Raw genomic sequence first — 57671 nt, forward strand, 5'->3', positions numbered from 1 at the left:
TGCCTTAAAATAAACCCAGTTTGTTCATCTATCTTTTCAATCTCTTTTTCTAAAAGAATTCTGTTTTGATTTAACTCATTTGTACTTTTTTTAAAATCAGAATTTTTATATATAATAAATAAATTAAACATATTCAATAAAATAACAACTGAAAATATAAAAACCAACCACACTTTAGTAAACATACTAAAAAAATGTTTTTTTCGAGGAGTTATGAAACTATATCTCATCTAAACACCTCTTTTATAGCCATGTCACATACAATTTCAGGAATATTGATTTTATGTAGTTCTACATCCATCAAAAGTTCATTTTCTATCATATCAAGTAGTTCTGAACTAACCTCATATCCATCATATATAACAAATGTATCTATAAATGAGCTATCATAAATCGGGTTTTTATAATACTCTTTTAGTGAGTTTAAAATATATTTATATACATTAAGATCTCTTCCAAAAAGCTCTAACTCACTTCCATCAACCTCTTCTAATTCAAAATGACCTAAATCTTTTTTCTCTTCTTCAACATCTTCAAAATCAACTTTATCTTCATCAAGACCACCTAGTTCATCTAATTCACTTAAATCATCTAACTCTTCAATGCCACCTATGTCATCATCTCCAAGGCTATCTAACTCAACTAAATTTTCAACACCTTCAACCTCTTTTTCTTCTTCCCAGTTTTCTTCTTCGTCACTTTCTAAAGAATCTTCCGTAGAAGTTTTAAAAAATGCTCCAAAATCAAGACATTTTCCATTGAAAACTGCAACACTTATGCAATCTTCATGATTTAATATATACATCGTTGGTTTATCTTTTGCTTTTTCCAATTCAATCAATCTATATATAATCATAAAAGGAGAATATATAAAATCAAGCCCAATATCACTAAAAAGTTTTTTAGACCAATTTATATCTATGAAAGATGCATATACCGACCAGGTATTTTCTATGGCAAAGTGCGTTACATTTTTTATATCAACACTATTTTTTTGAAAATCTTCAGCACTTACACCTTTTATAGCTCCTTGTCCTAAAGAGTTTAAAAACAGTGCAATATAAGAAAAGTTATATTCAAGCTCCAAGTTTTCCAAGTATTCTTGCATTTTCACAGGGATTTGTTCAGAATTTGTTGATTCAAAAGTTTTTTCTATTTTCTCTTTGATAGTGCCATTTTTTATCAGTTTTGAATAAACAGTCCAGTTCGAATTAGTCTGAACAACTGATATAAATATATTTGGAAGATACTTTTGAGCAGCTTTAAGTAACGACATAAATCCCCAGTTTTATATTTTATTGATACTATTATACCAAAAATAAAGCAAAAGAAGTTCCTAAAATAGCTCATTATAGAGTTGTTGAAACTTTTCTTGCATTTTTTTAGCGTTTTTTACTAATATTTTATCCGTTAGTACAGATGATTTTAAATTGTTATAATCATCTATCATAACTTCACAAATCATTTTGATTCTAGTTTTATCAGCTTGAGTTAATTCCTGCTTTGTACTGATTTTATTTATTTTTTCTAGATATTCATTGCCGGTTTTAATATACTTTTCATAACCTAGAGCAATTTTACTTTGGGTTAAAACAGTATTTGCCATTTTGTTATATTTGTCTTTATCATATGCTTTTTTGGCCAAATCATATGCTGCTTGGTAATTTCCTAGGAAATAGTAAATTCTTGCTTCAAAAGATTCTTGATATGAAGAGTTAGAGTTAAAGTACAAAAAGCTTCCAGCTAAAAGTAAAATTGCAAAAAGGATTAGTTTTATTTTAGAAAGCATGTTTCATTAACTCCTTTTTTATCTTTTCTTTTGCTTCTTCTAAGCTTAAATCATTTATATAAAATGGATCACCATAATAATAATCTAAAGTACAAAAAGGCTTTGGTATCATAAATCTATCCCAGCTATTAGCTCTCCAGGCTCTGCTTGCATTTACATTCATAGCAACTATTGGCACTTTCATCTTTTGAGCTATCAACACGGCACCATCAGCAACACTATGTCTTGGACCCTTTGGACCATCTGGAGTAATACCTACATCTCTTCCTTTTTTTATAGATTTAAAAGCTTCAACTAATGCTTTTAAACCACCTCTAGTTGAGCTACCCCTAATCGTTCCTCCACCAAATAAAGTCAAAAGTCTAGTTGCAATTTCTCCGTCGTGATGGGCACTAACGATCGTATCAATATTTTTTGATTTTCTATAATCAATATAACCTTGAACTAACATCATCAACTCCCCATGCCAAAAAACAAAAACACAAGGAGAATCAACAACTTTACTTTTATCAAAATGATATCTTTTTTTACATGTAAAGTATAAAAGATTTAAAAGTATATATAAAATCGGAGGTAAAATCTTTACCTCCAATGCTCTTCTTTTTGTCTTACTTAACAATTTGCCCATAAAGTGCCAAACGCCTAGGGTTTGTAATCTTTACTTTCAGTGTTTTTCCAAGCAATTCTTCACTGCCTTCAACTTGAACTAAAGCGTTATTATCAGCTCTTCCAGCTACCATACCATTGTTTCTTAACTCTTCAAAATAAACATCATAAATCTTGTCTTGTCTACTTTGTGCAATTTCATCAAGGATTTCATCTTGTCTATCTTGCAACATTTTTAATCTTCTTGAGCCAACCTCACTATCGATTTGATTGTCATATTCACTAGCTGGGGTTAAAGGTCTTTTTGAGTATTTAAAAGCAAAAATTTGCTCAAATCTAGCTTTTTCCATCACATCCATAGTATCTGCAAAATCTTCTTCACTCTCGCCAGGGAAAGCCACAATGATATCAGTACTAATAGATACATCAGGAACTAATTCTCTTAGTTTTAAAGCTCTATTTAAAAACCACTCTTTTGTATATCCTCTTTTCATAGCTTCTAGGATTTTACTAGAGCCACTTTGTAAAGGCATATGCATTGATTTACAAATCTTAGGATTATTTGCAAAAGTTTCTAAAAATTTATCATCCATATGAAGAGGATGAGGAGATGTAAATCTAATCCTTTCAACGCCATCAACTTCACTTACTAAATTCAATAAATCACTAAAATCAATCTTTGAATCTCTTTTGGTTGAAAATCTTCTTCCATAATTATTTACATTTTGTCCAAGCAAAAAGATTTCTTTAGCTCCACTATTTGCTGCCTTTTGAACCTCTTTTATAATCAACTCAGGAGGGATTGAAATCTCTTCTCCTCTAGTGTGAGGAACGATACAATAAGTACATTTTTTATCACATCCAATTGATATGTTTATATATGCCTTATAGATTGAGTTTCTATAATCTCCAAATACATATGTACTCTCATCATAATTGATATCAACATCTACAAATTTTTCAGTATTTACTGCTTTTACAACTTTTGAGACATTTCTAGCACCAAGAACAAAGCTAACACTTGGTGCTTTTTTGATGATTTCATTGCCTAAATGGCTTGCAGTACAACCACAAACTCCAATTTTTGCACCATCTTTTTTTATCTTATTAAAAACTCCAATCTCAGAAAAAAGTTTATTAACCGGCTTTTCTCTAACACTACAAGTGTTTATCATGATTAAATCAGCTTGTTTTGGATCACTACAAACTTCATAATCCTCTTTAGAACTTAGCTCAGCTATGATGTGCTCTGTATCTCTTGTATTCATAGCACACCCAAGGGTTTCAATATAAAGTTGTTTTTTACTCAATATTTAGCCCTTTATAAGATATGGATTTCATACATGTAGTCATCTTCACCTAAGCCATACTTAACTTCTCTTAAGTACACACTAAAGTCTTTTTCTTCAAAATGTTCAACTAAAGATACTAAATCTTTATGAGAGTTTTCTTTATCAAAATAAAATATTTTGTGTCCCTCTTTTGCAATAGTCTCTTCAACTTTTTCTAATGTTATGTTTTTTGGTTTTGAGTTTAATTCTGTTCTTGCTAATTTTAATTCCATACAATATTCCTCTTTTGTTATTTGGGTTTAACTAGATAGTATAACAATTTTTCCATAAATTGTGTATTAAACTAACTAAAAGCAAATTTAAGATATAATTCAAATTCTTCCCCGCAATCCCTAAAAATCACACATACAATTTTATATTGCGATAATCAAAAGGCTTTAATTATGCCTAAAAAAAGAGGATATTATGGAAAAAATTATAGATATTATTGAATCTATTGCTCATGAAAAAGATTTAGATATTGAAGATGTAAAAAACACAGTATGCATAGCTCTTAATAGAACTGCTAAGAAAATTTATGGTGAAGATTATGATTATGAAACTGAGATAGACACAACTACAAAAACTTTAAAACTATATCAAAAAATCTTAGTTGTAACTGATGATGATGAAAGATTAGAAGATGAAAAAGACAAATACATCGGCATAAGTGAAGCAAAAGAAGAGCACCCAAAAGTTGAAATAGGAGATGAACTTACTTATGAACTGCCACTTGACAATCTAGGAAGAACTGCAGCTGCAACACTTCAAAGAGAGTTAGAATTTCATATCCAAAGGCTATTGGAAAACCAAATTTTTGAAAAATATAAAAATATGGTAGGCAAAAGCGTATTTGGTACAGTAACAAGAGTTGATAGTGAAGAAACAACTTATATAGAATTTGATGAAATTAGAGCTGTAATGCCTAGAAAAAATAGAATAAAAGGTGAAAAATTTAAGGTTGGTGATGTTGTAAAAGCTGTCATTAGAAAAGTCTTTATAGATAAAGCTCAAGGCATATATGTAGAACTATCTCGTACAAGTCCTAAGTTTTTAGAGGCTCTTTTAGAGATGGAGGTTCCTGAGATAAAAGATGGTATGATTACTATCAATTCAAGCGCTAGAATTCCAGGAGAAAGAGCAAAAGTAGCACTTACTTCACTTCATCCAAACATAGATGCAGTTGGAGCAACTGTTGGAACAAAAGGGATGAGGATAAATGCAGTTAGCAAAGAATTAAACGGAGAAAATATAGACTGTATTGAATACTCTAGTGTTCCTGAGATTTTTATTTCACGCGCACTTAGCCCAGCAATTATCTCAAATGTCAAAATAGAAAACAACAAAGCCATAGTTACTCTTCCTAGTGATCAAAAATCAAAAGCTATTGGGAAAAGTGGCATAAACATAAGGCTAACATCAATGCTTGTTGGCATGGATATAGAGCTTGTTGAGCTAGAGGGAAAATCATCTACAACATCAAGTGAAAAACAATACGATCCAAATGCTCTTTCAAATCTTTTTGGTGGAGAATAAATAAGCCTTACATGTAGAGAAAAATCTCTACATGTAAAATACTAACTTATCAGCTTTTTTTGAAGCTTTTAAATTTTTCTTTTAAATCTTCAAACAGCTTTTCAGCTTTATTTTTCCCTTTTATCTCTTTTTCTGTATCTTCTATTTTGTCATTCAGTATTTTGTAAGTCACATCACTATCACTTAAATAACCAAGTGCTTCAGCAACTTCTAATTCTTTTTTTGCAGCTTCTAAATGTTTTAAAGCTTGATTTTTATCTTTTTTTGAAATTTTACTTGCAGCATCTATTAGGGACTCTGCTTTCAGAAGAGGAAGAGGAAGTACAATAACGTCTTGAACCATTGTATTTAGTGCTGTATAAAGTACATTTTTAGCACCTTTTACATTGTCATCATGCAAATACTTAGCTGCAAGTTTCAAAGCATCTGGATATGAACCAAGTGGTAAGTTTATACTGATAACATCAATTTCACTTTGTAGTGAATCTAGAATTTTTCTTGCTTCTTGAACCTTTCCATCACTAAGTAAATCTTTAACTATATCAACACTTTGTTCTATACTTTTTTTATCTCCAACATACTCAAAAGCATTTACACTAGCATCAATTGGCAAAAATTTTGGAGAATCTTTTTTTGCTAAAATAACTTCTAGCTTTCCAATAGCACTTTCTAAGTCTTTAATAGCCTCTTTCTTTTTACCATGTTCAAGATCAACTAAAACTTTTTTTGTTAATTTAACTGAATTTAGTGCTTCTTTAACAATCTTTACATTTGCATCTTTAGCCTCAGCTTTTGCAATTTTTACAGCATTATTTTCAACTTCATTTGAAGTTTGAGCCATAATCGAAGTTCCACAAAGTAATGTTGCAGTAACTAGTGATATAACTAATTTCTTCATTTTCCATCCTTTCTTTTTTTGATGGAATTTTAGTCTATTTTACTCAACTTTTCTGCTACTAAAGTAGCATTATTTTTGTGAACGCTTAAAGTGTGGATTTAGTTTTAAAAGAATCAAATCAGCTATGATATTTCCAAGTAGAGTTAAAAATGCAGAGATTATAAGTATACCCATGATAACTGGATAATCTCTACTTAACGCACTTTGATAAAACAGTAAGCCCATACCATTGATAGCAAAAATCGACTCAAGTATAACGCTTCCTCCTATCAATCCTGGAAGTGAAAGGCCAAGTATTGTAATGATTGGTGGTGAGATATTTGGCAATATAAAGTACCTAAAAAGCTTTCTTCCTTCAATCCCTCTTGAAATTGCAAAAGTGATATAATCACTCTTTAAAACTCCCAAAGTCAAACTTCTTATATACATACTTAAACTTCCAATACCACCAAATACCATAACAAAAATAGGCAAAACCAAGTGCCATACAAAATCAAGATAGTATTCAAAAGTGCCTTTTTTTACATCAACAGAGTGAAGCCCTGAGATAGGAAACCAATTAAACTCTACACTAAAGATTATGACAAGTAAAAGTGCAAGATAAAAAGAAGGCATAGCATAAGAGATTAAAGAAAATTGCTTCGTAAATTTATCAAACTTCTTTCCTTGATTAAAAGCAGATTTAACACCAAGATACATAGAAATCGAAAAAACAAATACCAAAGATATTATATTTAAAAGAAGCGTTATAGGAAGGCGCGATAAAATCTCATCTTTTACACTAAGACCACTTGCGAAAGAGATTCCAAAATCAAGATGAACAACAGCCTTTAGCCAAGATATAAACTGCTCAAGTAGTGATTTGTCAAGTCCATAAACTTTTTTTAACTGTTCGATTGATTCAGGAGTTATATTGGGATTCAATTCACCACTTGCAAAAAAAGAATTTGGAGCAAGATGAATTGCTCCAAATGAAATCACACATATTATAAAAAGCATAAGCACTACATATGCGATTTTTTGTAGCGCTATGTTTAGCATTATTTTTTCTTTAAATCCCAAGCTAATGCGGTTTTGCCATCTTCATCTTCGATAGCCAAACCCATTCCCATGATATTATATCCACTATCTACATAATGAATTTCACCAGTAACTGCGCTTGATAGGTCGCTTAATAGATACATTCCAGAGTTTCCTACTTCATCAGTCGTAACATTTCTACCAAGTGGTGAGTTTATCTCATTCCAATTTAAAATCATTCTAAAATCACCTATCCCACTAGCTGCCAAAGTTTTAATAGGTCCTGCACTTATAGCATTTACTCTTATGCCTCTTTTACCACAATCAACTGCTAAGTATCTAACACTAGCTTCAAGTGCAGCTTTTGCTACACCCATGACATTATAATGCGGTATATACTTAGGACCTCCAAGATATGTTAAAGTAAGGATTGAGCCACCATCATTCATAACAGGCATTATGGCTCTACTAAGTGAAACCAAAGAGTAAACAGAAGTTCCCATAGCAACATCGAAAGCCTCTTTAGAAGTATCTATAAAATCACCATCTAAAGCTTCTCTAGGTGCAAAAGCAACGGAGTGAACAAGAAAATCAATCTTTCCAAAATCTTTCTCTATTGACTTTGTCAACTCACTTAAATGTTCAGGCTTGTTTACATCTAGTTCATAAACAGCTTCACTTCCAAATTCTTGTGCAATTGGTCTTACTCTTTTTTCTAATTGTTCATTTAGGTATGTAAATGCAAGTTCAGCACCTTGAGCTTTACACGCTTTTGCGATTCCATAAGCTATTGATTTATTATTTGCAATCCCAACTATTAAACCTTTTTTACCTTTCATTATCATTTTAATTTACTCCTACTTTGCAGCTTCTATCATCTTGCAAAATGATTCAACTTTCCAGCTAGCAGTTCCTACTAAGACTCCATCACAATTTTCTATACTTAGTATATCTGCAACATTTTCAACTTTTACACTTCCTCCATAAAGAAGTGGTTTTTTAATCTTTTTTCTAAGAGAAGTTAAAGTCTCATCAATGTCATTGATACTAGCACTTAACCCAGTTCCTATCGCCCAAACTGGCTCATAAGCCACAACTAGATTTTCATAATCCAAATCAATTCCATCACACTGCTTCCAAAGATAATCCATAACAGCACTCAAACCAGCTTCTCTAACTTCTTTTGGTTCACCTATACAAAATACAATCTCTAAATTTTTCTTTTTTGCTTCATCAAACTTATTTTTTATAAATTCGTTTGACTCGTTTAGGATATGTCGTCTTTCAGAGTGACCTATAAGAACTGTTTCAATCTCAAACTCTTCAAGTTGCTCAAAGCCAATTTCGCCTGTATATGAGCCATTTTGAACTGGATAAAAATTTTGAGTACCTACTTTTATGTTTTTACTTACATCAAAACAATCAAGGGCGCTAAAAGGTGGATAAATCCTAACTTCTACATTAGTATCTTTTGCAAAGTCATTTACCCTTTTTACAAACTCTTTTGTACTCTTTCTTGTATGGTTTGTTTTAAAATTTGAAGCAATTATCATTCTTCTTCCTTGTTATAAAGAGGCTTAACACCAGGAAGATCTTTTCCTTCTATAAGCTCTAAACTAGCTCCTCCACCAGTAGAGATAAAGGTCATCTCATCAGCATCACCAGCTCTTGCTACAACATCAGCTGTATCACCACCTCCTACAACAGTTGTGGCGTGAGCTTCTGCAATAGTATGAGACATTTTGATACTACCTTTTGAAAACTTCTCAAGTTCAAAAACACCCATAGGACCATTCCAAAGTATAGTTTGAGCATCATTAAGTGCTTCTCTAAAAAGTCTAACTGAAGCTGGTCCTATATCTAATCCCATCCATCCTTTTGGTATCTCTTGAGTAGTTACAAACTTGATAGTTGAGTCACTAGAACATGTTTGAGCAGCAACAACATCAACAGGTAGGTACAATTTAACGCCTAATTTTCTAGCTTCATCCAAAACCCTAAGAGCTTCAGGGATAAGCTCATCCTCAACCAATGAATTTCCTATATCATATCCTTGTGCTTTTAAAAATGTAAAAGCCATTCCCCCACCGATGATGATCTTATCTACTCTTTGTAAAAGATTTGTAAGAGCTTGAAGTTTCCCACTAACTTTGCTACCTCCAACGACAGCTACAAATGGTCTAGTTGGTTTTTTTAGTAAATTTTTTGAAAACTCTATCTCTTTTTGAAGTAAAAATCCAGCAGCACTATGCTTTTCATCAAAAAATCTAGTAATTGCTTCAACAGATGCATGAGCTCTGTGACAAACACCAAAAGCATCATTGATATAAATTTCTGACATATCTGCTAATTTTTTAGCAAACTCTTCGTCATTTTTAGTCTCACCCTTTTCAAATCTAAGATTTTCTAAAAGTAAAACTTCTCCATTTTGAAGTTCTTCTAGATGTTTTTTTGTATCTTCTCCAACCACATCTTTAGAAAACTTAACTTCACAATTCAAAATTCTAGCGAGTCTTTTAAAAACAGGCTCCAAAGAAAGCTTAGCATCTACTACACCTTTTGGACGACCTAGGTGGCTAGCTAATATAACCGAGCAGTTATGGTCTAAACAGTATCTAATAGTCTGAATTGCTGAACGAACTCTTCTATCATCAGTGATATTTAAAAACTCATCCAAAGGAACATTAAAATCACATCTTATAAAAACTCTCTTATTTTCTATATCCAAATCACGGATTGAACGAATCATATCTATCCTTATTTGCTAATATGAAGTGCCATATCGATTAGGCGGTTTGAGTAACCCCACTCATTGTCATACCAAGACATTACTTTAACCATATTTCCAGCTATCACTTGAGTAAGATCAGCTGCTACTACTGAGCTATAAGAGCTTGTTTGAAAATCTTGTGAAACTCTATACTCTTCATCAACTAGTAATATGCCTTTTAACTCATTTTCAGCTTTTTCTTTTAAAAGAGCATTTATCTCTTCTATTGATGTATCTTTTTTAACTAGTACATTTAAATCAACCATACTAACATTTGGAGTAGGAACTCTTACACTTTGACCATGAAGTCTTCCTTGAAGCTGAGGAAGTACCAAGCCTATAGCTTTTGCAGCACCTGTTGTAGTTGGTATCATATTAACTGCAGCTGCTCTTGCTCTTCTTAAATCTTTTGAGTGCTTAACATCAAGTATATTTTGATCATTTGTATAAGCATGAATTGTTGTCATAAGACCTTTGTCTATCCCAAAAGCATCATCTAAAACTTTTGCAATAGGTCCAAGACAGTTTGTTGTACAACTAGCATTTGAAACTATGCTTTGCCCTTTGTATTCATGCTCATTTACACCAATAACAAATGTTGGAGTATCGCTATCTTTTGCTGGCGCTGAAAATAGTACCTTTTTAATCCCTTGATCTATAAAAACTTGTGCTTTTTCCTGAGTTAAAAATGCTCCAGTACACTCTAAAACAATATCAACTCCATAATCCACAAAGTTTAACTCTTTTGGATCTCTAGTTGAAAACATTTTAACTTTTGACTTTCCAATTTGCATATAATCTTCATCTAAAGTCTTAACCACTCCATCAAAGCTACCATGTACACTGTCGTATTTTAACAACTGTTCAGTCATCTCTCTTTTTGCTGTATCATTTACACAAACAAGTTCAACATCATCTCTACTATCTATGATTCTAGCAACACATCTACCAATTCTTCCAAACCCATTGATCGCAACTTTTAATGCCATAATTTTTCCTTTGTCACCAAGTATAAAATGTAGACATTTTACCTAAAAGGAGGTATAAGAAAGTTTAAAACTAAAATTATGTTCACTAGATTATAGTTTTATTCCAAAAACTCAACTATATTTTCTACCGAAGTATCACTCATATCAAGGTCTAAGTGAACGCCATTTTTTACTTCAACTAACTTTACATGTACTCCTTTTGATTTGGCAAAGTTGTAGAACTCTTTTGTTGCAGAAGGCTTGGAGATTTTATCTTTTTCTCCATATATTAGTAAGATTTTACTATTTTTATCTATTTGATCTAAAAAATCTACCGCCAAAATCAAATCGTTATCTTTACTTCTTTTATGTATATCATAATACCCTCCAACACTAACAAGATTTGTTATGAGCTTTGGTTTGTATCCGATGAGTGTTGCACCCATCGCTGCTCCTGCTGAATGTCCTATGTAGTTTAGGACTTTTGCATTATACTTTTTCTTTAAATGCTCTATTATTTTTGCTAAAAAATCTATATATTCTTTTGTAGAAGCTAGGTTTTTAACTCCTTCGTGAGATAGTGCTGGAAAATGATTTGTAGAAGATGAAGAGTATCCAGGAAGAGCAATTGCGATTGTAGTTATATCTGTCTGGATCGCCAAATCATCTGCAAAGCTTGTATACCTTCCAAGTATATTTATGCCTTCTTTCCATGTTCCATGAACTATGATATTTATAAACCCTTTTCTATCTGCTACTGCTTCGTGAAATTCAATGCATTCACTAGCTACAAAGATGAAATTATCTCCTCTACTTAAGCACTGCTCTTTGCTAATCATATCTTTGGCATCAATACTACTTAGTAAAACAAACAAACTAATAAATAAAAAATTAAAATATCTCATCATAACTCCTTGTGATATTTTTGTTATATATTAACTTTTTTAAAAGAAAAACTAGTTTAATTGTTTGATATAATTACACATATCTTAAAAGGATGGCAATGAAAATAGCAATTTTTGGTGGGTCCTTTGATCCTTTACATGTAGGACACTTAGCGATTATAGATGAAGCTTTAAAATCTTTACATGTAAATAAACTTTTTGTTGTTCCTGCGTATCTAAACCCTTTTAAAAAAAACTCGTTTGCTCCTGCTGATTTGAGACTAAAATGGCTTCAAAAGGCCTTGTTTGGTCATGAAAGAATTGAAATTTTAGATTATGAGATAGAACAAAACAAACCAACTCCAAGTATAAAAACAGTTTTACATGTAAAAGAAAAATACAAAGATATAGAAAAAATATATCTAATTATCGGAGCTGATAATCTTGAAAGTTTGGATAAGTGGAAAGATTATGAGGAGTTAAAAAAACTTGTAACTTTTGTAGTTGCTTCAAGAGATGAAATAAATATACCAAAAGACTTGAAAAAATTGTCAATAAATGTTAATATCAGCTCTTCAAACTTACGAGAAAAAATAGATGATAAATTTCTACCAAATACTCTTAAAGAAGAAATAAAAAAATACTATACAAGGATAAAAATGGAAAAAAGAATTGAAAAGATAGTTACTATTTTAGATAGTAAAAAAGCTGAAAATATTCAAATCTTTGATATGAAGGGCAAAGACTACTTTGTTGAACAAGTGGTAATTGCAACTACAATGGGGCAAAGACATGGTCTAGCACTTTTAGATGATTTAAAAAAAGGTCTAAAAAATGAAGAAGAGTTTTTAAATATAGACGATGATAATGAATGGATAGTAATAGACTTAGGTGATATACTGATACATCTTATGTCACAACACTATAGATCAAAATATGACATAGAAGAGTTTTTGAATCAAAGAGAAAATGAACTTAAAAAAATAAGAGCAGAGCTAGAAGATTGATTCTAGCTCAAAACTATCCTCTCACTTAAAAAATCACTTTTTTGTAACTTTTATAAATTTTTACAATTAATTTTTTTTCATAATTGTTGATTGATAATTCTTATTATAAGATTTATTACCAATCAAAAGGAGCTGTGATGAAAAAATTGATAGTATTAATGATGGCTGTAAGTGTATTTTTAAATGCAAATCAGCTTGATTTAAAAGGAGAAGGAGTTAAAGTTAAGTATTTTGACTTTGAAGAAAACAAAAAAAATATCACTATCACTAGAATACAAAATGAAGAGTGTAGAAGTGTTAGAGTAAATCCAAATACAATTTGGGGTGGTGATTTTGCAAATGCCTCAGTTCCAGATAAATGCAAAAAAACTTTTACAACTACCATCGGAAAATTATCTCCGATAAAAATCGACAAAGACATAGAAACTTATGGTGAATTAGAAGTAATCGAGTTTATCAAAAAAGCTCAAAATGATGAGAATCTACTTTTGATAGATGCTAGAACATTAAACTGGTTTTTAAAAAGTACGATCCCAGGAGCTATAAATATACCTTTTAAAAGCTTTGATCCTATAAAAGCTCCAGATGAGTTTGAAGATGTACTTGATAAAATTGGAGTTAGTGTAGAAAATAGTAAGTATGACTTTTCACATGCAAAAACATTACTGCTATTTTGTAATGGAGCATGGTGCTTGCAATCTCCAGCTGCGATAAAAAATCTTATAAAAATCGGATATCCAAAAGAAAAATTACTATGGTATAGAGGTGGTATGTACAACTGGACACTTGCTGGTCTTACTACTATCAAGCCTTGATTTTAGTGTGCTACTAGAGAAATTACGCTCTTGGCCTGCATGGATGTTCGCAGGCTCACATACCATTTCGGTTTCGAACCTATAAAAGCCAAGCAGTTGGCTTTTATTACTCTTGGCCTGCATGGATGTTCGCAGGCTCACATACCATTTCGGTTTCGAACCTATAAAAGCCAAGCAGTTGGCTTTTATTACTCTTGGCCTGCATGGATGTTCGCAGGCTCACATACCATTTCGGTTTCGAACCTATAAAAGCCAAGCAGTTGGCTTTTATTACGGTTCTCACATTTTAGATTTTGCTTTTATTCCTATGAGGTTTAGGCCCGTTCTTAGGCTCACTGCTACCATAGCAAATAGTTTGAGTAGTTTATCTTCTTCATCACTTCCTACAACTCTATTTTCCTGAGTTTCTCATAGGACACCCAAATTTTCATTTGAGATAAATAGCATCATAAATTTTTTGTTGAATTTCATCCATTTGTAATGGTTCGATACCATATGGAGTTTTATAACCATACATTGTTTTAATATGATCAAATGTGAGTTTAAATTTTATATCAATATTAGATTGTTTGATTTTTCTTTCAAATTCTTTATATATTGCATAAGAAACAAATGATATTAGGATATGAGCTTTAATTCTTGTTTCTAGCCTGTGATATATAGGCCTAATTTTAAGATCAGTTTTAGATATTCTAAATGCTTTTTCTACATCATATTGATTAGCATAGTGTTCAATAACTTCATTTGCTTTAAGGTTAAAATCATTTGTAATAAATCCCTTAACACCATCTAGTTTTTCATCCTCAGATATTTTTGCTTGATTAAGTTTATATTTGATATCACATTTTTCATCTATATCAAGGTATTTTGCATAATATGATAATTTAAGATCACTTTTATTGATATTTTTAGATAGTTTGGCTTTAATCTTTTCAAGAGCTTTTTGTCTTGTATATTTATCCTTTTTAGCTCTTTTTGATGAATATGTTAGAATAAGTCTTTGTTTGGTATTTATAGTCTTTTTATCACTCTTATCTTTGTATTTTATTTTTTGATTTATTTCAATAGTATGAGTGACACCATCATTTAAAAAAGTTAAATTTGATATTTGCTCTTTTAAATCATTAGATATATTTTTAATTTTAGCTGCTATTATATATTTGTAGTTATTGTTTTCTAAATAAGCAATATTATCATTATTTAGCATTCCTCTATCAGCTACTACTATTGGTTTAGTTTTTATATTAAATTTCTTTTGAAAGTTTTGTAAGATATCTATTAGCGTATGCCCCTCATATTTATTACCCTCATACACTTCATAGGATAATGGATACCCTTGCAGTGTTGTAAACAATCCTAATTGTATCTGAGGACGTGCCAGTTTTCCTTCTTTACTAAATCCTATTCGCCTAAGATCATCTTCACTCTCAGACTCAAAGTATAGTGTTGTAACATCATAAAAAGTAACTGTGATAGTATCATTCATGATTTTCTTAGTATGTTCAAATATACACTTTTGGATTTTAAATTTTAAATCATCTTTGCAAATGGTATCCATAAATCTATAGATCTTATTTTTATCTATATTTTGCTTTTTATAAATATGATAGTAATCAATTAGATAGAGTTTACTTCCTGGATATAACAATCTTGATATTACTAAAGCTTTAAATAGTTCTAAGTCTTTAGTTTTTATAAATGAAATATTTTTACATCCAATATCTGAAAAAAGTTTTCCAAATATAAGTTCATCACCAATAACTCTAATATCTTTGTTTGTTAACTTATGTTTTTTCTCTTGATATTTAACAAAATCAAATAGATTTGGCTCTAGTTCTAATAATCTCTCATTGGCTTGTTTTAATAACTTTTCTATCTCATAATTATTTTTACTACAACCTATAGTTTCAACTACTTTATATTTACCTTTACTTTTAGAAATTATCTGAATACTAATACTACCACTTTTATTTTTTTTCTGACGAACAAACATAGTTAAATTGTATCAGCTTTTAGCTTGGGACACCCTAATTTAGGTTGATAAACATTTATAAACCCCTTAATTTAGGGAAATTGAAAATTAAGGTTTTAGAAGTGAGAAACTCAAGAGGTGGTATGTACAACTGGACACTTGCTGGTCTTACTACTATCAAGCCTTGATTTTAGTGTGCTACTAGAGAAATTACGCTCTTGGCCTGCATGGATGTTCGCAGGCTCACATACCATTTCGGTTTCGAACCTATAAAAGCCAAGCAGTTGGCTTTTATTACTCTTGGCCTGCATGGATGTTCGCAGGCTCACATACCATTTCGGTTTCGAACCTATAAAAGCCAAGCAGTTGGCTTTTATTACTCTTGGCCTGCATGGATGTTCGCAGGCTCACATACCATTTCGGTTTCGAACCTATAAAAGCCAAGCAGTTGGCTTTTATTACGGTTCTCACATTTTAGATTTTGCTTTTATTCCTATGAGGTTTAGGCCCGTTCTTAGGCTCACTGCTACCATAGCAAATAGTTTGAGTAGTTTATCTTCTTCATCACTTCCTACAACTCTATTTTCATTGTAGAATTTATGAAATGCACTTGCTAGGGTTTTTAAATATTCTGTTAGTTTTAGTAGTTGTCGACTTTCAAAAGCATCTTCTAATACTTCAGGAAGTAAAAGAGCACTATATAAAAGATTTGCACCTTCTTCGCTTAGATTTTCTAATTTAACATCTTTTATATCGTTGGCACTCTTACCACTTTTATTGAACACTTGATTTATTCTGGCATGTGCGTAATTAATATAGAAAATTGGGTTTGAGCTATCTTCTTGTTTGAACATATCTACATCAAACTCAAGATGAGTGTCGCTTTTTTTGCTTAAAAAAACAAATCTAAGAGCATCACTTCCTACATCTTTTACAACATCACTCATCAAGATAAAATTACCAGCTCTTTTGCTCATCTTATAAGGCTCACCACCTTTTAAAAGTGAAACCATTTGAGCCAAAATCACTTCTAATTTACTTTCATCATAACCCAAAAATTTGATAGCTGCTTTTACTCTTGCAATATAGCCGTGATGATCTGCACCCCAAATATTTATGTAGTGATCATACTTTCTTTGAAATTTATTGTCATGATAGATTATATCACCAGCTAAATATGTTGGTCTTTTATCTTCTCTTACAACAACTCTATCTTTTTCATCTCCAGCTTCACTTGAAGCAATCCACACTTTTCCATCTTTTTCATATGTTTTTCCAGATTGCTCAAGTTTTTTAAAACTATCATCCCATTTATCATAGAGTGATTTTTCACTAACAAATTGATCAAATTCAATCCCAACATCTCTTAAATTGGATTTGATAAGCTCTAACATCTTATCTTTTCCCCAAGATGATAGCTTTGCTATATTTTTTTCTTCTTTAAATATATCTTTTCCAAACTCTTTTGAAGCTTCATATGCTAGATCTACTATATATTCGCCTCTGTAAAATTCATCAGGCCATTTGACTTCAGTTTGTAAAATATGTTCTCTACCAGCTAAATAGATAGAAAGGCCAAGCATCTCTATTTGACTTCCTGCATCATTTACATAGTACTCGCTAGTGATTTTATAGCCTATATGATTTCCAATCCTACAAAGTGAATCTCCCAATATAGCGCCTCTAGCATGTCCTATATGCAACGGACCAGTTGGGTTTGCACTTACATATTCTAAAAGAATTGTTTTGTCTTTTTGTGATCTTCCAAAATCAGACTCGTTTGTAATCGCAAAAGTTGCATACTCATCTAAAAACTCTTCACTTAGTTTAAAGTTTATATAGCCTTTTAAAGATGTAACTTCTTTAAATATCGTACTATTTTCAAACTCTTTACAAAGTTCATCTGCTATTAGTATTGGAGATTTTTTCAACTCTTTAGCAAGAGAAAATGCAATTGGGGTTGCATAATGACCAAAAGAGAGATCTTTTGGCTTTTCTAAAACAAACTCTCTTTTTAAAACTTTATTTATAGCTTCTACAACTCGTTTTTTCAATTCAACGCCTACTTACGCTTCTTTTTTTTCTTCTACCTTAGTAGCAGATGCACTCTCGTCTTTATTTTCTATTTTATCTTCAGAGCTTGCAACTTCATCATCTTGCATCTCTTTTTTAAAACTTTTTATACCTTTTCCAATACCTTTTGCAAGATCAGGAATCTTTTTTGCTCCAAACAACAATACAACGATTGCTAAAATTATAAGTAGTTCTGGCATACTAGGAACGCCCATACTATCTCCTTTGAATTTTCAAAATTTAAATCTGGTAATTATACCATTTTTTCCTTAAGTAGCTATCCATGAGCTAATAAATTCGTCTGAATCCATTGAACTTACTTTACACTTTGCTGCAATTGCTATGGATTTTAGCTTTTTTAACGTAGTTTCAAACTCATCATTTATTAGTAAGTAATCATACTCTTTGATTCTAGTCATTTCAAAAACTGCATTGTTTAGTCTTCTCTCAATTACTTCTTGTGAATCAGTTCCTCTTTTAACTAATCTTTCTTTTAAAATTTCTTGGTTTGGAGTTGTTATAAAAACAGAAGTGATTAAATTACCAAATTTTTCTCTAGCGATTTTATGTCCTTGAACATCTATATCAAAAACCACAAGTTTACCTTCATAAAGAGATTTTAGTATTGGCTTTAGTGATGTTCCATAATAGTTATCATGAACTTTTGCCCACTCTAAGAACATTCCATCTTCTATATCTTTTTCAAATTCTTCTTTTGTTATATAGTAGTAATTAACTCCATCTTTTTCGCCATCTCTTATCTCTCTTGTTGTTGTAGATATAGAAAAATAAACATTTTCTATCTGGCTTAACATTTCACTCATCAGTGAACTTTTTCCTGAACCACTTGGGCCTGAGATGATTAGCATGCTCCCTTTCATTTGACTGTCTCCTTTAACTTGAGCAAAGCCCAAGTTAAATTCCTCTCACTGAAGCACAACCTTGCGGTCGTATGTTTCTTTTTTAATGTCTCCTTTAACTTGAACAAAACTAGCAAATGCGATTTCGTGTAACGAAAAGTTTCTGTGAAAGCCCAAGTTAAATTCCTCTCACTCTTGTGAAGCAACGCGGTTTGCGTTAGCAAATCACTCTCTTTGAGAAAGCTTAGGCTGTCGCCTAGAAAAATCTTCATAATCTTATTTCTTAAAAACATAATTAATTTTCTTCATCAAATGATATTGTAACATTTACTTTTAGTCCTTTTAGTGCTTCTTTTATAGAGCTACTTTGTAGTGCTTCTTTTACACTACTAGCAACTTTTTCTTTTATCTCTTCTTCTAAGTTTTTCTCTACTGGTTCATTTTCATCTACAACACTTTCTTCCTGTGTTTCTTCAAACTCATCTACATCTTCTTTGGCAAAATCAACTTCTTTTCCTAAAGCACTTAGTATCGTTCCTTCATCTAAATCATCTATTGAAGTTATATCTTCATTTGAATTTTCTATTTGTTCATCCAATGATGATTCTAATTCATCTAAAGAAGTATTTTCTAAATCTTCATCTAATTCAAGCTCAAAATCCTCTTCATCAACATTTTCTTCAATAGTTTGTGAGATATCTTCTTCGACTTCTATTTCTGAGAGTTTCTCTTCCATATCTCCTAAATCAAAATCTACTGTGTCATTTTCTTCTAGTTTTTCTTCTTCATCTAAAACATCAGCCTTGTCATCATCTGCATTTTCTTCTTCGTCAGTTATATCTTCAATCTCTCCGAATGTTTCTTCATCTAAGCTATCTTCTTGAACATCTAATTCTTCTTCTAAATCTTCTTTCATATCATCATCTTGCAAGTCTAATTCCTCTGATAAATCCTCTTCTAAAATATCATCAGATAAATCAAGCTGTTCAGTTTCTTCTTCTTCACTATTTAATAATTCTTCTTCTTTAACTTCACTATCATCACTTAGTTCAAAATTATCTACTAATTCATCATTAATTTCTTCATCACTCTCAGGCATATTAAAATCTTCAACCTTATATTCTTTATCATCCACCTGGAGATCTAAATCATCTATACTACCTAATAGTTCATCTGATGACTCTTTGCTTTCAAGCTCATCTTCTTCAAGTAACTGTTTTACTTCATCGATATCTTCACTATCTAGGATTGAACCTAATTCTTCATCTCCTATTAAATCATCTACATCTTCATCTTCATCTTCTAAACCAATTCCTAAATCTTCTTCCTCTTCATTTTCTAAATTTTCTTCAATATTTTCTTCAGGTTCTATCTCTAAACTTTCTTCGCTCATAGTTTCTTCTTCGCTATCAAGTTTAATATCTTCTTCGACTTCTTCTTCATCAGCTTTTGGATCCATCAAAACATCATCATCTAAACCTTCAATCTCAGGAATTTCAAGGTCTTCTTCGTCCAAATTATCCATTTCTTCTAAATTTTCTTCGCTTGTATCACTAATATCTTCGTTTATATCTTCTTGTAACTCTTCATTTTCTATCTCTTCTTCCATAGGAAATTCATCATCTTTTTCACTATCTATCCTTGCTACTAAATCCATAAAATCTGTTGGTAAAAATGGCTTTTCTAGCATCGAGCCCATATTTTCTGGTTTTTGACTTCCTTTTTTACCAATAAAAACAAAGTTTTTTGAAATTTGTGAAGTTATTGCTTCATCAATAGCTTCTTTTGAATACTGTTCATCATCAACAAAAACTATATCATAGTTTTTATCTGTTAGTTCTTCAAAGCTTGAAATTTCATCGATACTAAAACCTAGTTTTTCTACGCTTAGTGTTATTAGTCTAGATACTGCTGGATTATTATTTACAAGAAGAAATTGCATAATATGACTCCTGAATTTAGAATTGTCTTATTTTAATATAAAACATATTAAAATAAAATTGTTAGATTATTAATGGCTTCTAATAACTCTCTTTTAAAGATAAACATGATTGAACTTAATACTGCTATTAAGACTACAAATGCAACCATGATCTTTATCGGAAAGCCAACTACTAGTAAATTAAACTGAGGCATTGTTTTCATAAGCATTCCAAAAACAATATCAGCTAACAAAGAAAGCCCTACGATTGGAAAAGCTAGGATAAATCCAAACATAAACAAGTTGGCCACTGCTTTTAAAAGATAAGTCCAAATACCATGGTCAGGATAAAAACTCCCAAGAGGCAAAATATCTAAAGATTTAACCATAAAAAGTATCATATAATGATGTCCATTAAATGCTAAAAGAACAACTAGTGCCAATAATGTCAGAGCTGTACTCATTAGTGGCAGAGATGTTCCTGATTGAGGATCAATTACACTAGCCATAGTAAACCCCATCACAAATGAAATTTGCATACCAGCTAACTCTAACATAGCAAATACTATATACAAAAACAAACCAGCTATAAAACCTAAAAACAATTCACTAACAAGTGCTAGTAAAATCCCTCCTACACTAAGATTTATATCAGGAAAATTTGCCATAGGATATAAAAATATAGTCATGAAAAAAACCATAGCAGTTTTAATACTCATAGGAATCCTCATATGAGAAAAAAACGGGAAAAAGGCCATAAGACCACTAAGTCTTGTAAAAAGTAGCAAAAAAAGTATTACATGGTTTTGCCTTAAAAATTCTACTAAAGACTGCATGACATTGTTTTATTACATCTTTTGGCTAGATTTGCATCATGAGTTACAAGCATCAATGCTGCATCATTGTCTTTTATGTATTTAAATAGTATTTGCATCACTTCATTTGCAGTTTTAGAATCCAAGTTTCCAGTTGGCTCATCTGCAAAGATAATTTTTGGTTTTTTTGATAAAACTCTTGCTATTGATACTCTTTGCTGCTGGCCACCAGAGAGTTCACCAACCTTATAATCTAATAATTTTTCAATTCCTAAAAGTTTTAATAACTCTTCATCAATTTTTGTATCATTTAATAAAGTAGCAAGTTCAATATTTTCAAAAGTGTTAAAACCTTTAAAAAGATAATGCGATTGAAAGATGATACCTATATCTTCTCTTCTAATTCTAAGTAGTTCTTTGTTTTTTTGTTTATACAGATTTTTGCCAAAAAGAAATACTTCTCCTTTATTTGGCTCTAAGAGTGTTGAGCAAATATGAAGTAAAGTTGATTTACCACTTCCACTAACACCTACAATGCTAATAGAATCTTGTTTTTCAAGAGTAAAATTTATATTTTCAAAAAGTTGATATTCAAATGAGTGAGAGAGATTTTTTACTTCTAAAAGGCTCAATGACTTACCTTTACATGTAGAAAAGGGAAAGAATAAATCCTTCCCTATTTTATTATTGAAATTAGCCTATTTGACTAGCTACTTCAGCAGCGAAATCTTCTTCTTTTTTCTCTATTCCTTCACCAACTTCAATTCTAACAAATTCTACAATCTGGGCACTTCCACCAAGTCTGTCTGCCTCAGCTTTTATAGCTTCAGCTACTGTTAATTTGTCATCCATAACATATTGTTGGTCTAGTAAACATTGCTCTTGATCTAGAGTTGTATTGTCTAAAATATATCTAGCAATTTTACCTGGAACAATTCTATCAAAAATTTTCTCAGGCTTACCTTCAGCTCTTAATTCATCTTTTATTTTTTCTTCTGCTTGTGCAATTACTTCATCAGTAAGTTGTAGACGAGAAACATACTCTGGTACATTTTTAAGAGGTTTTTTAAGTCTTGCTAACTCTTCATTCTCTTTTTTAATAACTTCAATTCTACCTTTTGTTTCACTCTCTACATAAGCCATGTCAAAATCTTGGTAAGAAAGTGTAGTTGGCTTCATTGCACTTGCATGCATTGCTATATTTTTCAAAAATGGCTTGATTGCTTCAGCAGTTTTATCGCTATCACATTTTGCTTTTACGATAACAGCAATTCTATTGTTTGAGTGAATGTAACCATTTAAAGATTCATTTTCTCCAGCTTTTACAACAGAAAATCTTCTAAGCTCAATCTTTTCACCAATTTTTGCAACTGCATCAGTAAAGTAAGTTCCAAACTCACCACTCATTACAGCATCTACATCAGCTGGCTCATTATCAAAAACATAATCAACTGTTTTAGCTACAAGCTCTTGAAAAGCATCATTTTTAGCAACAAAGTCTGTTTCAGAGTTAATCTCTAAAGCAACTCCCTTATCGCCTTCTATTTTAAGTCCTGCAAGTCCTTCAGCTGCAACTCTGTCAGCTTTTTTAGCAACTTTACCAAGACCTTTTTCTTTTAAAAGTTCCATCGCTTTATCAATGTCACCTTCACACTCAACTAGCGCTTTTTTACAATCCATCATACCAGCGCCACTTAACTCTCTTAGCTCTTTTACAAGTTTTGCACTAATAGCTGCCATGATTACTCTTCCTCTACTTTTTCGTCGCTTTTTGCTTCTTCTTTTTCACCTTCACTAACTGCTTCTTCAACTAACTCAGCTTTTTCTTCTTCGCTGATTTCATTAGTAGTTTCAGCCTCAGCCTCATCTTGAGCTCTTAACTCTTTTCCTTCGATGATTGCTTCTTTCATTTCATTACAGAATAGTTGGATTGAACGAATTGCATCATCATTTCCTGGAATTGGAAAATCAACTTCGTCAGGATCACAGTTTGTATCAATTGGAGCAACAACTGGAATACCAAGTCTTCTTGCCTCTTTTACTGCAATTTTTTCTTTTACTGTATCAATTACAAACACCATATCTGGTGCAGTTTTCATATCTCTAATTCCGCTTAGATAATCTAATAATTTTTGCTTTTTTCTTCTAAGCATAAGAGCTTCTTTTTTAGTCAATAAATCAACTTGACCATCTTCTTCCATCTTTTCGATGATATCAAGTTTTCTAATAGATAATTTGATTGTGTTATAGTTTGTTAACATACCACCTAACCATCTGTGGTTAACATAAGGCATTCCACAAGCAGTTGCTGCTTCTTTTATAGCATGGCTTGCTTGTTTTTTCGTACCAACAAATAGTATTGTTTTACCTTCAGCCGCTGCATCTCTTACGATGTTGTAAGTATGTCTAAAATATCTAAGAGTTTTTTGTAAATCTATGATATAGATATTTTTTCTTTCACCAAAAATGAATTTTTTCATTTTTGGATTCCATCTTCTTGTTTGGTGTCCGAAGTGTACTCCGCACTCCAATAAATCCTTCATTGCTACCATGAAGTTCTCCTTTGTTTAATTTTTGGTTTTGCCTCCACACCCATCAACAAACGGTCGTTTGCAACCTATAAAGGATTGGTGTGTGTGAGATTGAAGCGTGATTATACAAAAATTAAGTTTAAAATTAGCTTGTTATATAGTTAGGTGGTTATTTTTAACCAATATTTAACTCTTTTTAGATAGAGTATCAAACGCGATAAGGAGTTAGGATGAAGTTTTGGGTAAGTTTAATTTAAAAATAATTATATATTTTTTGCTCATATCTCTTGGTATATCGATTTATTTTCAAGAAAATGAAGCATCATATACAATTTTGTGTACTGTTTTATTTTTGATTATTTTTGAAAACTTTCTTACAAAAAGAAAAAATATAAAAGACAATATTGATTTTACAAATTCACAAATTTATATAAACGCCTTTGAAAATAATGTAATCTTTGCCAAGCTAAATTTCAAATTTAAAATTTTGCATGCAAACAGACAATTTTGCCAAATCATGCATGTAACAAAAAATGAATTAAAAAATATCAATATGGCTGAACTTATAAATGGTAAAACTAATGAAATCATTGAAACATTAAAATGTAATTTATCATGGGAAGGAACAGTTTCTTTTTACATAAATAATGAAAAAATATATCTAGAAGTTACACTCATCCCAATAAACAACGAAAGAAACAAACTAAAAGAGATTCTTTTCATCGCAAAAGATATAACAGAGTTAAAAGTTAGTAAAACAAATGCACAAAATACACTTTACCAAGATTCACTAACAAAACTACCAAATAGACTAAAACTTTTTACAGACAATAATCTAAAAAGTTCAAAAGATGAGATAACATATATCTTGATTAACATTGACTCATTTGATATGATAAATAATCTATATGGAAATGATTTTGGAGATGAAATACTAAAACAAGTAGCAAGGTGGCTATCTAAAAACACATTAAATAAAAACACAAAACTTTATAAATTAGAAGCAGATATATGCCATGGTGTGCTACTCAAAAATAGAAGAATCCAAGCTAAAAGAGTATCTTACAAAAATTTCAAAAGATATTTTAAATGAAAAATTTGTACACAATGGAACTGAAGTTGATATATCTCTTACTATTGGAGCATCACAAAGTATAAAAAATCACCAAAAACTTTCACAAATAGCTTATAAAGAAGCAAAATATGCTAAAAAAGCTTTTATGATTTATGATAAAAACAGTAACAAAGAAGAAGAATACACAAAAAATATTCAAATTTCAAAACTCTTAAAAAATGCCTGCGAAAATGATTTGGTAATACCTTATTTTCAACCAATCTTAAACATACAAACAAATCAAATAGAAAAGTATGAATCTTTAATGCGTATAAAAGATAGTGATGGAAGTATAAAGACTCCATATGACTTTTTAGACTTTGCTAAACAATCAAAAATTTATCCTGAACTCTCAAAAAAGCTTATACAAAAAAGTGTAGATACATTTTTAGTTGCACCTAGTGAATTTTCTGTGAATTTATCATTTTTAGACATAAACAATAAAGAAACAAAAAAGTTTATTTTAAAACTACTAGAAGATAGTGGAATTGGGCCTTGGATTATCTTTGAACTGTTAGAAAGTGAAGGTATTGAAAATTATAAAGAGGTTATGAAATTTACTGAAGAAGTCAAATCATACGGAGCAAAAATCGCGATAGATGATTTTGGCTCAGGGTATTCAAATTTTGAAAGAATAGTTGAGCTTCAAGTAGATTTTTTAAAACTCGATGGAAGCTTGATTAAAAATATTCACCAAAATGATGATATGAGAATCATAACAAAAACAATCGTAAATTTTGCAAAAGAGTTAAAGATAAAAACAGTTGCCGAATTTGTTCACTCTAAAGAAGTATTGGAAGTTGTCGAAGAATTAGGAGTGGATTATGCACAAGGTTTTTATATAGGAAAACCAGAGGAAACATTGAAAGTATGAAAAATATAGTTGTAAAAATTGCTAAAGAAACAATAAAACTAGCTTTTGAAAACAAAGAAATTGACCCAAAAATATATACATGTAAATATCCTTGGCTAAAAGATAATGGCGCTTCATTTGTAACTCTTACTCAAAATCATAAACTAAGAGGCTGTATAGGCTCACTAGTAGCCAAAAGACCTCTTATAGAAGATATAATGGCAAATGCTCTAAATGCTGCTTTTATGGATCCTAGATTTCCTAAACTAAAAAAAGAAGAACTTGATATTACTGATGTTGAAGTTTCATTACTAAGCGAACCTAAAAAAGTTTTATATGAAAACATAGAAGACTTAAAAGGGAAAATCACTCCTTTTAAAGATGGTGTTATTTTGATTTTAGGTTCAAATCAAGCAACATTTTTACCACAAGTTTGGGAAGAACTTCCAGAATTTGAAAGCTTTTTTGGACATCTTTTACAAAAAGCTGGACTTCCTTTAGATAGCTTTAAACATCACCCTGAAATTTTCATTTATGATATAGAAAAATATAACACATTAAGTTAAGTCTAATATTATACTTATATAGCTATAATATTAATTATGGCACACTTTAATGATTATTCGATAAAAACAAAACTCGTAATTGTTTTTATCGTTTTTAAGATTCTACCGTTACTTTTGCTCGCAGCTATTGGTCTTTTTAGCTTTTTAGAGATAGATAAATTACTGCATAAAAGTTCATCACAAATCATTACAAAAAGTACCAAATCCATAAAAAACACTACCGATTTAACAATTCAAGATAGCATTAAAGCGCTAGATAGAAAATCTCAAGAAATGTTAGAAAATAAAACATATGAAATTGCAAATAAGGTTGCAGAGTTTTTAAAACAAAGAGACCAAGATATTTTATTCTTATCTAAGCAAACTATAAATCCTACTGTTTTAAAAAACTTTTATGATAGAAAATCAAGAGAGATTTATGTACCAATTTCATATCATTACGATGAAAGACTAGACAAATGGTTACCAAATGAAACTACAAAAGAAAAAACTAAAAAAGAGTTTGCGATACTAAAAGATAATAAAAGAGAGTTTCACAAAGTAGTACTTAAAAAAATAAATAAAAAATCTATACCAATATATAAAGAAATAACATATTTTGATGTAAATGGAGAAGAAATTTATAAGATTTCTTCGATCGATAAAAAACTGAAAAATATTTCTATAAAGCAAAATACATACTGTAAAGCTGAAAATTACTACGAAGAGGCTTTAAAGCTTAAAGAGGGTGAGATTTATGTATCTAAAGTAATAGGGGCATATGTTCCTTCCCCAATAATAGGCTCTTTTACAAAAGAAAAAACTAAAAAAGCAAATATAAAGTTTGAACCACAAAAGTATGCTTACGCAGGTGCTGAAAACCCTGTTGGCAAAAAATTTGAAGGTATTGTAAGATTCGTAACTCCTGTGTATAGAGATAAAAAACTTCAAGGATATCTGACTTTAGCACTAGATCATGAACATTTGATGAATTTTACTGATTTTGTCAATCCAACTGGCACAATGCCTTTAGATATATCTGATGCTAGCAAAGGAAACTATGCTTTTATGTGGAGTGCAGATTTTAAAGCAATTTCACATCCTAGAGATTATTTTATAGTAGGTTATGATCCAAAAACTGGGGAAATGGTACCTGGCTGGATTGATTTAGATTTTGCAAAAAAATTCAAAAAAAGTGGCATGAAAGATTTAAATAAATTTTTACAAAAACAACCTCTCTTTTACAATCAATCACTTAAGAAAAAGCCCAATTTAGAGCAGGTAAAAATTGGTCAAGTTGGACTTGATTGTCGTTATTTGAATTTTGCACCACAATGCCAAGATTGGAAACAATTAAGTGAAGATGGAGGGTATGGATCTTTTATCATTTTTTGGAGTAATGTATGGAAACTAACGACAGCTGCTTCTATACCGTATTATACAGGGGATTATAACAAATCAAAAATAGGTTTTGGATTTGTAACTATCGGAGCAAATGTTGATGAGTTTCACAAGGCTGCTACTAAAACGAAAGAAAATGTTGATAAGATACTGGTAAAAGAAGAAAAAAATATAAAAAAATCTATTAATGAAATTACCAAAAATATATTTGATGAAATAAAAAGCCAAATCAACAAAATGGTAATAGCAACTATATTTTTAATTATACTTATTATATATGTTGCAATTTATCTTTCTAATAATATATCAAACAGAATACAAGAGATAATAATTGGTACAAAAAAATTAAAAGAAAAGAACTTTGATTATCAATTAGAGATAAAAGAAAAGGATGAGATAGGAAAACTTAAAGCTGAATTTAATGAGATGGCAAAATCTATCAAAATTCTTACTGATGATTTGCAAGAAAAACTTTATACTGATGATTTAACAAAATTAAAAAACAGAAGAGCTTTTTGGAAGGATATAAAAAGTTATAAAAATCCTATTTTATTTTTACTTGATATTGATTTATTTAAAAATATAAATGATTATTATGGTGTTCAAGCTGGGAACTTTGTTTTAATCAAATTTGCCAATATTTTGAAAGATTTTAGTAAAAAACATAATGCTGAACTTTATAGAATTGGCTCTGATGAGTACCTACTACTAATTGATAAAAATGACTTAAATGATACAGAAGAAAATTTAATCAAGCAATTAAACAAAATCGTATCAAAAGAGCATTTTGAAGATAAGAAATTACAAATAAACACGACCATAAGTTTTACTTGTGGAATATCTGATGGAGAAGGTAACCTCTTAGAAAAAGCTGATTTAGCTCTAAATGAAGCAGCTAGAAATAAAGTAGCTTTCATGAAGTATTCAAACTCAAATCCAAATATGAATAGACATAAAGAAAATATTTTATGGAAGCAAAAAATTTCATATGCCATTGAAAATGACTTTATAGTTCCTTATTTCCAAGAAATCATAAATATAAAAAATCCAAAAGAGAAAAAATACGAAGCTCTAATAAGACTAATTGACAATGATAATGTAATCTCACCTTATATATTTTTAAATATTGCAAAAGAAACCAAGCTATATCCTGAACTAACTAAGATAATGATAGAAAAGACTTTTAAGATTTTTGATAAAAAAGATGCTTCTTTTTCAATAAATCTATCAATTGATGATATACTAAATGAAAAAACCGTAGAGTTTATTCATAAAAAACTAAAAAAATACAATGTTCAAAATAAGTTAATTTTTGAACTTTTAGAATCAGAGGAAATATCAAATTTTGAAGAGATTATTCCATTCATTTATGAGATGAAAAAACTTGGAGTTAGATTTGCTATTGATGATTTTGGCTCTGGATATTCTAATTTTTCATATCTATTACAAATAAAACCTGATTTTATCAAAATAGATGGCTCTCTTATCAAAAATTTAACAAAAACTTCAAATGAATATCATATCGTTGGTGCAATCGTTAAATTTGCAAAATTGCTTGATATAGATATTATTGCTGAGCATGTAAGTTCTCAAGAAATCGTTGATGTGCTAGGGGATTTTGATATAAAATATATGCAAGGTTTTCATTTTAGCGAGCCTATTGCAAAAATATAAAAACACAATTAAGAGTTTTTTTATCCTATTAAAGATATAATCTCATCAAAATTATTTTAAGGAAAAAAAATGGCAACAACAAAATTAAAAGGCAATGATGTAAACCTTTCTGGTAACGAAGTAAATGTTGGAGATTCTGCTCCAGCTGTAAAAGTAGTAGCACAAGACTTAAGTGAAATCGAAGTAGGTGGAGCTCAAGGGAAAGCTCAAGTTATCGTGGTAGTACCATCTCTTGATACTCCTGTATGTGCAGCTGAAACTAGAAAATTCAACGAAGAAGCAGCAAAAATTGAAAATGCTGGTGTAACGGTAGTTTCTATGGACTTACCATTTGCAATGGGTAGATTTTGTACAACTGAAGGCATAGAAAATCTTCAAGTTGGAAGCGACTTTAGAAACAAAGACTTTGCAAATGCTTATGGAGTTTTAGTAGCTGATGGACCACTAGCTGGTGTTACATGTAGAGCTATCTTTGTAGTTGATGCGAACGGAAAAGTAACTTATAAAGAAATTGTTCCTGAAATCACAGAAGAGCCAAACTATGATTCAGCACTAGCTGCAATCAAAGAAGCAACTAAGTAAATAAAAACCTATAAATGAGGGGGTTATAACCCCTCACTACTCATTTGAGCTAGATTTATAGCTTCATCTACTAATTTTTCAACTTTTAAAACTTTATCTACAATTTGGCTTAAATTTTTATTTTCTACATGTAAAGAAAATAGCTCTTTTGCTAGGTATTCATTTGACAAAAAATCAATCCCATGAGCTTTTGCTCTTTGGATGATACTTATCTCTTGTGGTGAAAATCTGATAGCTACTTTTTTAGGTGGATACATAACCAAACACTTCCTTTTTTTGTTTCTAAAACTTTATGATAAACTCCTTTTGGGATTAAAAGTGTATCTAACTCTTTTAAAATTACCTCATCTTTATCTACCAAAAGTTTAGCTTCACCCTTAATTAACACTACAAACTCATCATAATCTTGAACATAACTTTTATCTTCTAATAAATCAGAACTTACAATTCTCTCAATCAATACCTCATCTTTTTCATAAAGAGCTTCAAAACTCTCCCCAAAATCTGGAATCTTTACATCAAGTAAATTCATAGGTGTGCAACTCCACAAAATCTTTTATCTGTTTTATCTCTTCTATATGAAAAATAATCACTACTACAACATGTACATGTAGAGTCTATTTTTATGTTTTTTACGCCTAACTTGTCAAGTTCATAAAGGTTTAAAGAGATTAAGTCAAGATAATATTTACCTTCTTTACATGTAGTAAAATCTTTTGCTAATGCCCCACTATGTAATCTCTCATTTAACACCTCATCTCCTACTTCATAACAGCACTTTTTTATTGATGGCCCAAAGACTACATATAAATCTTTTAAACTACTTTCAAACTCTTTTTGCATCTTTAAAATAGTTTTTGCTACTATGCCTTTGTATGAGCCAACTCTACCAGCATGAACAACTGCTACAATTTGTTTGTTATTATCTTCAATAATCACAGGATTACAATCTGCTACAACTACTACCAAAGCTACATCTCTATCAGCACTTATCATAGCATCACACTCTTTTGTAATCCAATTTTTATCTACAATTTCAACTATATCGCTATGAGTTTGTTTCATAAATAAAAGCTTTTTGTTGCCAACTTTTTGTTGAAGTTTAGCTATATTTTTACCTATAGTTTTATCTGTAAAAAAATACTCCATCAATACAAAGCCATTATATTATCAACTTTATCCCAAGTAAGTTTTTCATCTGTTTTAAACATATGGTAGATATATCTAGCAAACATATCAGTTTCGATGTTTACTCTTCTTCCTTGATTATACTCACTAAATAAGGTCTCTTTTAGAGTATGTGAGATTATAGTCAATCTAAAATCATTTTCTCCAACTTCATTTATGGTTAGACTTACTCCATCAATTGCAATACTTCCTTTTGGTATAATGAATTTTTTAAATTCACTTGGAATTTTTACTCTCATGTCAACTGCATTATCATTTTTCGAAATTTGCGTAATTTGCCCGACACAGTCAACATGACCTTGAACTATATGCCCTTCTAGTCTGTCGCTTAATCTCATAGCTGGTTCTATATGTACTTTATCTTTTAAATTTTCATGAGCCATTATGCTTCTTGTTTCGCCTGAGAGTTCTACACTAAAAATATCATCTTTTATTGCAATTACTGTTAAGCAAACTCCATTTACTGCTATGCTATCACCCAATTTTGCTTTATGTTTTGCTTTTAAACTAAGGATTGAATCTTTGTAGCTTACTACACTTGCAATTTCTCTTATGAGTCCTGTGAACATATCTACCTCTTGCTCTATTTTGACTTGATTATATATGTTTTAAGCTTAATAAAAATATAATTAATACTATTTTAAATAACTAACCTTACGCACTATATGTAGTACTTGATGTTTTTTGCAACATTTCATTGGTAGGCAAAAAGTTGAAAAGCTACCCGTAGGTAACTTGAAACTTTTTAACGACCCAAGGGAGTGTTGCAAAAAGCACCCAAAGGGTAAAACAATAAGGCATTATCTGACATCGTTAGATTTTCTCACCTTAGCTTTAGCTAGGCTTTTAAAAATCTGCCTTGCATATAACGTCTTCTTGTTTTATCAAGAACTATATATAGTGCGTAAGGTCAGTTAAAAAGGAGATAGTAGTTGAAAGATTACAAGTGGGCTATTGTCTCATCTATATTGGTTGTTTTTTCTTGTTTAGGTTTGGCTAGATTTGCTTTTGGAATGATTTTGCCAAATATGCAGATTGATTTAAACCTCAATAACACCCAAATTGGCTGGATAGGAAGTGCAAACTTTTTAGGATATCTTCTTGGACTTTTATTTAGCGGGAGATTTTACAATAAATTTGGAGCCTCAACTCTAATATTTAGATCGCTTCTAACTCAAAGTGCAAGTATGATAGCTATGGCATTTTGCACTACTGTTTTTTTAGCAAGTATCTCATTTTTTGTAACTGGTTTTTTTGGAGCCTTAGCAAATATTTCTATCATGACATATATCGCTCAAATAGTACCTCAAAATATTAGAGGAAAAGCTACTGGTATGGTTGTAATAGGAATTGGAAGTGCAATAATTTTTAGTGGCTTTGTAGTGCCAATTTTAAATAGTTATTATGATCAGTTATCATGGAAATATAGCTGGATTGGATTTAGCATCATCATCTTTTTTATATCATTTATCATAAAAAAAGGCTTAGTGCATACTCCACATGATACTCACAAAAACCTACATAATCAGTTAAAAATACTGCAAACTCTAATAGATTCAAATTTTATAAAAGTAGCCTCAATATACCTACTTTTTGGTATAACTTATGTAGTGTATATTACTTTTTTTGTTCTTGCTAGTGAGGTTAAATGGTCACTTGGCACCAACATATCTGGGAGCTTTTGGGCATTACTTGGTTTTTCAAGCCTTTTTGCAGGCCCGATTTTTGGAACAATCTCCGATAAAATAGGAACATTTAGAACCCTATCTTTGATATTTTTTATCAATATAATATCTCATCTAATACTTGCTTTAGATACTCCTGTTTATATGCTTTGGGTGTCAGCATTTTTGTTCGGAGTTTCAGCATGGGGAGTTCCTTCAATAATGGCAGTTTTAAGTAGTGAGCTTTTTGGAATTGCAAATACTGCTAAGATTTTGAGTCTTGTTACTATCTTCTTTGGTATAGGCCAAATCCTAGGCCCGGTTGGAGCTGGAGCTTTGGTAGATAAATTTGGTGATTTTTCTTATGCTTTTGGACTCAGTGCTACTCTTACATTTTTAGGATTTATTTCTTCTTTATATTTTTCTTTACATGTAAAAACAAAATAATTTATACAGAAAAAAAATAGTATAATAACTATAATAATGAAACTAAAGGTAATTAATGAAATATGATGTTATTGTAGTTGGTGGAGGGCATGCTGGTATTGAAGCTGCTTTAGTTAGCGCAAGACTCGGCAAAAAAACTCTACTTATAACAATTTTAGCTGAGCAAATTGGAGCAGCTAGCTGTAATCCTGCTATTGGTGGGTTAGCAAAAGGTCATTTGGTAAAAGAGATTGACGCGCTTGGTGGTCAAATGGGATTAGCAACAGATACAGCAGGAATTCAATTTAGAATATTAAATCAATCAAAAGGACCAGCAGTTCAAGGAAGTCGTGCTCAAATAGATATGGATAGATATAGAATCTATATGCGCAACTTAATTTTAAATACAGACAACCTAGAAGTAGCTCAAGAAATAGCTGAAGAAATTGTAACAAAAGAGGGGAAAGTAACTGGAATCATAACTCATCTAAAAAATCACTATCATGCAAAAAAAATCATACTTACAACAGGTACATTTTTAAGAGGTTTAATTCACATTGGAGAATTTAAACAAGAAGCAGGAAGAGTTGGAGAGTTTCCATCAATCAATCTTTCTCACTCTCTAAAATCTTTGGGTTTAGATATGGGAAGACTAAAGACTGGTACTTGTGCTAGGATAGATGCAAAAAGTATAGATTTTTCAAAGATGGAAGTTCAACCAGGAGATGAAAAACCAATCCCTTTTAGTTTTAGAACTCCAAGGGAAACTTTTAATCCAACACAACTTCCATGTTATATTACATACACAAACGAAACAACACATAATATAATAGAAGGAAATTTTCACAGAGCTCCACTTTTTACGGGACAAATTGAAGGAACAGGCCCAAGGTATTGCCCTAGTATTGAAGATAAAATAAATCGTTTCAGGGACAAAGAAAGACACCATCTATTTATAGAACCTCAAACTCTTGAGGCAACTGAATACTACATAAATGGACTCACAACCTCTTTACCACCTGATACTCAACTTAGTATGCTTCACTCCATAAAAGGTATGGAAAATGCAAAAATAGTGAGATATGGCTATGCTATTGAGTATGATTATGTAAATCCAACTGAACTGACTCATACGCTTGAAACTAAAAAAGTTGAAGGACTATATTGTGCTGGCCAGATAAATGGAACAACAGGATATGAAGAAGCAGCAGCTCAAGGGCTTATGGCAGGAATCAATGCAGCTTTAAGCATAGATGATATGGAGCCATTTATTCTTAGAAGAGATGAAGCTTATATAGGAGTTTTGATAGATGATTTGGTAACAAAAGGGACAAAAGAGCCTTATCGTATGTTTACAAGTAGAGCTGAGTATCGACTGCTTTTAAGAGAAGACAATGCTGATCTTAGATTAAGCCCTTATGGTTATAAACTAGGTCTTATTGATGAAAATACCTATGATAAAGTAGTTAAAAAACAAGATGAATTAAACAGAGGTTTAGAATATCTTGAAGAAACTTATTTAACGCCTTCAAAAGAAAACATTGCTTATTTAAAAAAGCTTGGAGAAGATAAGATAACAGATAAAGTAAGCTTACAAAAAATAGTTGCTAGAAAAACTTTCAATATAGAAAAACTAGAAAAATTATCTGATTTAATTGCATCTTTTAGTACAGTAGCAAAAGAACAAATCCTAGTTGAAGCAAAATATAAAAACTATATACAAAAGCAAAAAGAACAAATTGACAAAATGAAAGAGATGTTAAATGTCAAAATCCCACCTATGATGGATTTTAGCTCAATCTCAGGTCTTAGTAATGAAGTAGTAGAAAAACTACAAAAATTTAACCCGCCAACTCTTTTTGCAGCAAGCGAAATCAGCGGAATTACCCCAGCTGCCATTGATATACTTCATATTTATATAAAAATGTATTACAAAAAAAATTAATCTAAGATAGGTTTTTCCTATCTTAGATTAATCCTAACTTTATACTAAAAATTGCTCCGTTTTTACTGTTTTTTACAGATAAATATCCATGCATATTTTCTTCTATGATTATTTTACTCATATAAAGACCAATTCCAGTACCCTGCTTTGCATGTTTAGTTGTAAAATATGGCTCAAAAATTCTATCTTTTATGCTTTCTTTAACTCCTCCTGCATTATCTTCTATTTTCACTATTGCATAATTTTTCCCTTTTTTTATACTCATCTTTATCATTGGATTTTCAATCTTTTTTTCCAATAAAACATCTTTTGCATTAGATAGTATATTTAAAACTGCTTGAGAAAATTCTCTTGGATAACCATTTACCTTGCACTCATCTTCTATTTGCATGATAAAGTTTATATTGTTATATTTTAATGAAGATTCTATGATAAAACTTGCATTTTTACATTCATCAGCTAAATTAAATTCACATTTTGTTTTAGATGGTTTAAAAAAGTTTTGAAAATCGCTTATGGTATTTGACATATGAGAAAGTATGACTTCACACTCTTGGACACCATTTTCAAACTCTTCATCACTCAAATCACTATGTTCATTTTTAATTTGTAAATTCATCAAAATTGCATTTAATTCACTTAGAGGTTGCCTCCATTGATGGGCAATATTTCCTATCATATTTCCCATGGAAGCTAGTTTACTTTGCTGGATTAGGAGTTGTTCTTTTTTTGTTCTCTCTTGTATCTCTAAAACTATTCTTTGCTCTAAATTATCAAGCATTTCATTCATTACTTTTTTAAGACGATTTAACTCATAGCTACTTGCATCTTTAATCAATCGTTTATGTAAATCTTTCTTTTTTAAACTCTCTACTACGCTTGTAGCATCTTCAATCAATGCTAAATCTTTTTGTAAATTTTTTCTCAATACATCTATATGACTATTGATACTTTTTGCCATCTCGCCAAATTCATCTTTGCTTGTCAAATTAATGCTTATTGATTCATCTTTATCTATCTTTCTTCCTAAAAGATCAAAAAATCTCTCTAATCCACTCTTGACACTCTCAATAGAATGAACTATATTCTTAGCAATCGTAAAGCCAAAAAACAAAGTCAAAACTATAACAATAATTGCCCCAATCAGTATAAGACTTTGTTCATCTTTGTATCTATTTTTTGCCATTGCATAAGTACTTTGAGAGTTTTTTAATTGTTTTGATTGTAATTTTTCAAGCTTTTCTAAAAGTATGTAAAACTGCTTTCTTTCTACGCTATTTGCATTTGTAAAAGCACCCTCTTCAAAACCATCATTTATGTATTGATTAGTTGTATAAACTAATTTTTTGTAATTTTTCCAAATTTTGTTTATTTTATCATCTTGAAATGCAAACTCTTTGTCTAATTTTTTTACTAATGGTTCTAAATTTCTTCTTATCTCTTTTCTATAATCATCATTTGGAGCCATCACCAAAGATAAACTAAGTTCTCTTAATCTAAAAAGAGGATTTATAAGATTTTGTTGGATATTTTGAACTTTTTTAGAATCATTAAAAACATTTTCAACTCTTACAAGACCATCGCTAGATATATTTTTAGCTAAAATTGACATCAGTATGATAGCAATTACTCCAAGTGATGCCATGAGCAAAAACTTGTATCTAACTTTCAAATATTTTATCATTTTTCAACCTTATACATAGGTCTTTGTCTTATACTTGGATAAATTCCTTTTCTTACTGACCAATGATACTTAGAAATTTTGGCTTTATAAAGTGGCATCAAAGCAATACTAGTTGGTTCAAAATACACCTCTTTATTTACTGCAAGCACTACATGTACAGATGGAACTGCTAACATATAAGCTTCATCATATGCTCTTTGAACTATCTTATCTACTGTGTCTTGAAATTTTTTTGATCCATTTTGTGCTTCAAAAAAATCATTTATATATTTTTGCATAACTTCATCTTTATCGATTGCTGACCAAGGACTAGAAGTTCGGTATGTAAAAAAAGTAGTCCAAGGATGATTTCCATACCAATCATCATTTCCCCAAACAAGTAAGTCCCACTCTTTTGGATTATCTCTATTTGTCAATAAATTTTTATATATATCTTTTTCGCTAGAAGTTATACTATACTCTAACTTTATCCCATATTGCTTTAGTTGATATTCTATGCCTTTTAATAAAAACATAAATCTATCTTGAGTCAAAACTTTTAGTTTTAAACCATTTAGCCTATTAAATATCTCTTCTTTTGATAATTTTTTGTGTAATTTTAAATGTGAAACTGCTTTTTTTATAGACTTATAATTGATTGAAGAAGAAGTAGGTGCTTCTTCTCCCTCTTTTTTATAAACAAAATTTAGTAAATTCTTTTGGTTTATTGCTTGATTTAGTGCAATTCTTACTCGTTTATCTTTTAATACAGTATCTTTTTTTAATAAATTAAAATAAATTGCTATGTTATTAGTAGAAGGAGTAGTTATGAGTTTTGCATATTTTGATTGAACAGCTTCACTCTTTTTGTTAAAAGGTATAGGAGAGATATCAAGCATTCCTTCATGATTTATAATCATGTCTACTGCTTTATCTGTTTTTAATTGTGTAAAAATAGTTATTTTTTCAATATAAGGCAATCCTTTTTCATAATAATATGGATTTGCTTCAAGCTCAACAATTTCAGTTTGTTTTTTCCCAGTAGCATAACCTTTTTTCAATATATAAGCCCCTAAGCCATAAAGGCCAGGTTCTTTAGTACTATCTCCAGTTTCTTTGCCTTGCCATGAAAATCTATCTAAATAAGCATTACTATAAAGATTTATTCTAGCCAAATCATTTAAAAACATTCCATAAGGTTTATTTAGAAAAAATCTAACTTTGTACTTATCTATTTTTTTTATATCTTTTAGTCTATTATGAATATCTGTATAAGTAAATGGGTGTTTTATAAATGCTTTAAAATTTTTTACAACTATATCTGCATCAAAGCTACTTCCATCTTGAAATTTAACCCCTTTTCGTAAATTTACATCATATGTCAAATCATTTATCTTTTTATATGAAGTTGCCATCATGGCTTCGAAACCTTTTTCGTTATCACTTATCCTAAAAAGTGTGCCATTGATTAATTTCGAAATATAACTATAAGGGATAGATGGTATAAAAACTTTTATATGAGAACCTTTGACTCTTGTGTTTATCAAATCTTTACTGATATCAGAAGAGATGTATTTAATAGGCTCTATTATATCACTTGCAAAAAATCCTTTACATGTAAAGAAAAAAATAAGTAAAATTCTAATCAACAACAAGACGATAACCAACGCCTGAAAGATTTTTTATATAATCTTTTGGAAATTTTTGCCTAATATTTCTCAAAACTGCTTTTAGTGCAGAATCGCTCATAAAATCATCTTGCCAAACATACTCTTGCAACTCTTCATAAGTAACAACCCTATGGGAGTTTTCTAAAAGTAGTTCAAAAAATAGTATCTCTTTTTTACTTAGTTTAAACTCTTTATCTTTACATGTAAGAATTTTATTGTCAAAATCATAACTATAACCATCTGGTAATTTCTTTGAAATTGAATGATTTTGATTTATCACTTCTAAGCATTTTTTCAGGGATTCTTTTAAATCTTTTAAACTAATTGGTTTTACTATATATTGTTCCAAGTGAAGCTCAACTGCACTTAAAAGATACTCTTTATCAGTATGAGCTGTAACCATAACAATTGGGGTTGTTTTATCTTCATCTCTTATTTTTTTAACTAGCGCAATACCATCCATAACTGGCATCAAAATATCAGTAAAAATTATATCTGGCTTTTTTTCTTTATATATTTCATATCCAGCTAAACCATTACTTGCTTCAAAAACTTCTTTAGCATAGTAACTTAGGGAATCAGCCATTTTTTTTCTGATTCCCTCTTCATCTTCAACATATAAAATACTGAGAGTTTTTAATCTCTCTAAAAAATCTTTTTGTTTATTCATTTCATATCTCCTAGAGATATTATATACTAATCTTCTTCTTTTAGTATACCATCTTTTGAAAATGCTTTTAAAAATCTACTTATATATGCATCATCTTCTTTTGTAGGCTTCGCAAACTGCTTCATACTTCCATACAACCCTTCCCATTCTAACATTGTATGATCTCCTACTACTTTTGCAGGATGACATTGTGTACATTTTTCATAAAATCGACTGGAATATAAATCCCAAGCTTCTTCTGAATCATCAGTTAAATTGTCATTAGAAACTAATACTTTTAAAGTTCCTTTATCTCCGTCAATCTTAATAAAACCTTCTTTAGCACTTGCTAAAAGCAATTTTAGATTTTTAGTAGCATAAAGTTTAGTTTTATCTTTTTTATTTATAAAACCTTTAATTAAAACTTCTGAACTATCTCCTCTTTTAGCCAATACTTCTACAGGAGTTCCTCCATACACAGTTACTTTTTTAAGAGGGAGCTTAACTCCCTCTTCTAAGTAAATATATGAAGATGCCTGTAAACCTAAAGATACTAAACAAAACAGTAAAACTTTAAATATAAACTTCATATCATCATCCTTAAATTACTAATGTTTTTGGTGTAGAATAAGCTTGATTTGGAGTTATATCTCCTTTAGCTTTTCTAATAGCAACTAATGTTGTATTAACGCTTGTAGCTTGTGCCATTTGAGAAGTTGGTCTTGAAGATGTTAAAACATTACAATGACCACTATTACATCTACTTCCTTCTTTTGCAGGATTCTCAGGACTATACCAAGCACCCTCTTCTATCGCAACTACGCCACTTCTTATATCATCAGTTACAATGGCTCCTGCTAAGATACTTCCTCTTTTATTATAAACTTCTACTAAGTCGCCACTTTTTATGCCTAGTTTTTTTGCATCATTTGAATTGATTCTAATTGGTTCTCTATTTGCAATTTTATATAGGTTTTTTATCCATGTATTATCAAGTTGAGAATGGATTCTATATGTAGGGTGAGGAGAAACCATATGGAAAGGATACTCTTTTGCATCTTTTGATCCTAAATATTCAGCTGGTTCAAACCAAGTAACATGACCTTTAAAATCTTTATATCCAAAACTATCATATTTTTTTGAAAAAATTTGAATTTTTCCACTTTCTGTTTTTAAAGGGTTTTTTACTGGATCAGTTCTAAAATCACTGTGTCTTACAAACTTGTACGCCTCTTTTGGAATCTCAAATTTAACAAAACCATCTTTCCAAAATTCTTCAAAACTTTTTATTTTTATACCATCAGATTTTTCATAAAAATCTTTTATATGCTCCATTTTAGTTTTTTGACCAGTAAATTTTTTATATTTTTTCTCACCAAATCTTTTTGCTAAAAGTGCATAGATATCATAATCATCTTTTGCTTCAAAAGGATTATCTACTACTTTTTTCATAGCATAAATATAATCGCCAGAATAGCTTCCACCCATGCTTATATCATCTCTTTCCAGAGTTGTAGTTGCAGGAAGAACAATATCAGCCATCTTAGCAGTAGGAGTCCACCAAGGCTCTTGAACGATAAATGTTTTAAGAGTTTTAATACCTTTTATAAGTTCATTTGTATTTGGATGATGTCCAACAATGTTGGCTCCACCAATATACATTAATTCAATTTTTGGAAGAGTTAGCTTATGCCCTTTAAAATCTATAACTTTTCCAGGATTTAAAAGAGTTTCAGAAATTCTTGAAGCTGGAATAGAAACTTTTACTCTATTTCTTCCCTGGGAAAATCCTCCAATTCCTGTTTTTCTAGCACTTGCTTGTCCTCCACCAGCATAATGCATAGAAAAACCAAATCCACCACCACTAAGACCGATTTGACCTATCATAGAAGCCAAGGTTATGATTCCCCAATCAACTTGTTCTCCGTGATGAGCTCTTTGCATTGCCCAGTTTCCAGCTATAAATGTTCTTTTTGAAACAAAAAGTTCAGCTAGTTTTTTTATAGTTTTTTCAGGAACTTCAGTAATATTTTCAGCCCACTTTGGTGTTTTTTCAATACCATCAGTTTTTCCTAGCAAATATGGAACAAAATTGTCAAACCCATCTGTATATTTTTCTATAAACTCTTTATTGTATTTTTTAGTTGTGTATAGATAATTCATCATACCCAACATCAAAGCAACATCAGTATTTGGACGAATTTGTATACATGTAGCATCTAGCAGTTTTGCAGTTTCAGTTTTAATCGGATCAATTGAAATAAATTTTATGCCTGATTGCTTGTATTTAATGTAGTATTCATCATTTTTACGATTTGCAACACCATAATCAATTTTATTTGTTTTAAACAAATCTGCACCCCACATCACATAAACTTCACAATTTTTTAAAATTTCTTCATGAGTTGTTTGAAGTGAATAAACTTCCATATCTCCAACAATTCCAGGATTAACAGGACCTGCAGCACCATTACTATACTCTCCAGCAGTTCCAACTGCTCCTTTTTTTACCACATTAAAAAATTTTCCAGCAAGTGTTGGACAACTATTTAATTTACCAGGATGTGACCAACCACTATATGTTGCATTAAAAATATTTTCTTTCTTAGTTGCTTTAATCTCTTTTGCTACTAAATCTAACGCTTTATCCCAACTAACTCTTACAAATTCATCATTCCCTCTTAACTCATTGTTTCCTTTTTTACCTTCAAGATATGATTTTCTAACGTATGGATACTTTATCCTTGTATTTGAATAATTTCTATCAACTAACGCTTGAGTAAAAGAACCTGGGCGTTTATCTGATTCATGAGGAGTAATACCTACAATTTTTCCATCTTGTACATTTGCATAAAAAGCACCAAAATGGCTTGCGTGAGGAATTTTTTGAATCGGAGAAAACAATTCAGTTGCACTCACTCTACTTGTTCCTAATGCAGCTGTTACAACTGCACTTCCTTGTAAAAATCTTCTTCTTGAGAGACTCATGATTTATCCTTTAAAAAATAATTTAAAGGAAGTATAAATAAAAAAAGTAGCAAAAAAGTTCCTTTAACAAACAATTTATTTTTTATAGAATAAACACTTTTTTGGCACTTTTTTTTGTTATTATGATGTTCAATTAAAGGTTTTATGTAACCTTTATATGCTAAAATTGTGACTTTTAAAACTCAATTGACCTTAGTCATGTGTTTTTTAAAGCAAAATTAGATAAAATAACTACAAACTACATGAAAGGAAAAAGGATGGCAGTTAAGAGAAGAGACTTTCTTGGCATGGCATTTGGTGGCTTCGCTGCTGTTGGTGGTGTATTATCACTAGGAGCAATGAAGAAGACTTGGGATCCACTTCCAAGTGTAAAGGCTGCTGGTTTTACCACAGTTGATTTATCACCAATGACAGATGGGGAACTAAGAACAATAACATGGAGAGGTAAGCCTATTTTTATACTTAAAAAAACGGCTGAAATGAAGAAAAATGAAAACAGAGATGTAGTTGTGGGCAATGCTGATTACAGTGTTATGATTGGTCTTTGTACACACCTTGGGTGTATTCCTACTTGGAAACCAAAAGATATGAAATTCAAATATGCTTGTCACGGTGGTGAATTTGATGCAAGTGGAGTTAATACATTTGGACCTCCTCCTCGTCCAATGGACATACCTCCATTTAAGATTGATGGCACTAAACTGGTTCTAGGCGAAGAAGGCCCAGAATATAAAAAACTAGTAGCAAAAGCGTAAGGGGAGAAAATGGCACATATAACAAAAGCCAACGGCATTGGTGATTGGTTAGACCAGCGCTTGGCAACAAAGAAACTAACAAAAGTACTTATGACTGAGTATTGGATCCCTAAAAATATTAACTTTTTATGGGCAATGGGAGTTGTTTTAGTAGTTTTATTTAAAATTTTAATAATCTCTGGAATATTCCTTTTAATGTATTATAAACCTGATACAAAACTTGCATTTGATAGTGTAAACTATACAATTATGCAAGAAGTTGATTATGGTTGGCTGTGGAGACATATGCATGGTGTTGCTGCTTCTATGATATTTTTAGTAATTTATATCCATATGTTTACTGCAATCTACTATGGCTCTTACAAAAGAGGTAGAGAAATGATTTGGCTAACTGGTATGGCTCTATTTGGAATCTTTTCAGCTGAAGCATTTAGTGGATATATGCTTCCTTGGGGGCAGATGAGCTATTGGGCAGCACAAGTTATCACAAATCTTTTTGGATCACTTCCTGTAATTGGCCCTGATTTGGTTGTATGGATTAGAGGAGACTACGCTGTTGCTGATTCTACTCTTACTAGATTTTTTATGCTTCATGTTTTACTACTTCCTTTAGTTATCATAGGCTTAGTAGCAGTTCACTTTTACTCTCTAAGAATTCCTCATGTTAACAACCAAGAAGGAGAAGATATAGATTTTGATGCTGAAAGCGAAAAATATTTAGCTGGAAATAAAAAAGAATCTAAAGTTGTTCCATTTTGGCCTGTATTTTTGTCAAAAGATTTCTTTGTCGCAGGTGCATTTTTAACACTTTATTTTTATTTGGTATTTTTCCACTATAACTTTGCAATGGACCCAATCAACTTTGAACCAGCGAACCCTATGAAAACACCTGCTCATATTTATCCTGAGTGGTATTTCTTGTGGAGCTATGAAGTTCTTAGAGGATTCTTCTTTGATATTGCAGGAATCGCAGCTATGAATATTGGGCTTGCAGCATTTGGTTTTGCTAATGTAATATTTATGCTACTTCCTTTCTTGGATAGAGATCCAAATGTTGTACCAGCACACAAAAGACCTAAATTTAAAATTTGGTTCTGGGTATTACTAATTGATTTAATGGTTCTTACAGTTTATGGAAAACTTCCTCCAACTGGTATGAATGCTTGGGTAGGATTCTTTGCAGCTATTACATTTATTGGCTTATGGGTTGCACTTCCATTTATAACAAAAAGTGACTCAAAAGTAACAGGAGGTGCAAAATGAGAGAATTAAAAATACTTGGTGTTGTAGTTGTTTTTACGCTTGCTTTATATTGGGGAGTTGAACCATTTGCTCACTCTCAAATGCATCCTCATGTAGCACCAGCAGATTTTACTTTTAAAGACTTAGGAGCTAACCCTAAAAAAGGTGATGCAACAAAAGGTGCAGAAAACTTTATGAATGCAGGTTGTATTGGTTGTCATGGAATAAAATCTCAAGGTATGCCTGCACCTATGGATAATGCAACTGCATCAGCTTCATTTGGTGTAGTACCACCTGATTTAAGTACTGCTGGAGCACTTTATGATGAAAACTTTTTAAGTGCACTTATCAAAAATCCAGCTCATGCATTAAAGGTTGAACATAAATTTACCGATGGTAGAATGCACCCAATGACACAATTTTATGGTTTAGGTGGCGATATAGACCAAGAGGTAGCTGATATAGTTGCTTATCTTAAATCAATAGCACCTAAAGAAATTAGTGATGAACAAGTATTTGAAGATTCTTGTCAAAGATGTCATAATCTAAAATACGCTAAAAGGTATAGTAATTCTGATCCAGACGCACTTCATAAGTATATGGGAACTACTCCTCCAGATTTATCAATCATGATTAGAGCAAAAGGAAGAGAATATTTAGAAACTTTCATCAATGATCCTCAAAAACAGCTAAAAGGTACTTCAATGCCTAGAGTTGGTCTAACTAAAGAGAGAGAAGAACAAGTTATAAACTATCTTGAAAAAGTTGGAGACAGAAAAAAAGCTGAAAGAGAATCAGTAGGTATGAAAGTGATTATATACATGCTAATCTTTACAGTTTTAGCTTACCTATGGAAAGTAAAAGTGTGGAGAGAAGTCCACTAACAATAATTATAGTGGCTCACTTGAGCCACTATAATAAATTTTATTTCTAATTTACTTTATAAATGATAGAATTAGCTCTTAGCATAATATGATATTGGAGAATTTTTTGAAAGAAATAAGAAATAAAGTAAATAGTTTAATACAAGACAATTACACAATCAACCTAGTACAAAACAATTCTATTAAAGTTATTAACCCTGCTAAAAGAGGCAAGGTTGCACTTTTTATTAATAGAGAAGACGATCACAAAAAAACAATAAAAAGTCTTTTAAACATAACAAGTGAATTGAGAATTTTTTCTTATACTAAAGAAGAAATTTTGTCTATAACAAATATCTACTCTAGCTCTTCCTTCTTCAAAAACTCTTGAAAGAACACTAAAAAAATACTTAATATTATAGATGTGACAAATGCAACAACAACAATCAATGCCCTTTTAGGCTTTGATTTGTCTTTAACAAAAGCCACTTGAGGCTTTGTAATAACTTTGACATTATAATATTCTCCAGCTGAGGACAAAACCTTTTTTTGGATCAAAGACGCTATTAATTGGTTGATTTGTAACTTTAAATCAACATCATTTATATTTGATAGTTCTTTCTTATAATAAGCTATTTTTTTATTTAAATCCTTCATATCAAGCTTTCTTAGATATGTAGTAATCTCTTTTAAATAAATTTCCAATAAATCTTTTGCCAAAAACCTATCATACAATTCAACATTCATAGTAATTGCACCACTTTTTTTATCGCTACTTAGTGAAACAATTTTTTTAAGATCTTTTATAGTATCAAACATTGTTTCATCTTGTGTTTTATCATCTTTACTGCTTCCATGAAATAAATCATATATCTTTCTATATCCTAATGCAAACACAAGATTTTTATCCATACTCTCAGGCTTTAATTTTTCTATCAAATTGTATTTTTTTATAATCATCTCATGAAAGGAGTTGTCATTTAAAATTGTATTCATAGAGTTAAAAGCATCCATACTACTTCCACCCAAATCCACTCCAGCCATACCAGCAAGTGCTGATAACCCTCCTAGGCTTATCCCTTTAGACTGCTCTTGAGGAGCTAAAACAACTGAAGATTTATAGCTATTAGGAATACTTAAAGTATAAATTATTGTCAAAGATGTAATAACAAATGTAATAAGTATAATTTTAAATTTATTTTTAAGTATTGTATCAAAAAGCTCTCTTAAATCAATTTCATCTTCTTCGATATAATTATGTTCAACTGCTTGCATTTAAAAAGCTCCTACCGAATTCATCGCAGCTGCTGTTAATGCAAACTGGTATAAAATACTTGATATATCTTTTGCTATGCTCATAGTAGTTTGTGTTATAAGTTTCTGAGGTATTACTATAGTATCCCCTTTTCTAACCATATTTGTACTTGAAGCACTAAACCAACCTTTATTGATTTTTTGTGCACTTCCATCTGCATGAATCACATAAATATTATCTTCATCAGCTCTTTGTGAAAATCCTCCTGCTTTTTGTATATAGTAACTAACATCACTACTATCATATACAATAGCCGTTGGACTCATGACCTCTCCAATTACAAGTATTGTATCATTTTGAGAAGGAATAATCAGTGTATCTTTATCTTTTAGAGCTATATTTGAATTACTCTTTTTAAACTTTTCCAAGTCATGTGTTAATTTTATAGATATTCTTCCTAAAGGCTCTAACTCTTTTTGCTCTTTTGATATTTTGTCTAAAATATTTGTAATTGATATAAAATCTACTTTATCACCATTTTTACCTATGTTCTCTGCTGAAGTTGTTAAACTAAGAGCTTTTCTTTTTAACTCTAAGATAGATTGTTTTAATCTTTTATTTTGAAACTCTTTTACAGATTCTCTAGTAAACAAAGCTCCATCTAAAAATGCTTTGTCTGTAAACCCTCCAGCCCTTTTTATGATGTCATAAAGCTTATCTCCATCTTCTACGACATAAGTTCCTGGAAAATTTACTTCTCCCTTAACACTAACAGTCTTCCTATCACTCCAATTTGGGATAGTATGCACTAGTATTTCATCATACTCACTTAATTTAAAATTAGTAAACTTATCAAAAGGAACTTTTATTAACTTTTTCTCTCTTTTACCATCTTTTATATAGTATCTAATAACTTCAAAATAATTTTTATACGCTTTTGGAGTAAATCCTCCAGCTATTTCAACAGCATCGCTTAAAGTCATATCTTTATTTAAGCTATAACTTTTTGGAAAATTTACTTCCCCTGAAATATTAATAGTTTTTATATGATTTTGCTTATAATAATCATATATTTCAATTTCATCATAAGCTGAAAGTTTGAAGTTTTCTGCTTTTTTAGCATTAAGTACTTCAATTTTAGGCATATAATCATTGGTATTATAAGTTGTTATCTTTATCTTATTAAAATCATTAAAATATGTTGTAGTTCCTGCTTGATTTATCAAGTCTCTTATTTTCATTCCACTAAAGTATCTATATTTACCAGGATTGACAACAGGACTTCCTGAAATTGTTACATAAGGAGTTAAATTACTATTGTATTTGTTAAATATATATATCTCGTCATCATTTTCAAGTTTTATATCAATTTTTCCATTTAACAAATTAGATAAATTAAAACTTTTTATCTCTTTTCCTAAATCTTTCGTTTTTCTTTTCAATAGAGCATAAGAAAAAAGTGTATCATCTAAAAAAACTCCTTTTAAAGTCAGTTTTGATATCTCTTTTTTAAATAATTTGTATAAACTTTTATCACTACTTAACTCTTTTTCACCTGGTCTTACAACATTTCCATATAAATAGATACTTTGTTTATGAACTTTGTCAATTGGATAAACATACACTTTATCACCATTTTGTGGTATAAATTTTTTTATATTGCTATAATCAACCTCAATAGTTTTTATCTTTTTATTATCTTCATATCTATTTACTAAAAAACCAAACTTACTTGCACTCGATTTTATACCACCTGCAAAATCTAGTAAATTACTCAATGTTTCATTTGATTTTAACTCAAATTCAGCGGGTTCATTCACCTCACCATAAATTGATACTATTTTATTGCTTTTTGGTACAAATACAGTATCATTAGCCCTTAAAATTATACTTGCTGATTCATCCCCATTTTGAAGGAGCTTATAAAAATCAACACTTCCTATAATTTTTCCATCTCTTTTTATTATAATATCTCTTAGTGTTCCTGTTGGCTTTACTCCATTTGATTCTATCAAAAGATTTTTTACTGTTGAGAGAGAATTTATGTTATAAACACCAGGTGCAACAACATCTCCAACTAAATTAACTTGAATGGTTGCAAATGTAGTTATGTTAACAACTGCATTAGTGTTATTATAAGCATTTTTAATTTTTTCTTTCATGTATTTTTCAATATCGCCAAACTTTTTACCAGCTACATGTAGAGGTCCTAGTTTTGGAATATTGATATTTCCATTATTATCAATAGTTAAATTAAAATTATCATTTTTTGCACCATATAGCCAAATTGAAACTTCATCACCAGGGCTTAATATATAATAACTTGGAACAGGCACAGAGTTAGAGTCTAAACTATTTTTATTTCTAAAAAAATTCAAACCATATCTTTCTAGTTTTTCATCACTTTTTATTGACTGCTTTTTTTGTATCTCTTTTAGAAGTTCTTTATTCTCTTTATACATAAATGGGTTTATATAATTGCTAAATTGTTTATTTGTTGAATTTTCATCCAGATTTTTTGTTGAATTTTCATCAAAATTAATCTTATTATCAATTTTGAAATCATTTTGATTTTCTTGTTTAACTGAAGTATTTTTATTTATTTTTGCAAGTATTTCATCTTTAGTAATACCACTTTTAGACATTTCTGCTTTTGCTTGAGGAGTATCTAAAAGTGCTGGATTTGCCTTTAGAGCACTTATAATTTGTTCTTGTGTTGGTGATGCCCATAAAGTTATAGATGTAACTACAGCCAATAAAAATAAAACCTTCTTAATCATTGAAAAGACCTTTGTTAAAATTTTTTAGATTTTAACAAAAAGTAGCAAAAATACAGATTAAAAACTACTCTTCTTCAAAAGCACCAATGGAAAGAATTTTTTCGTATCTTTTATTTAAACGCTCTTCATCACTCATTTTATCTAGCTCTTCGAGTGATTTTATAAAGTAGTCTCCTAGAGCTTCAGCGGCTGCTTGTTTGTCTCTGTGAGCACCTATGATAGGTTCATTGATAACATCATCGATAAGACCTAGTGAGTGTAAGTCTTCTGCGGTTATTTTCATAGCTTTTGTAGCACTTTCTTGCTTAGCTGGATCATTCCACAAAATTGCAGCACAACCTTCTGGTGAAATAACTGAAAATACTGAGTATCTCATCATAGCAACACGATCAGCTACCCCAACAGCCAAAGCTCCACCGCTTCCACCTTCTCCAATTACTACCGAAACACTTTTTGTGTTTAATTTACTTAATTCATAAAGATTTCTTGCAATTGCTTCACTTTGACCTCTCTCTTCAGCTGCAATTCCAGGATATGCACCTGGAGTATCCACTAAAAAAAGAACAGGTATTTCAAATTTTTCAGCCATTTTTGCAAATCGTAAAGCTTTTCTGTAACCTTCAGGATGAGGCATTCCAAAATTTCTTTTTAGTTTATTTTTAGTACCACGCCCTTTTTGTTCACCTATAACCATTACTTTTCTATTTGCAATATAACCAATATAGCATATGATAGATAAATCATCTTTAAATGCTCTATCTCCATGGAGTTCATACGAGTCTTTTAACAATAGTCTAATATAATCAAGAGCATATGGACGATCAGGGTGACGAGCAAGTTGAAGTTTTTGATAATCACTTAGATTTTTATATGTTTTTGCAACCTCTTTTTCTAACTCTTTTTGAAGTATTTCTACCGCATGAGTATCACTCTTGATTTTAGCACTTGCAATATCTTCATCAAGTTGTTGTATGTTTTTTTCAAAATCTAAGTATGTAGCCATAAATTAAACTCTTTTAAAAATAATTGAGCCATTTGTTCCACCAAAACCAAAAGAGTTACTCATAACACAGTTTAACTCACTCTTTCTAGCTTCGTTTGGAACATAATCTAAATCACAATCAGGATCAGCATTTTCATAATTAATAGTTGGAGGAATAACTCCATCTCTCATAGCCATCAATGATATAACAGCTTCAATAGTTCCAGCTGCTCCTAAACAGTGTCCTACTTGACCTTTTGTTGAGCTTATAACAGGAATTTCTTCACCAAAAGCTTGTTTGATAGCTGCTGTTTCATTTTTATCATTTGCTGGAGTACTAGTTCCATGTGCATTTATATAATCTATCTTTACATCTCCAGCCATTTTAAGTGCCATTTTCATTGATCTAAGTGGTCCATCTACTACTGGAGTTGTTATATGATTTGCATCTCCACTCTCTCCAATTCCTATAATCTCACCATATATTCTAGCGCCTCTTTTAACTGCATCTTCATAGTCTTCTAAAACTAATGCACCAGCACCTTCTCCCATAACAAAACCATCTCTATCTTTATCAAATGGTCTTGAAGCTTTTTGTGGATCATCATTTCTAGTTGAAAGTGCTTTCATAGCAGCAAATCCACCTACACCAATCTCACTTATAGCTGATTCCGCTCCAACTACTAACATCTTATCTGCAAGGCCTAAAACCATAGTTTTATAAGCTTCACCAATCGCGTGAGTTCCAGCTGCACATGCTGTAACACTAGCTAAATTTGGACCTTTTAATCCATGCTCAATTGATACAAATCCACCTAGCATATTAATTAGTGCAGAAGGAATAAAAAATGGAGATATTCTTCTAGGGCCTCTTGTATGATTTACGATAGAATGTTTTTCAATAGCGGGTAAACCACCAATCCCTGAAGCAGAACTAACACCAAAACTATCTGCGTCAAATTCTTCTAATTTAGCATCAACTATAGCCTCTTTGGCTGCACTCAAACCTAGCTGTATAAATCTATCAGCTTTTTTTACATCTTTTGGATTCATAACAGTAGTAGGATCAAACTCTGTAATTTCGCCTGCTATTTTTACTGAATGTTTTTCAGTATCAAACAAGGTAATGCTTTTAATGCCACATTTTCCATCAACTATAGCCTTAAAAGAACTCTCTTTATCTAAGCCAAGCGAATTTATCATCCCTAAACCTGTTACTACTACTCTTCTCAAAATATCTCCTTAGATTGTCTTCAAAATGCTCTCCCCCAAAGGGGGAAATTAATTACTTGTGATCTTCTACGTATTTAATAGCATCACCAACAGTTACAATTTTCTCAGCATCTGAATCAGGAATCTCAATATCAAACTTCTCTTCTAATGCCATTACTAACTCAACAACGTCTAATGAATCTGCTCCTAAATCTTCAACAAACTTAGAATCTTCTTTGATTTCATCAGGGCTAACATTTAATTGTTCAACCACAACTTCTTTTACTTCATCCAATAGTGCCATTACAGCTCCTTATAAAAAATTTTTGTTATTTTACCACAATAACTTTAAAACTAGTTTGTTATGTACAAATTACATATACATTCCACCATTTACTTTTAGAACTTCACCTGTTATATATGCTGAATTATCACTCAATAAAAATGCAACTGCATTTGCTACATCTTTTGGATCGCCAAATCTTTTTAAAGGAATTTTAGAAGTATATTGTTCTTTGATTTCATCACTCAATTTATCAGTCATCTTTGTAGCTATAAAACCTGGCGTAATACAGTTAAATCTAATTCCTCTAGCACTTCCTTCTTGTGCAAAACTTTTACTCATAGCAATCAAACCACCTTTACTAGCAGAGTAATTTACTTGCCCAGCATTTCCAGTTTCACCAACAATTGAAGCGATATTTACAACACTTCCAAATCTTTTTTTACCCATTGCTTTTAGTGCTTCCCTACAACCGATAAATGCTGAAGTTAAATTTACATCAATTACACTTGTAAAGTCTTCTTTTTTCATTCTCATAGCTAATTTATCATTTGTAATTCCAGCATTATTTACAAGATAACTAAGCTCACCATCACTTGAAACTATAGTTTTTATACCTTCAACAAAAGCATCTTCATCACTTACATCAAATTTAACTACTGCAGCAACTCCGCCATCTTTTTCAATCTCAGCTTTTAACTCATCTGCTGCATCTGGATTGGAGCGATAGTTTATCCAAACTTTTAGCCCACACTCAGCCAATGTTAACGCGATTTGTCTTCCTATACCACTAGTTGCACCCGTAACTAACACATTTTTACCAGTAAATTTCATTATTTATCTATCCTTGTATTAAAGTTTCATCCATCTCTTTTGGGATTTCAAGCCCCATAAGATTTAAAACAGTTGGAGCTATATTATTTAGCCCTCCATTTTTTATTTTACTTACATTTTTTGCTTTAACGAAACAAAACACATCATATATAGTGTGGTTTGTTAAAACATTTCCTTCATCATCAAGCATTTCTTCACAGTTTCCATGATCACTTATCTGTACAACATTATAATCGCATTCATCACTCATATTATATATTCTTCCAAGTTCAAAATCAACTGCTTCTACTGCTTTAATTGCAGCTTCATAATTTCCTGTATGACCTACCATATCTCCATTTGCAAAATTAACTACTATAAAGTCATATCCACTTTGCATACCCCTTAAAACTTCATCTCCAACCTCTTTTGCACTCATCTCTGGTTTTAAATCATAAGTTTTAACTTTTGGGCTTGATACTAAGACTCTACTTTCATTTGGATAAGGCTCTTCAATACCACCATTTAGAAAAAAAGTTACATGAGCATACTTTTCAGTCTCAGCAGTGTGAAGTTGAGAAAGCCCAGCATTTGAAATCACTTCTGCTAAAGTATTTTTAGGAATTTCGCTTTTAAAAAGTATCGGAAAATCAAATGAACTATCATACTCACTCATAGTAACTAACAAACTAGGTTTTAAATTTCTTTCAAATTCTAAAAAATTATCACTTGCTATTGCTCTGCTTAACTCTCTTGCTCTGTCATTTCTAAAATTGGCAAATAAAACACCATCTTCTTCTTTTATAGAGTGTCCAAAATTTGCAGGTTCACAAAATTCATCTGTAATACCATCTTCATACATCTCTTTTAGATACTCTAATGGAGTTTGTTCACATCTTTCAATCTCTCCAAACATTGCTCTATATCCACTCTCAATTCTATCCCACCTATTGTCTCTATCCATAGAATAAAATCTACCACTTATAGAGGCCACTTCTAGTCCCTCTTTTTCTAATTGTTCTAGATAATTCACTCCTGAAGTTGGACTAACATCTCGCCCATCCATAATTGCATGAATATAAACTTTTTTACCTTTTTCTTTTGCAATTTTAGCAAGCCCAATTATATGCTCGATATGAGAATGAACACCTCCATCACTTAAAAGCCCTATTATATGAATGTCACCCTTTACATGTAGAAGTTTATTTAAAGCTTCATTGTCTTTTATACTTCCATCTTTTAGTGCCATTGAAATCTTAACTAAATTTTGATACAAAACTCTTCCACTTCCTATACACATGTGACCAACCTCACTATTTCCCATCTGACCTTCTGGCAAACCAACACTTAGTCCTGAAGTTTTTATAAGTGAATTTGGAATCTCTTTAAATAATCTATCATATGTAGGAGTATTTGCAGCTTTGAATGCATTTAAATTTTGTGTTTGACTACTACCTATACCATCTGTTATGATAAGTAGCGTTTTGTTTATTTTTTCGCTCAAATTTCACCTTTATTATTCTTTTGATTTACTACCTTGTACCAAACTATATAGTATGTAAAGTCAGTTATAAGTAATATTTTACTAAAATTAAGCTTTTAATAAAATAATTGAAAGACTACATACATGCTTTATGGATTATACAAACTATTTTCAATCAATCTTTTTCAATACATCACAGTAAGAGCAGGTGTTGCTTTTTTTGTAGCTTTTTTAGCTTCTTTGTATCTAATACCAAAATTTATAGCTTGGGCAAAAAAGAAAAATGCAAATCAACCTATATATCATTTAGCCCCAAAAACACATCAAAACAAATCAAATACTCCAACCATGGGAGGCATAGTTTTTATAGCTTCTACTCTTATTGCAACTGCACTTTGTGTAAAGTATAACAATGTTTATGTCATAGGTGGAGTTTTAACTCTGCTCCTTTTTAGTTTAATCGGAATAAAAGATGATTTATCTAAAATCATAGGCTCAAACAACCAAGCTGGACTTAGTAAAAGTGCTAAACTAGTGCTTCAAATAATAAGTGCTTTACTTGTTTCTTTAGTGATTTATTTTGGATCAAATTTGGGCAGTGAATTTTACTTACCTTTTATAAAACATCCTATGTTTGATATGCAAATTTTTGCTATAGCTTTTTGGATTTTAGTAATCATTTCAGCTAGTAATGCTGTAAATTTAACCGATGGTTTAGATGGACTAGCTACAGTTCCAAGCATATTTGCCATACTTTCACTTGGGGTTTTTGTCTACATAGGCGGACATGCAGTTTTAAGTAGCTATCTTTTCTTGCCAAAAGTTAGTGGGTCAGGTGAAGTTGTGATAATCGCAGCTGCTCTTATTGGCTCACTGACTGCTTTTTTATGGTATAACTGCTATCCAGCTGAACTTTTTATGGGAGATAGTGGAAGCCTTAGTATTGGAGCATTTATTGCGTATATGGCAATTATTTCTAAAAATGAAATATTGCTTATCCTCATAGGGTTTGTTTTTGTATTAGAGACCCTCTCCGTTATACTTCAAGTAGGAAGCTTTAAAACAAGAAAGAAAAGAATCTTTCACATGGCACCAATCCATCACCATTTTGAAATCAAAGGATGGGCAGAAAACAAAATAATTGTTAGATTTTGGATAATAGCACTTATGTCAAATTTACTCGCACTAATGGAGATAAAGCTAAGATGAAAATTGCACTTTTTGGATATGGAAAAACTACAAAAGCAATAGCAAAAAGATTTGGAAATACTTTTATATATGACGATCACTTTACATGTAAAAGCAAAGATGAATTTGATAATTTGCTACTTCCTCCAAAAGATTTTTCTACATGTAAAAGCGATATCCAAATCCCAAGTCCAGGATTTCCACCAAATCATGAGCTTATTTTAAATGCAACTAATCTAGTAAGTGAGTATGATTTTTTTGAAAAAGATATGCCCTTTTCTATTTGGATAACAGGAACAAATGGCAAAACGACTACTACTCAAATGTGTGAGCATTTACTGAAAGAAAGAGGTGCCGTTAGCGGAGGAAACATAGGTGAGCCACTAGCAAATCTAGATACAAATAAACCTATTTGGATACTTGAAACTAGCTCTTTCACACTACATTACACCAAATATGCAACTCCAGATATGTATATAATCTTACCTATAAAGCCAGATCACATAAGCTGGCATGGTAGCTTTGAAAACTATGAAAAAGATAAACTAAGTCCACTTGAGAGGATGAAAGAAGGAAGTATCGCAATCGTTCCTTCAAAATACAAAGACTATCCTACAAAAGCAAAACTAATAAGTTATGATGATGAATACGACTTAGCAAAAACTCTACATGTAGACATAAACAAAGTAAACTTTAAAACTCCATTTTTACAAGATGCAATCTTGGCTATGAGTGTAGATAAAATCCTATTTGATTCAATTAACTATGAAAAAATCAATGCTTTTAAAACTGATATCCATAAACTTGAAGAGTTTAGAGATAAGAAAGGAAGACTTTGGGTAAATGACACAAAAGGAACTAATGTAGATGCCACAATCCAAGCAGTAAAAAGATATCAAAATGAAAATATGCTTTTGATACTTGGAGGTGATGACAAAGGGGTGAGCCTTGATCCACTTTTTGACGCTTTGAAATCTCTACATGTAGAGATTTTTGCAATAGGCTCAAATACTGAAAAGATAGTAAATCTAGCAAAAGAAGTAAATAAACAGGTACATGCTTGCTATACCTTAAAGGATGCAATGACGATAATTCATAAAAAACACTCACATAAAACCATCGCTATATTATCTCCAGCAGCTGCTAGTTTGGATCAATTTTCATCTTACGCTGAAAGAGGAGAAGTGTTTAAAAAACTTGCATTAGAATAAAATCATACTTTGAATTCTTACATTTTTATCTAAATTAACCACATCATTGACTTATAATTAAGATATTTTTATTTATCTAAAAATATTTTATTTAACACAAAAAACTTAAAAAATAAATATTAATTTACAACTCTATTAATTTTATAAAATAATTAGTTATAAACTTACGCAATTTTTTAGAGGAGAAGAAAATGTCAAATTCAGTATTAACCAAATTTGGAATTTTATTTTTTGGTATATTGTTATGGTTTGCTCCAGTTCCTGCTGGTCTAACTACTCAAGCATGGCATCTTTTTGCAATATTTATTACTACTATCATTGCAGTAATTCTAAATACCATGCCTATTTTTACTGCTTCTATTATCGCTCTTAGTATATCAGTTTTAACTCATACTTTAGAAACGAAAGAAGCATTTAGTGGTTTTTCTAAAGGTTTTATCCTTTTGATCATTTTAGCTTTTCTAATGGCTAGAGGTTTTATGAACTCTGGTCTTGGAAATAGGATTGCTTATTTAATCATTAAGAGATTTGGTAAATCTAGCTTAGGGCTTGCTTATTCAGTAGTGGCTTCAGATATTATAATAGCTCCTGCATTTCCTAGTAATACTGCAAGAAGTGGAGTTTTATTTCCTATAGTAAATGCTCTTAGCGAACAAAGTGGCTCAAAAGTTGAAGATGGTTCAAGAAAAAAGCTTGGTTCATTTTTGATGATGAGCTCAATGGCCGGAATTACTCTTTCGTCCGCACTTTGGCTTACAGCAATGGCTGCTAATCCAACTGGTGTTGCAATAGCAAAAGAGCTTGGTGTAAATGTTACTTATGCTTCTTGGGTACTTGCAGCTAGTGTTCCTGTAATCGTTCTTTTCTTTTTAGTACCATGGGTTATTTATAAAGTTTATCCACCTGAAATCAAGGAGACTCCTGAAGCACCAAAAGTAGCTGCATTAGAACTTGAAAAGATGGGTAAATTTAGCAAAAATGAATGGATTATGTCTATTACATTTTTAGTAGTGGTATTCTTATGGGTAATGTCATCAAGTTGGGGTATAGATAAAACTGTTGTTGCTTTATTAGGACTTGGTGTACTTATGCTTGCTGATATCTTTACAATTGAAGATCTTAAGAAAAACGGTGGTAGTGCTCTTGAAATTTTAATCTGGTTTGCGATTCTTTACACCATGAGTGTATATTTAAATAAATTTGGTTTTATGGGTTGGATTGGAGAACATGTAAAAGAGATGGTTATTGGTTTGAGTTGGCCAATGGCATATGCAATCATGGTTGTTTCTTATGTTTTAATTCACTACTTTTTTGTTTCACAAACTGCGCAAATGCTTGCTCTTTTTGGTGTGTTCTTAAAAGTAGGTTTATCTCTTGGAGTTCCTGGTGAAATGCTAGCATTGATGCTTTTATTTGCAACAAACTTCAATGCAATCATTACACCTC

Annotated in this window: 54 protein-coding genes and 1 pseudogene (2 of these 55 only partly in view); 16 read left to right on the plus strand and 39 right to left on the minus strand. The window is 30.9% G+C overall.

Annotation, left to right across the window (positions count from 1 at the left end):
• The 6 genes in view from ACKGJI_RS09095 to ACKGJI_RS09120 are tightly spaced (at most 60 nt apart) and all read right to left on the minus strand, a layout consistent with a single transcriptional unit that may run on beyond the window.
• On the minus strand, positions 1–230 hold the 5' end (the start) of the coding sequence (locus ACKGJI_RS09095; RefSeq protein WP_458699968.1) for a hypothetical protein. Its footprint begins 289 nt before the window's first position; only the first 230 of its 519 coding nucleotides appear in the window; it begins with the start codon at positions 228–230; the stop codon falls past the left edge of the window.
• Positions 227–1276, minus strand: a complete 1050-nt coding sequence (locus tag ACKGJI_RS09100; RefSeq protein ID WP_458699969.1) for a hypothetical protein — start codon at positions 1274–1276, stop codon at positions 227–229. Before ACKGJI_RS09100 ends, ACKGJI_RS09095 begins: the two co-directional genes overlap by 4 nt.
• Before the next feature lie 60 nt (positions 1277–1336).
• Positions 1337–1789: a hypothetical protein gene (locus tag ACKGJI_RS09105; RefSeq protein ID WP_458699970.1), complete on the minus strand. Its 453-nt coding sequence runs from the start codon at positions 1787–1789 to the stop codon at positions 1337–1339.
• A complete protein-coding gene (locus ACKGJI_RS09110) occupies positions 1779–2417 on the minus strand; it encodes a lysophospholipid acyltransferase family protein (protein WP_458699971.1) in 639 nt (212 codons plus the stop codon). Before ACKGJI_RS09110 ends, ACKGJI_RS09105 begins: the two co-directional genes overlap by 11 nt.
• Positions 2398–3705: a tRNA (N6-isopentenyl adenosine(37)-C2)-methylthiotransferase MiaB gene (gene miaB / locus ACKGJI_RS09115; protein WP_458699972.1), complete on the minus strand. Its 1308-nt coding sequence runs from the start codon at positions 3703–3705 to the stop codon at positions 2398–2400. The genes ACKGJI_RS09110 and miaB overlap by 20 nt, the downstream gene beginning before the upstream one ends.
• A gap of 11 nt (positions 3706–3716) precedes the next feature.
• A complete protein-coding gene (locus tag ACKGJI_RS09120) occupies positions 3717–3959 on the minus strand; it encodes an HP0268 family nuclease (protein WP_458699973.1) in 243 nt (80 codons plus the stop codon).
• Positions 3960–4152: 193 nt separating this feature from the next.
• Between ACKGJI_RS09120 and nusA the strand changes: the two genes are divergently transcribed.
• The gene (nusA, locus tag ACKGJI_RS09125) at positions 4153–5262 is read left to right on the plus strand and encodes a transcription termination factor NusA (protein ID WP_458699974.1); all 1110 of its coding nucleotides are present in this window, start codon (positions 4153–4155) and stop codon (positions 5260–5262) included.
• Positions 5263–5311: 49 nt separating this feature from the next.
• On the opposite strand, the gene ACKGJI_RS09130 is transcribed toward nusA, so the two are convergent.
• The 7 genes from ACKGJI_RS09130 to ACKGJI_RS09160 form a co-directional block, all read right to left on the minus strand.
• Positions 5312–6160, minus strand: a complete 849-nt coding sequence (locus tag ACKGJI_RS09130; RefSeq protein ID WP_458699975.1) for a YfdX family protein — start codon at positions 6158–6160, stop codon at positions 5312–5314.
• 69 nt (positions 6161–6229) lie between these two features.
• A complete protein-coding gene (locus tag ACKGJI_RS09135; protein ID WP_458699976.1) occupies positions 6230–7201 on the minus strand; it encodes an ABC transporter permease in 972 nt (323 codons plus the stop codon).
• Positions 7201–8025, minus strand: coding sequence for an enoyl-ACP reductase FabI (gene fabI, locus ACKGJI_RS09140; RefSeq protein ID WP_458699977.1), 825 nt, complete (start codon positions 8023–8025; stop codon positions 7201–7203). The genes ACKGJI_RS09135 and fabI overlap by 1 nt, the downstream gene beginning before the upstream one ends.
• A 12-nt stretch (positions 8026–8037) precedes the next feature.
• On the minus strand, positions 8038–8733 hold the full coding sequence (locus tag ACKGJI_RS09145) for a triose-phosphate isomerase (RefSeq protein ID WP_458699978.1): 696 nt from the start codon (positions 8731–8733) through the stop codon (positions 8038–8040).
• Complete coding sequence (locus ACKGJI_RS09150; protein WP_458701721.1) at positions 8730–9935, minus strand: phosphoglycerate kinase; 1206 nt, start codon at positions 9933–9935, stop codon at positions 8730–8732. Before ACKGJI_RS09150 ends, ACKGJI_RS09145 begins: the two co-directional genes overlap by 4 nt.
• Positions 9936–9937: 2 nt before the next feature.
• The gene (gap, locus tag ACKGJI_RS09155; protein ID WP_458699979.1) at positions 9938–10939 is read right to left on the minus strand and encodes a type I glyceraldehyde-3-phosphate dehydrogenase; all 1002 of its coding nucleotides are present in this window, start codon (positions 10937–10939) and stop codon (positions 9938–9940) included.
• 98 nt (positions 10940–11037) lie between these two features.
• Positions 11038–11823, minus strand: coding sequence for an alpha/beta hydrolase (locus ACKGJI_RS09160; protein WP_458699980.1), 786 nt, complete (start codon positions 11821–11823; stop codon positions 11038–11040).
• A gap of 98 nt (positions 11824–11921) precedes the next feature.
• Here ACKGJI_RS09160 and nadD point away from each other — a divergent pair, with 98 nt between their 5' ends.
• A complete protein-coding gene (nadD, locus tag ACKGJI_RS09165) occupies positions 11922–12809 on the plus strand; it encodes a nicotinate (nicotinamide) nucleotide adenylyltransferase (RefSeq protein WP_458699981.1) in 888 nt (295 codons plus the stop codon).
• 137 nt (positions 12810–12946) lie between these two features.
• Positions 12947–13624 (plus strand): rhodanese-like domain-containing protein, encoded by a 678-nt coding sequence (locus ACKGJI_RS09170; RefSeq protein WP_458699982.1) that lies wholly within the window; start codon positions 12947–12949, stop codon positions 13622–13624.
• Positions 13625–13903: 279 nt separating this feature from the next.
• On the opposite strand, the pseudogene ACKGJI_RS09175 reads toward ACKGJI_RS09170, so the two are convergent.
• The 10 genes and pseudogenes from ACKGJI_RS09175 to rpsB all read right to left on the minus strand — a co-directional run.
• Positions 13904–14023: pseudogene (locus ACKGJI_RS09175) on the minus strand (DALR anticodon-binding domain-containing protein); the annotation flags it as partial.
• Positions 14024–14051: 28 nt separating this feature from the next.
• Positions 14052–15617, minus strand: coding sequence for an IS1634 family transposase (locus ACKGJI_RS09180; RefSeq protein ID WP_458699983.1), 1566 nt, complete (start codon positions 15615–15617; stop codon positions 14052–14054).
• A gap of 446 nt (positions 15618–16063) precedes the next feature.
• A complete protein-coding gene (argS, locus tag ACKGJI_RS09185; protein WP_458699984.1) occupies positions 16064–17650 on the minus strand; it encodes an arginine--tRNA ligase in 1587 nt (528 codons plus the stop codon).
• A 12-nt stretch (positions 17651–17662) separates the two neighbouring features.
• The gene (gene tatA / locus ACKGJI_RS09190; RefSeq protein WP_458699985.1) at positions 17663–17884 is read right to left on the minus strand and encodes a twin-arginine translocase TatA/TatE family subunit; all 222 of its coding nucleotides are present in this window, start codon (positions 17882–17884) and stop codon (positions 17663–17665) included.
• A 54-nt stretch (positions 17885–17938) separates the two neighbouring features.
• The gene (gene gmk, locus ACKGJI_RS09195; protein ID WP_458699986.1) at positions 17939–18550 is read right to left on the minus strand and encodes a guanylate kinase; all 612 of its coding nucleotides are present in this window, start codon (positions 18548–18550) and stop codon (positions 17939–17941) included.
• Between the two features lie 274 nt (positions 18551–18824).
• A complete protein-coding gene (locus ACKGJI_RS09200) occupies positions 18825–20471 on the minus strand; it encodes a hypothetical protein (protein WP_458699987.1) in 1647 nt (548 codons plus the stop codon).
• A gap of 47 nt (positions 20472–20518) precedes the next feature.
• Entirely contained in the window at positions 20519–21286 is a 768-nt protein-coding gene (gene fliR / locus ACKGJI_RS09205; protein WP_458699988.1) for a flagellar biosynthetic protein FliR, read from the minus strand.
• A complete protein-coding gene (locus tag ACKGJI_RS09210) occupies positions 21274–21897 on the minus strand; it encodes an ABC transporter ATP-binding protein (protein ID WP_458699989.1) in 624 nt (207 codons plus the stop codon). The genes fliR and ACKGJI_RS09210 overlap by 13 nt, the downstream gene beginning before the upstream one ends.
• 61 nt (positions 21898–21958) lie before the next feature.
• A complete protein-coding gene (gene tsf / locus ACKGJI_RS09215) occupies positions 21959–23005 on the minus strand; it encodes a translation elongation factor Ts (RefSeq protein ID WP_458699991.1) in 1047 nt (348 codons plus the stop codon).
• A gap of 2 nt (positions 23006–23007) precedes the next feature.
• Positions 23008–23817 carry a 30S ribosomal protein S2 gene (gene rpsB, locus ACKGJI_RS09220; RefSeq protein WP_458699992.1) on the minus strand — a complete coding sequence of 270 codons (810 nt, stop codon included), beginning with the start codon at positions 23815–23817 and terminating at the stop codon, positions 23008–23010.
• Between the two features lie 217 nt (positions 23818–24034).
• On the opposite strand from rpsB, the gene ACKGJI_RS09225 reads away from it, so the two are divergent.
• The 5 genes from ACKGJI_RS09225 to prx-suh all read left to right on the plus strand — a co-directional run bounded on the left by ACKGJI_RS09225 (position 24035) and on the right by prx-suh (position 29965).
• The gene (locus ACKGJI_RS09225) at positions 24035–24889 is read left to right on the plus strand and encodes a PAS domain-containing protein (RefSeq protein ID WP_458699993.1); all 855 of its coding nucleotides are present in this window, start codon (positions 24035–24037) and stop codon (positions 24887–24889) included.
• A complete protein-coding gene (locus ACKGJI_RS09230; protein ID WP_458699994.1) occupies positions 24813–25784 on the plus strand; it encodes an EAL domain-containing protein in 972 nt (323 codons plus the stop codon). Before ACKGJI_RS09225 ends, ACKGJI_RS09230 begins: the two co-directional genes overlap by 77 nt.
• A complete protein-coding gene (gene amrA, locus ACKGJI_RS09235) occupies positions 25781–26329 on the plus strand; it encodes an AmmeMemoRadiSam system protein A (RefSeq protein WP_458699995.1) in 549 nt (182 codons plus the stop codon). The genes ACKGJI_RS09230 and amrA overlap by 4 nt, the downstream gene beginning before the upstream one ends.
• Before the next feature lie 36 nt (positions 26330–26365).
• On the plus strand, positions 26366–29383 hold the full coding sequence (locus ACKGJI_RS09240) for an EAL domain-containing protein (protein ID WP_458699996.1): 3018 nt from the start codon (positions 26366–26368) through the stop codon (positions 29381–29383).
• 69 nt (positions 29384–29452) lie between these two features.
• Positions 29453–29965, plus strand: a complete 513-nt coding sequence (prx-suh, locus tag ACKGJI_RS09245) for a thiol peroxidase Prx-SUH (protein ID WP_458699997.1) — start codon at positions 29453–29455, stop codon at positions 29963–29965.
• A 23-nt stretch (positions 29966–29988) separates the two neighbouring features.
• Here the strand turns inward: prx-suh and ACKGJI_RS09250 are convergent, their stop codons facing one another.
• The 4 genes from ACKGJI_RS09250 to ACKGJI_RS09265 are packed head-to-tail and all read right to left on the minus strand — an operon-like array spanning position 29989 to position 31722.
• Positions 29989–30222: a hypothetical protein gene (locus ACKGJI_RS09250; RefSeq protein ID WP_458699998.1), complete on the minus strand. Its 234-nt coding sequence runs from the start codon at positions 30220–30222 to the stop codon at positions 29989–29991.
• Complete coding sequence (locus ACKGJI_RS09255; protein WP_458699999.1) at positions 30201–30497, minus strand: cupin domain-containing protein; 297 nt, start codon at positions 30495–30497, stop codon at positions 30201–30203. The genes ACKGJI_RS09250 and ACKGJI_RS09255 overlap by 22 nt, the downstream gene beginning before the upstream one ends.
• Entirely contained in the window at positions 30494–31114 is a 621-nt protein-coding gene (gene pgeF / locus ACKGJI_RS09260) for a peptidoglycan editing factor PgeF (RefSeq protein ID WP_458700000.1), read from the minus strand. Before pgeF ends, ACKGJI_RS09255 begins: the two co-directional genes overlap by 4 nt.
• Positions 31114–31722, minus strand: a complete 609-nt coding sequence (locus ACKGJI_RS09265; RefSeq protein ID WP_458700001.1) for a riboflavin synthase — start codon at positions 31720–31722, stop codon at positions 31114–31116. The genes pgeF and ACKGJI_RS09265 overlap by 1 nt, the downstream gene beginning before the upstream one ends.
• A gap of 363 nt (positions 31723–32085) precedes the next feature.
• Between ACKGJI_RS09265 and ACKGJI_RS09270 the strand changes: the two genes are divergently transcribed.
• Together ACKGJI_RS09270 and mnmG are read left to right on the plus strand one after the other, a co-directional pair.
• The gene (locus ACKGJI_RS09270; protein WP_458700002.1) at positions 32086–33264 is read left to right on the plus strand and encodes a YbfB/YjiJ family MFS transporter; all 1179 of its coding nucleotides are present in this window, start codon (positions 32086–32088) and stop codon (positions 33262–33264) included.
• A gap of 55 nt (positions 33265–33319) precedes the next feature.
• Complete coding sequence (gene mnmG, locus ACKGJI_RS09275; RefSeq protein WP_458700003.1) at positions 33320–35188, plus strand: tRNA uridine-5-carboxymethylaminomethyl(34) synthesis enzyme MnmG; 1869 nt, start codon at positions 33320–33322, stop codon at positions 35186–35188.
• 22 nt (positions 35189–35210) lie between these two features.
• Here mnmG and ACKGJI_RS09280 read toward each other — a convergent pair whose 3' ends face one another.
• From ACKGJI_RS09280 to ACKGJI_RS09300, 5 genes are read right to left on the minus strand one after another with little or no spacing between them, the layout of a single operon-like run.
• On the minus strand, positions 35211–36872 hold the full coding sequence (locus ACKGJI_RS09280; protein WP_458700004.1) for a HAMP domain-containing sensor histidine kinase: 1662 nt from the start codon (positions 36870–36872) through the stop codon (positions 35211–35213).
• Positions 36869–38506 (minus strand): ABC transporter substrate-binding protein, encoded by a 1638-nt coding sequence (locus tag ACKGJI_RS09285; RefSeq protein WP_458700005.1) that lies wholly within the window; start codon positions 38504–38506, stop codon positions 36869–36871. Before ACKGJI_RS09285 ends, ACKGJI_RS09280 begins: the two co-directional genes overlap by 4 nt.
• Complete coding sequence (locus tag ACKGJI_RS09290; RefSeq protein ID WP_458700006.1) at positions 38493–39191, minus strand: response regulator transcription factor; 699 nt, start codon at positions 39189–39191, stop codon at positions 38493–38495. Before ACKGJI_RS09290 ends, ACKGJI_RS09285 begins: the two co-directional genes overlap by 14 nt.
• A gap of 26 nt (positions 39192–39217) precedes the next feature.
• On the minus strand, positions 39218–39760 hold the full coding sequence (locus ACKGJI_RS09295) for a hypothetical protein (protein ID WP_458700007.1): 543 nt from the start codon (positions 39758–39760) through the stop codon (positions 39218–39220).
• A 10-nt stretch (positions 39761–39770) separates the two neighbouring features.
• Positions 39771–42158: a molybdopterin-dependent oxidoreductase gene (locus tag ACKGJI_RS09300; protein WP_458700008.1), complete on the minus strand. Its 2388-nt coding sequence runs from the start codon at positions 42156–42158 to the stop codon at positions 39771–39773.
• A gap of 257 nt (positions 42159–42415) precedes the next feature.
• Here ACKGJI_RS09300 and petA point away from each other — a divergent pair, with 257 nt between their 5' ends.
• The 3 genes from petA to ACKGJI_RS09315 are packed head-to-tail and all read left to right on the plus strand — an operon-like array spanning position 42416 to position 45039.
• Positions 42416–42913: a ubiquinol-cytochrome c reductase iron-sulfur subunit gene (gene petA, locus ACKGJI_RS09305; RefSeq protein WP_458700009.1), complete on the plus strand. Its 498-nt coding sequence runs from the start codon at positions 42416–42418 to the stop codon at positions 42911–42913.
• Positions 42914–42922: 9 nt separating this feature from the next.
• Positions 42923–44176, plus strand: coding sequence for a cytochrome b (locus ACKGJI_RS09310; protein WP_458700010.1), 1254 nt, complete (start codon positions 42923–42925; stop codon positions 44174–44176).
• On the plus strand, positions 44173–45039 hold the full coding sequence (locus ACKGJI_RS09315) for a c-type cytochrome (protein WP_458700011.1): 867 nt from the start codon (positions 44173–44175) through the stop codon (positions 45037–45039). Before ACKGJI_RS09310 ends, ACKGJI_RS09315 begins: the two co-directional genes overlap by 4 nt.
• A gap of 336 nt (positions 45040–45375) precedes the next feature.
• Here ACKGJI_RS09315 and ACKGJI_RS09320 read toward each other — a convergent pair whose 3' ends face one another.
• From ACKGJI_RS09320 to gpmI, 7 genes are all read right to left on the minus strand, one after another.
• Positions 45376–46293, minus strand: a complete 918-nt coding sequence (locus tag ACKGJI_RS09320; RefSeq protein WP_458700012.1) for a Wzz/FepE/Etk N-terminal domain-containing protein — start codon at positions 46291–46293, stop codon at positions 45376–45378.
• Positions 46294–49053 (minus strand): SLBB domain-containing protein, encoded by a 2760-nt coding sequence (locus ACKGJI_RS09325; protein WP_458700013.1) that lies wholly within the window; start codon positions 49051–49053, stop codon positions 46294–46296. It lies immediately after the preceding gene.
• 64 nt (positions 49054–49117) lie between these two features.
• A complete protein-coding gene (gene accA, locus ACKGJI_RS09330) occupies positions 49118–50056 on the minus strand; it encodes an acetyl-CoA carboxylase carboxyl transferase subunit alpha (protein ID WP_458700014.1) in 939 nt (312 codons plus the stop codon).
• Between the two features lie 3 nt (positions 50057–50059).
• Positions 50060–51268, minus strand: coding sequence for a beta-ketoacyl-ACP synthase II (locus tag ACKGJI_RS09335; protein WP_458700015.1), 1209 nt, complete (start codon positions 51266–51268; stop codon positions 50060–50062).
• Between the two features lie 52 nt (positions 51269–51320).
• Positions 51321–51551 carry an acyl carrier protein gene (gene acpP / locus ACKGJI_RS09340; protein ID WP_458700016.1) on the minus strand — a complete coding sequence of 77 codons (231 nt, stop codon included), beginning with the start codon at positions 51549–51551 and terminating at the stop codon, positions 51321–51323.
• 69 nt (positions 51552–51620) lie between these two features.
• The gene (gene fabG, locus ACKGJI_RS09345; protein WP_458700017.1) at positions 51621–52364 is read right to left on the minus strand and encodes a 3-oxoacyl-ACP reductase FabG; all 744 of its coding nucleotides are present in this window, start codon (positions 52362–52364) and stop codon (positions 51621–51623) included.
• A gap of 7 nt (positions 52365–52371) precedes the next feature.
• A complete protein-coding gene (gene gpmI, locus ACKGJI_RS09350) occupies positions 52372–53847 on the minus strand; it encodes a 2,3-bisphosphoglycerate-independent phosphoglycerate mutase (RefSeq protein ID WP_458700018.1) in 1476 nt (491 codons plus the stop codon).
• A gap of 123 nt (positions 53848–53970) precedes the next feature.
• On the opposite strand from gpmI, the gene mraY reads away from it, so the two are divergent.
• The 3 genes from mraY to ACKGJI_RS09365 all read left to right on the plus strand — a co-directional run.
• Entirely contained in the window at positions 53971–55035 is a 1065-nt protein-coding gene (gene mraY, locus ACKGJI_RS09355) for a phospho-N-acetylmuramoyl-pentapeptide-transferase (protein ID WP_458700019.1), read from the plus strand.
• Positions 55032–56225: a UDP-N-acetylmuramoyl-L-alanine--D-glutamate ligase gene (gene murD, locus ACKGJI_RS09360; protein ID WP_458700020.1), complete on the plus strand. Its 1194-nt coding sequence runs from the start codon at positions 55032–55034 to the stop codon at positions 56223–56225. Before mraY ends, murD begins: the two co-directional genes overlap by 4 nt.
• 191 nt (positions 56226–56416) lie before the next feature.
• On the plus strand, positions 56417–57671 hold the 5' portion of the coding sequence (locus tag ACKGJI_RS09365) for a DASS family sodium-coupled anion symporter (RefSeq protein ID WP_458700021.1). It continues 143 nt past the right edge of the window; only the first 1255 of its 1398 coding nucleotides appear in the window; its start codon is at positions 56417–56419; its stop codon lies beyond the right edge, outside the window.

Source organism: Sulfurospirillum sp. 1307 (assembly GCF_054408545.1).

Coding starts and splice junctions, on each gene's coding strand:
- ACKGJI_RS09130 (WP_458699975.1), bottom strand. CDS start 6,160: ATGAAGAAATTAGTTATATCACTAGTTACTGCAACATTACTTTGTGGA.
- tsf (WP_458699991.1), bottom strand. CDS start 23,005: ATGGCAGCTATTAGTGCAAAACTTGTAAAAGAGCTAAGAGAGTTAAGT.
- pgeF (WP_458700000.1), bottom strand. CDS start 31,114: ATGGAGTATTTTTTTACAGATAAAACTATAGGTAAAAATATAGCTAAA.
- ACKGJI_RS09310 (WP_458700010.1), top strand. CDS start 42,923: ATGGCACATATAACAAAAGCCAACGGCATTGGTGATTGGTTAGACCAG.
- gmk (WP_458699986.1), bottom strand. CDS start 18,550: ATGAAAGGGAGCATGCTAATCATCTCAGGCCCAAGTGGTTCAGGAAAA.
- ACKGJI_RS09170 (WP_458699982.1), top strand. CDS start 12,947: ATGAAAAAATTGATAGTATTAATGATGGCTGTAAGTGTATTTTTAAAT.
- prx-suh (WP_458699997.1), top strand. CDS start 29,453: ATGGCAACAACAAAATTAAAAGGCAATGATGTAAACCTTTCTGGTAAC.
- ACKGJI_RS09100 (WP_458699969.1), bottom strand. CDS start 1,276: ATGTCGTTACTTAAAGCTGCTCAAAAGTATCTTCCAAATATATTTATA.
- accA (WP_458700014.1), bottom strand. CDS start 50,056: ATGGCTACATACTTAGATTTTGAAAAAAACATACAACAACTTGATGAA.
- ACKGJI_RS09135 (WP_458699976.1), bottom strand. CDS start 7,201: ATGCTAAACATAGCGCTACAAAAAATCGCATATGTAGTGCTTATGCTT.
- acpP (WP_458700016.1), bottom strand. CDS start 51,551: ATGGCACTATTGGATGAAGTAAAAGAAGTTGTGGTTGAACAATTAAAT.
- nusA (WP_458699974.1), top strand. CDS start 4,153: ATGGAAAAAATTATAGATATTATTGAATCTATTGCTCATGAAAAAGAT.
- ACKGJI_RS09315 (WP_458700011.1), top strand. CDS start 44,173: ATGAGAGAATTAAAAATACTTGGTGTTGTAGTTGTTTTTACGCTTGCT.
- ACKGJI_RS09280 (WP_458700004.1), bottom strand. CDS start 36,872: ATGATAAAATATTTGAAAGTTAGATACAAGTTTTTGCTCATGGCATCA.
- rpsB (WP_458699992.1), bottom strand. CDS start 23,817: ATGGTAGCAATGAAGGATTTATTGGAGTGCGGAGTACACTTCGGACAC.
- ACKGJI_RS09325 (WP_458700013.1), bottom strand. CDS start 49,053: ATGATTAAGAAGGTTTTATTTTTATTGGCTGTAGTTACATCTATAACT.
- ACKGJI_RS09240 (WP_458699996.1), top strand. CDS start 26,366: ATGGCACACTTTAATGATTATTCGATAAAAACAAAACTCGTAATTGTT.
- ACKGJI_RS09255 (WP_458699999.1), bottom strand. CDS start 30,497: ATGAATTTACTTGATGTAAAGATTCCAGATTTTGGGGAGAGTTTTGAA.
- ACKGJI_RS09320 (WP_458700012.1), bottom strand. CDS start 46,293: ATGCAAGCAGTTGAACATAATTATATCGAAGAAGATGAAATTGATTTA.
- ACKGJI_RS09180 (WP_458699983.1), bottom strand. CDS start 15,617: ATGTTTGTTCGTCAGAAAAAAAATAAAAGTGGTAGTATTAGTATTCAG.
- ACKGJI_RS09265 (WP_458700001.1), bottom strand. CDS start 31,722: ATGTTCACAGGACTCATAAGAGAAATTGCAAGTGTAGTAAGCTACAAA.
- ACKGJI_RS09230 (WP_458699994.1), top strand. CDS start 24,813: ATGGTGTGCTACTCAAAAATAGAAGAATCCAAGCTAAAAGAGTATCTT.
- ACKGJI_RS09250 (WP_458699998.1), bottom strand. CDS start 30,222: ATGTATCCACCTAAAAAAGTAGCTATCAGATTTTCACCACAAGAGATA.
- petA (WP_458700009.1), top strand. CDS start 42,416: ATGGCAGTTAAGAGAAGAGACTTTCTTGGCATGGCATTTGGTGGCTTC.
- ACKGJI_RS09120 (WP_458699973.1), bottom strand. CDS start 3,959: ATGGAATTAAAATTAGCAAGAACAGAATTAAACTCAAAACCAAAAAAC.
- amrA (WP_458699995.1), top strand. CDS start 25,781: ATGAAAAATATAGTTGTAAAAATTGCTAAAGAAACAATAAAACTAGCT.
- ACKGJI_RS09200 (WP_458699987.1), bottom strand. CDS start 20,471: ATGCAATTTCTTCTTGTAAATAATAATCCAGCAGTATCTAGACTAATA.
- mraY (WP_458700019.1), top strand. CDS start 53,971: ATGCTTTATGGATTATACAAACTATTTTCAATCAATCTTTTTCAATAC.
- mnmG (WP_458700003.1), top strand. CDS start 33,320: ATGAAATATGATGTTATTGTAGTTGGTGGAGGGCATGCTGGTATTGAA.
- fliR (WP_458699988.1), bottom strand. CDS start 21,286: ATGCAGTCTTTAGTAGAATTTTTAAGGCAAAACCATGTAATACTTTTT.
- ACKGJI_RS09105 (WP_458699970.1), bottom strand. CDS start 1,789: ATGCTTTCTAAAATAAAACTAATCCTTTTTGCAATTTTACTTTTAGCT.
- ACKGJI_RS09145 (WP_458699978.1), bottom strand. CDS start 8,733: ATGATAATTGCTTCAAATTTTAAAACAAACCATACAAGAAAGAGTACA.
- nadD (WP_458699981.1), top strand. CDS start 11,922: ATGAAAATAGCAATTTTTGGTGGGTCCTTTGATCCTTTACATGTAGGA.
- tatA (WP_458699985.1), bottom strand. CDS start 17,884: ATGGGCGTTCCTAGTATGCCAGAACTACTTATAATTTTAGCAATCGTT.
- ACKGJI_RS09300 (WP_458700008.1), bottom strand. CDS start 42,158: ATGAGTCTCTCAAGAAGAAGATTTTTACAAGGAAGTGCAGTTGTAACA.
- fabG (WP_458700017.1), bottom strand. CDS start 52,364: ATGAAATTTACTGGTAAAAATGTGTTAGTTACGGGTGCAACTAGTGGT.
- fabI (WP_458699977.1), bottom strand. CDS start 8,025: ATGATAATGAAAGGTAAAAAAGGTTTAATAGTTGGGATTGCAAATAAT.
- ACKGJI_RS09160 (WP_458699980.1), bottom strand. CDS start 11,823: ATGAGATATTTTAATTTTTTATTTATTAGTTTGTTTGTTTTACTAAGT.
- ACKGJI_RS09295 (WP_458700007.1), bottom strand. CDS start 39,760: ATGAAGTTTATATTTAAAGTTTTACTGTTTTGTTTAGTATCTTTAGGT.
- ACKGJI_RS09290 (WP_458700006.1), bottom strand. CDS start 39,191: ATGAATAAACAAAAAGATTTTTTAGAGAGATTAAAAACTCTCAGTATT.
- gap (WP_458699979.1), bottom strand. CDS start 10,939: ATGGCATTAAAAGTTGCGATCAATGGGTTTGGAAGAATTGGTAGATGT.
- murD (WP_458700020.1), top strand. CDS start 55,032: ATGAAAATTGCACTTTTTGGATATGGAAAAACTACAAAAGCAATAGCA.
- ACKGJI_RS09110 (WP_458699971.1), bottom strand. CDS start 2,417: ATGGGCAAATTGTTAAGTAAGACAAAAAGAAGAGCATTGGAGGTAAAG.